38 protein-coding genes and 3 pseudogenes (1 of these 41 running past the window's edge) are annotated in these 57,671 nt (G+C 33.5%); 21 read left to right on the forward strand and 20 right to left on the reverse strand.

The features are described 5' to 3' along the window. From BOW55_RS01925 to BOW55_RS01950, 7 genes and pseudogenes are all read right to left on the reverse strand, one after another. A pseudogene (locus tag BOW55_RS01925) lies at window positions 1-845 on the reverse strand (hypothetical protein); the annotation flags it as partial. 447 nt (window positions 846-1,292) lie between these two features. Continuing rightward, window positions 1,293-1,592, reverse strand: a complete 300-nt coding sequence (locus BOW55_RS01930; protein ID WP_241686444.1) for a YegP family protein — start codon at window positions 1,590-1,592, stop codon at window positions 1,293-1,295. 136 nt (window positions 1,593-1,728) lie between these two features. After that, window positions 1,729-2,934, reverse strand: a complete 1,206-nt coding sequence (locus BOW55_RS01935) for a PAS domain-containing protein (RefSeq protein ID WP_241686445.1) — start codon at window positions 2,932-2,934, stop codon at window positions 1,729-1,731. Beyond that, window positions 2,931-3,242, reverse strand: coding sequence for a PAS domain-containing protein (locus tag BOW55_RS21195; protein ID WP_241686446.1), 312 nt, complete (start codon window positions 3,240-3,242; stop codon window positions 2,931-2,933). The genes BOW55_RS01935 and BOW55_RS21195 overlap by 4 nt, the downstream gene beginning before the upstream one ends. A gap of 56 nt (window positions 3,243-3,298) precedes the next feature. After that, a complete protein-coding gene (locus tag BOW55_RS01940) occupies window positions 3,299-3,667 on the reverse strand; it encodes a hypothetical protein (RefSeq protein WP_089054781.1) in 369 nt (122 codons plus the stop codon). A gap of 595 nt (window positions 3,668-4,262) precedes the next feature. After that, window positions 4,263-4,907, reverse strand: coding sequence for a response regulator transcription factor (locus tag BOW55_RS01945; protein ID WP_129022733.1), 645 nt, complete (start codon window positions 4,905-4,907; stop codon window positions 4,263-4,265). Window positions 4,908-5,003: 96 nt separating this feature from the next. Next, on the reverse strand, window positions 5,004-6,596 hold the full coding sequence (locus tag BOW55_RS01950) for a HAMP domain-containing sensor histidine kinase (protein ID WP_129022734.1): 1,593 nt from the start codon (window positions 6,594-6,596) through the stop codon (window positions 5,004-5,006). Window positions 6,597-7,516: 920 nt separating this feature from the next. On the opposite strand from BOW55_RS01950, the gene BOW55_RS01955 reads away from it, so the two are divergent. Then, on the forward strand, window positions 7,517-8,773 hold the full coding sequence (locus tag BOW55_RS01955) for an OmpA family protein (RefSeq protein ID WP_129022735.1): 1,257 nt from the start codon (window positions 7,517-7,519) through the stop codon (window positions 8,771-8,773). Window positions 8,774-8,876: 103 nt separating this feature from the next. Here BOW55_RS01955 and BOW55_RS01960 read toward each other — a convergent pair whose 3' ends face one another. Further along, window positions 8,877-9,686: a DUF2490 domain-containing protein gene (locus tag BOW55_RS01960; RefSeq protein ID WP_129022736.1), complete on the reverse strand. Its 810-nt coding sequence runs from the start codon at window positions 9,684-9,686 to the stop codon at window positions 8,877-8,879. Window positions 9,687-10,087: 401 nt separating this feature from the next. Here BOW55_RS01960 and BOW55_RS01965 point away from each other — a divergent pair, with 401 nt between their 5' ends. The 5 genes from BOW55_RS01965 to BOW55_RS01985 all read left to right on the forward strand — a co-directional run bounded on the left by BOW55_RS01965 (window position 10,088) and on the right by BOW55_RS01985 (window position 16,635). Next, window positions 10,088-10,492, forward strand: a complete 405-nt coding sequence (locus tag BOW55_RS01965; protein ID WP_129022737.1) for a hypothetical protein — start codon at window positions 10,088-10,090, stop codon at window positions 10,490-10,492. A gap of 80 nt (window positions 10,493-10,572) precedes the next feature. Further along, window positions 10,573-11,958 (forward strand): TolC family protein, encoded by a 1,386-nt coding sequence (locus BOW55_RS01970; protein WP_129022738.1) that lies wholly within the window; start codon window positions 10,573-10,575, stop codon window positions 11,956-11,958. Between the two features lie 11 nt (window positions 11,959-11,969). Next, a complete protein-coding gene (locus BOW55_RS01975) occupies window positions 11,970-15,116 on the forward strand; it encodes an efflux RND transporter permease subunit (RefSeq protein WP_129022739.1) in 3,147 nt (1,048 codons plus the stop codon). A 3-nt stretch (window positions 15,117-15,119) separates the two neighbouring features. Beyond that, a complete protein-coding gene (locus BOW55_RS01980) occupies window positions 15,120-16,229 on the forward strand; it encodes an efflux RND transporter periplasmic adaptor subunit (RefSeq protein ID WP_129022740.1) in 1,110 nt (369 codons plus the stop codon). Then, window positions 16,213-16,635 (forward strand): hypothetical protein, encoded by a 423-nt coding sequence (locus BOW55_RS01985; RefSeq protein ID WP_129022741.1) that lies wholly within the window; start codon window positions 16,213-16,215, stop codon window positions 16,633-16,635. The genes BOW55_RS01980 and BOW55_RS01985 overlap by 17 nt, the downstream gene beginning before the upstream one ends. A 63-nt stretch (window positions 16,636-16,698) precedes the next feature. Here the strand turns inward: BOW55_RS01985 and BOW55_RS01990 are convergent, their stop codons facing one another. The 6 genes from BOW55_RS01990 to BOW55_RS02015 all read right to left on the reverse strand — a co-directional run bounded on the left by BOW55_RS01990 (window position 16,699) and on the right by BOW55_RS02015 (window position 26,527). Next, a complete protein-coding gene (locus BOW55_RS01990) occupies window positions 16,699-18,105 on the reverse strand; it encodes an MFS transporter (protein ID WP_129022742.1) in 1,407 nt (468 codons plus the stop codon). 481 nt (window positions 18,106-18,586) lie between these two features. Next, complete coding sequence (locus BOW55_RS01995) at window positions 18,587-19,879, reverse strand: serine hydrolase (protein ID WP_129022743.1); 1,293 nt, start codon at window positions 19,877-19,879, stop codon at window positions 18,587-18,589. A gap of 4 nt (window positions 19,880-19,883) precedes the next feature. Next, window positions 19,884-21,365 (reverse strand): glycoside hydrolase family 10 protein, encoded by a 1,482-nt coding sequence (locus BOW55_RS02000; protein ID WP_129022744.1) that lies wholly within the window; start codon window positions 21,363-21,365, stop codon window positions 19,884-19,886. A 480-nt stretch (window positions 21,366-21,845) separates the two neighbouring features. Next, window positions 21,846-22,670 carry an alpha/beta hydrolase family protein gene (locus tag BOW55_RS02005; protein WP_129022745.1) on the reverse strand — a complete coding sequence of 275 codons (825 nt, stop codon included), beginning with the start codon at window positions 22,668-22,670 and terminating at the stop codon, window positions 21,846-21,848. Between the two features lie 42 nt (window positions 22,671-22,712). After that, entirely contained in the window at window positions 22,713-25,628 is a 2,916-nt protein-coding gene (locus BOW55_RS02010) for an FAD-binding and (Fe-S)-binding domain-containing protein (protein WP_129022746.1), read from the reverse strand. A 149-nt stretch (window positions 25,629-25,777) separates the two neighbouring features. After that, complete coding sequence (locus BOW55_RS02015; protein ID WP_129022747.1) at window positions 25,778-26,527, reverse strand: DeoR/GlpR family DNA-binding transcription regulator; 750 nt, start codon at window positions 26,525-26,527, stop codon at window positions 25,778-25,780. 244 nt (window positions 26,528-26,771) lie between these two features. Here BOW55_RS02015 and BOW55_RS02020 point away from each other — a divergent pair, with 244 nt between their 5' ends. From BOW55_RS02020 to BOW55_RS02070, 11 genes and pseudogenes are all read left to right on the forward strand, one after another. After that, window positions 26,772-27,626, forward strand: coding sequence for a TonB-dependent receptor plug domain-containing protein (locus tag BOW55_RS02020; protein ID WP_129022748.1), 855 nt, complete (start codon window positions 26,772-26,774; stop codon window positions 27,624-27,626). A 215-nt stretch (window positions 27,627-27,841) separates the two neighbouring features. After that, window positions 27,842-29,851: a TonB-dependent receptor domain-containing protein gene (locus BOW55_RS02025; protein ID WP_164974989.1), complete on the forward strand. Its 2,010-nt coding sequence runs from the start codon at window positions 27,842-27,844 to the stop codon at window positions 29,849-29,851. A gap of 10 nt (window positions 29,852-29,861) precedes the next feature. After that, window positions 29,862-31,475 carry a SusD/RagB family nutrient-binding outer membrane lipoprotein gene (locus BOW55_RS02030; protein WP_129022750.1) on the forward strand — a complete coding sequence of 538 codons (1,614 nt, stop codon included), beginning with the start codon at window positions 29,862-29,864 and terminating at the stop codon, window positions 31,473-31,475. Between the two features lie 26 nt (window positions 31,476-31,501). Continuing rightward, on the forward strand, window positions 31,502-32,404 hold the full coding sequence (locus tag BOW55_RS02035) for a DUF4397 domain-containing protein (RefSeq protein WP_129022751.1): 903 nt from the start codon (window positions 31,502-31,504) through the stop codon (window positions 32,402-32,404). 109 nt (window positions 32,405-32,513) lie between these two features. Continuing rightward, the gene (locus tag BOW55_RS02040) at window positions 32,514-33,713 is read left to right on the forward strand and encodes an exo-beta-N-acetylmuramidase NamZ domain-containing protein (RefSeq protein ID WP_129022752.1); all 1,200 of its coding nucleotides are present in this window, start codon (window positions 32,514-32,516) and stop codon (window positions 33,711-33,713) included. Window positions 33,714-33,759: 46 nt separating this feature from the next. After that, window positions 33,760-34,588 (forward strand): annotated as a pseudogene (murQ, locus tag BOW55_RS02045) (N-acetylmuramic acid 6-phosphate etherase). Between the two features lie 146 nt (window positions 34,589-34,734). Continuing rightward, window positions 34,735-36,238 (forward strand): annotated as a pseudogene (locus tag BOW55_RS02050) (sodium:solute symporter). A 114-nt stretch (window positions 36,239-36,352) separates the two neighbouring features. Next, window positions 36,353-39,349: a glycoside hydrolase family 3 N-terminal domain-containing protein gene (locus BOW55_RS02055; protein ID WP_129022753.1), complete on the forward strand. Its 2,997-nt coding sequence runs from the start codon at window positions 36,353-36,355 to the stop codon at window positions 39,347-39,349. A 37-nt stretch (window positions 39,350-39,386) separates the two neighbouring features. Further along, window positions 39,387-40,595, forward strand: coding sequence for an anhydro-N-acetylmuramic acid kinase (locus BOW55_RS02060; RefSeq protein ID WP_129022754.1), 1,209 nt, complete (start codon window positions 39,387-39,389; stop codon window positions 40,593-40,595). Window positions 40,596-40,819: 224 nt separating this feature from the next. Then, complete coding sequence (locus tag BOW55_RS02065) at window positions 40,820-42,091, forward strand: acyltransferase family protein (protein WP_129022755.1); 1,272 nt, start codon at window positions 40,820-40,822, stop codon at window positions 42,089-42,091. 181 nt (window positions 42,092-42,272) lie between these two features. Then, the gene (locus BOW55_RS02070; protein ID WP_129022756.1) at window positions 42,273-43,133 is read left to right on the forward strand and encodes a class D beta-lactamase; all 861 of its coding nucleotides are present in this window, start codon (window positions 42,273-42,275) and stop codon (window positions 43,131-43,133) included. A 605-nt stretch (window positions 43,134-43,738) separates the two neighbouring features. Here BOW55_RS02070 and BOW55_RS20755 read toward each other — a convergent pair. Further along, window positions 43,739-43,876: a hypothetical protein gene (locus BOW55_RS20755; protein WP_164974990.1), complete on the reverse strand. Its 138-nt coding sequence runs from the start codon at window positions 43,874-43,876 to the stop codon at window positions 43,739-43,741. 202 nt (window positions 43,877-44,078) lie between these two features. Between BOW55_RS20755 and BOW55_RS02075 the strand changes: the two genes are divergently transcribed. From BOW55_RS02075 to BOW55_RS02090, 4 genes are all read left to right on the forward strand, one after another. Continuing rightward, on the forward strand, window positions 44,079-45,806 hold the full coding sequence (locus tag BOW55_RS02075) for a lipopolysaccharide assembly protein LapB (protein WP_129022757.1): 1,728 nt from the start codon (window positions 44,079-44,081) through the stop codon (window positions 45,804-45,806). A 170-nt stretch (window positions 45,807-45,976) separates the two neighbouring features. Then, window positions 45,977-46,726, forward strand: a complete 750-nt coding sequence (locus BOW55_RS02080) for a hypothetical protein (RefSeq protein WP_129022758.1) — start codon at window positions 45,977-45,979, stop codon at window positions 46,724-46,726. A 96-nt stretch (window positions 46,727-46,822) separates the two neighbouring features. Beyond that, window positions 46,823-47,239, forward strand: a complete 417-nt coding sequence (locus tag BOW55_RS02085) for a hypothetical protein (protein ID WP_129022759.1) — start codon at window positions 46,823-46,825, stop codon at window positions 47,237-47,239. A gap of 31 nt (window positions 47,240-47,270) precedes the next feature. After that, a complete protein-coding gene (locus BOW55_RS02090) occupies window positions 47,271-48,278 on the forward strand; it encodes a TQO small subunit DoxD (RefSeq protein WP_129022760.1) in 1,008 nt (335 codons plus the stop codon). A gap of 69 nt (window positions 48,279-48,347) precedes the next feature. Here BOW55_RS02090 and BOW55_RS02095 read toward each other — a convergent pair whose 3' ends face one another. The 5 genes from BOW55_RS02095 to BOW55_RS02115 form a co-directional block, all read right to left on the reverse strand. Next, window positions 48,348-49,250 carry an ROK family protein gene (locus BOW55_RS02095; RefSeq protein ID WP_129022761.1) on the reverse strand — a complete coding sequence of 301 codons (903 nt, stop codon included), beginning with the start codon at window positions 49,248-49,250 and terminating at the stop codon, window positions 48,348-48,350. 130 nt (window positions 49,251-49,380) lie between these two features. Further along, window positions 49,381-50,841 carry a glycoside hydrolase family 125 protein gene (locus tag BOW55_RS02100; RefSeq protein ID WP_129022762.1) on the reverse strand — a complete coding sequence of 487 codons (1,461 nt, stop codon included), beginning with the start codon at window positions 50,839-50,841 and terminating at the stop codon, window positions 49,381-49,383. A 4-nt stretch (window positions 50,842-50,845) separates the two neighbouring features. Then, on the reverse strand, window positions 50,846-53,131 hold the full coding sequence (locus BOW55_RS02105; RefSeq protein WP_129022763.1) for a GH92 family glycosyl hydrolase: 2,286 nt from the start codon (window positions 53,129-53,131) through the stop codon (window positions 50,846-50,848). Window positions 53,132-53,358: 227 nt separating this feature from the next. After that, entirely contained in the window at window positions 53,359-55,635 is a 2,277-nt protein-coding gene (locus BOW55_RS02110) for a GH92 family glycosyl hydrolase (protein ID WP_129022764.1), read from the reverse strand. Window positions 55,636-55,761: 126 nt separating this feature from the next. Further along, window positions 55,762-57,671 carry the 3' portion of a glycoside hydrolase family 2 protein gene (locus BOW55_RS02115; protein ID WP_241686447.1) on the reverse strand. It continues 1 nt past the right edge of the window, so only the last 1,910 of its 1,911 coding nucleotides appear in the window; only part of the start codon is in view: it crosses the right edge, with 2 bases visible at window positions 57,670-57,671; its stop codon occupies window positions 55,762-55,764.

Raw genomic sequence — 57,671 nt, forward strand, 5'->3', positions numbered from 1 at the left:
CCATCAGTATATGTAAAAGTAAATGTTCCGTTTCCATTATCAACTGTAGTTGTGATTCCTTTTCCAGCAATTCCTTGTGGACCTTGCGCTCCTGTATCTCCTTTTATGGCTGCTAAATAATCTGTAATTGTTGCTGTTGTATTATTGGTTGTTTCCTTCCAAATTTCAAAAGCTGACTTTCCATCAATACCATTTGTTCCGTTTGTTCCTGCAATACCCTGCGCTCCTATTAAGTTAGACGTTGTAAAAGTTGATCCATCAGTATAGGTAATTGTAAACGTTCCGTTTCCATTATCAACTGTAGTTGTAATTCCTTTTCCGTTAGTTCCTGCTACACCAGTATCCCCTTTTACAGCCGCTAAATAGTCTGTAATTGTTGCTGTATTATTTTTAGTTATTTCTTTCCAAATTTCATAAGCAGATTTTCCATCAACACCATTGGTTCCAGGAACTCCTTGAGGACCTGAAGCTAAGTTTATTGTAACTGGCAGGCCTTTTTCATTTGTATAAGTAATGGTACCGTTTTTATTGTCTACCAAAGTTGTAATAGTCTCCGTATCAGCACTTCCCATACGGTACCATTTGTCTGTATACCAATAGTAGTAACCCGGTACAATATCACTGATTGTCTGTGTATTAAAAACCAAAAGACTGTTAACATTACCTCCTGCAATAGTCGTTTTGTCTAATGTGCTGGTTAATGAAACTCTAGGTATAAGTATACCTTTGTTTGTTGCAGCAACATCAAGCTGTGTTGAAGAGTTAGGAAGTGAAGTCCCAATACCTACTTGTGCATGACTCCAAAAACTCAATCCTAAAAGGAATAAAAAGTAATAATTTTTCATAAAAAATCTTTTAAAAACGATTAACCTTAATAAGAACTAATTCAAATGAAAAAATTGAATACTGCTAATTCTCATTTCACTGATCATAAATAGGTTGTTTTTTAAGATTTGGGGAACCTCTAAAAAATAAACTGATCTTACATCTATCTGAGGGCAAATGTAAAAGACTAAAAATCAAAAAATTGTAGAACCCTTAACTGTACCTTGTAGAACTTTTTCTACAGAAAAAACAGGCAAAAAACACAATAAACAAGTACTAATTAATAATTACGATGTTATAAACAAACACTCTTAAGAAACTAGATTTCTTAAAAAAGTCCATTATCATATACTGCTGTTTAATCGTTAAAAGCAGAATTTAAAAACCGTATTTTTTTAGTGAAGTCCTTCGTAAATTGAAGGATAGACATTAGAATAAATATTTGTTTGACTTTACAGCATTGCTTTCTAGCCTGCCATATTGTAAGATGCAGTGCAGATTAATTTGAAAGATTGTTTTGATCGATCTTCGATAGAAGCATTTGGTGCTTTCTTTTTTAATGCTTCAATTCCTTTATCTCGAGAAAATCTATCTTTAAACATTTTACTTACACCAATAATTTTTCCGTTGAATGCTTTGAGATTAAAGTAAGTTTCATTGTTTCGAGAGGTCTTTCTAAAAAACTTCACATTATCTTGCGAATTGCGCCTTACAGATTCAATTCCTTTAAAACACATTAATTTTCTTGTATAAACTCCGCTGCTCAAAATAACCTTTCCTTTATTGTCTATAAAATCAAACTGAAATTCTCCATTTGTTTTTTATTAATTACAAATTTTTCCATTTTAAAAACTAATCTTTTCTCTTTGTTGCTAATAAATTTAAATTGTAAATCATTTTTAATTAATCGTTAAAAATGATTTTAAAAGTTGTCCCTTTTCCTACCTGACTTTCAACTGTAACCCTTCCGTTCATTGATTCAATCTGGTTTTTTGTAATGTATAAGCCTATTCCATTTGCCTTTTCGTGCTTATGAAATGTTTTATACATTCCGAATAATAAATGACCGTATTTTTTAAGATCGATTCCCAAACCATTATCCTTTATCGTCAATACCTTTTTCTCATTTTCTATGAAAAAGTTAAATTCGATTGCCAAAAATTTATCTGGATTCGCATATTTTATGGCGTTCGTACATAAATTTTGCAATACACTTTCGAGATAAGCGGGATTAAAATTAATCACAGCATCTTCTGGGATATTGTTTATAATTGTGGCATTGTTTCGATGACTGTAAGCGCTGACAATGTTAAGCACCCTATTTAAATAAGTATTCAAATTCAAGGGTTCTACAGCAATTTCTGTATTATTTTGAATGTTGACTATTTGCGATAGATCTTCAATTGTTCGATTTAAATCATTTGAAACCATTCGCAGATACTTTATTGTTTCGCGCTTCTCTGCAAAATTTTCTTCTAAATCAATCATATCCAGAAGCAGTTTAAAATTTCCTGCATGCGAATTCAGATTATGAGATGCGATGTGCGAAAAGTTCAGCAGTCTGTCATTCTTTTCGCTATAAAGCTCCATTCTTTCCTGCAGTTCCAGCTCTTTTCTTTTTTGTGATGAAATATCTGTATGCGTTCCTATTACTTTCAACGGTTTACCATTTTCGTCACGTTGAATTACTTTACCTCTGTTTAAAATCCATTTATAACTTCCATTTAAAGTCAATACACGATGAAAATTTTCATAAAAAGGCGTTTTATTTTCAAAGTGATTATGTAAAGCCGTATAATATTTTTCGAGATCTTCTGGATGTATAATTTCATTCCATCGTTCTGGAGAATCCATGTTTTCTGCCGATTCTAATTCAAGTATTCTTATAGACTGCGGCGAATAAAAAACAGTATTCTCTTTCATATCCCAATTCCAAACTCCAAAAGTTGAAGTTTCAAGAGCAAATTTGTAACGCTCTTCAGAAATCTCCAGCTTCGATTCTAATGTTTTTAACTGTGTAACATCAGAAATTCTTCCGTATAAAACTAAAGTTCCGTCACTGTTTGTCTCTTTTTTTGATGAAACCTTAAACCAGCACAATCCTTTCATAGGCAATTGTACTCTAAAAATTGAATTCCATTTTTTCCCTTTTTTAAAGAATCAATTAAAGACTTCCTTACTGAGTTCCTGTCGTCTTTATGAACTCTGTCATAAACAGAAAACATAGTATTGGTAAACAATTCATCGGGTAAAATTTCGAACATTCTATATGCAGAATCAGTAACAAAAGGCAAAGCACAATCATTTTGCGGCGAAATCGTCAGAACAAAAAGCGCATCTTCCATTTCATCAAACAATTTAGACTTCAACTCATTAATTGTTTTATTTTTTCTTGCTTTATAAAAGTCGAATTCCATGATCTAGTATTTAGTAGTTTATGACTAATAAAAACCTGATTATAGTTTCTTTTTAGTCAACAGTAAGGCATTTGGGTATTAAGTATGGTTTCTTCAAAATGAAGATTTAACTGATTTAATATTTGTGATCGTACATTTGAAGTATCAAGTAAGAAAACATCATCCAAATCAATCAATATATTTGATATTCGTTTATTAAAAGAACAAACAACCAGTGGAATTCCTTTTCCGTATACTCTTAAAAAATCAAGGAACTCTTCTTCTGTGTAAACAACAAATACAATTGCTGCATAAACATCTAATTCGTCATTTAGGCTCCTGAAATCTCTACAGATATCAAGCATCAAAACATCTTGAAATTTACATTTCAAAAATTTTGAAAAGCATTTTTGATTGCCATATATAAGTGCTCTTTTCTTTATCATCATCATTACATTTTTACAATCAAATTTTTCTTAAAAAAATTCAATCAAGTTAAAAACCGCATCCTATAACATCATAAAAAACTTCACAGCATAAAAAAATTGAAAGGAGAGATTTCTTGAATTCAATTACCACAACGAAATTCATTCAATTCATATCACACACACATTCTCTCTCCCCTAAATTCTTACATCGTCAATTCTAATTTTCTTTAATTAAATGAACAACTCAATGTTGATCAAACGGCTGTTCTCCAAAAACAAAATTGACTTAAATGTTAAATTCCAAAAAACATAAACAATACTGCCAGCATCAAAAAAAATCATTCCCAAAAACAGAAAATTGGGTGTAAATAATTAAAAAAAAATACTTTTCAATATTGTCTTTTTTTATTCTCCAATTCTCTTGTCTCTTCCTGACAATACAAAAATACTCCCAATAAAATCAATAGCTTATAGAATATTGACCACCCTCTTGTAGAATTATTTCTACAAGGAAAACGATTCTTAAATCGAAATTTTTCTGCAAAAAAAAACAGGGATTTAAAAATCCCTGTTTTTCTTAATACTTTGTAATGTCTAAATAATTGAATATTAGCTATTCGTCATAATACAACTGAAAAAACCGAATTAAATCAGCCAGATTATCAATCTCCAGCTTTTCAAAAATTCTATTTTTAAAAGTACTTACTGTCGTTTTTTTTATGTTCAACAATTCTAAAATTTCTAGATTCCCGTATCCTTTTATTAGCAATTGTGCCACCTCAATTTCTCTATTCGACAAAAGATCCAATGGATTTGTCGGCTTTTTTGTGATATACGAATCCAAAATCCTGTCTTTAACATTCTGAGTAAGATATTTTCCAGAAAGCATCATCGAATTGATGGCATTTTTCATTTCCTCTTCAGAAGTTTCTTTATTTAAATAACCAGATGCTCCGGCATTTAAATATCGCATTGCATAAATATTTTCATCGTAGGCAGAAAATATTAAGATTTTAATATCGGGCTGAATTGCTTTTATTTCAGACAATACATTTATACTGTTACCATCTGGAAAGTTTACATCTAAAATCAATAAATCGATCTTAACTTCATTCAGTTTACTAAATATATCTTTAAAATTCCCTGCCATATAAATTGCTGCATTTAAAAACAGCTCTTTTATAATTAGAGAAACTCCTTGTCTAACCACACTATGATCATCGGCAATTAAAAAACTATAGCTATTTGATGATTTCATCTGTATTTGAATAAATTATTTTTTTAGTAGATTTGGTTCTTTACTTATCAACCATCGGTATGCAAAACACCTATCGACGATTTTTTTATTTGCATTTTAAACTAAATTTAAAATCAAATTGAAACTAACTTTCGTCCCATTTCCTTGCTTACTTTCAACATTTATTGCCCCGCCAAATAATTCAACAATTTCTTTACAAAGATTCAAACCTAAACCAACTCCTAAATCATTTACTTTTCCTGAAACTGTTCCTTGATAATACAGTTCAAAAATATTCTTCAAATCATTTTCAGAAATTCCGCTTCCATTATCCTGAATGGCTACTTTAAAGTTAAGCTTTTTGTCTCCAGCTTTTTCAGCATCTATTGCAATCGCTATGAGGCCTTCTTTTGTAAATTTATTGGCATTACCAATTATGTTATAAAAAAGCTGATGAATTTTTACAGCGTCCGAAGAAACTTCATAATCAGCTAAATTTGATGTAACCGCAATTTTATTTCCTTTGCTTTCAACTAGTGAACCCATTGACGAAACAATCTGATTTATCTCTGTTTTTAACTGAAAATTATTATTGTTTAATTTCAGCAAACGATTCTCATCTTTAGAATACTCTAAAATTTGGTTCGCTAACAAAAGCAGCGAATTTGTTGTAAATTGAATAGATTGAAAAGTTTCTTTTATTTCGGCATCTTTTATCGAAGAACTGATCATTTTACTGTAAATAGAAATTAAACTCAACGGAGATCTGATTTCATGACTGATCATTCCCATAATTCTATTTTTGAAGTTTAAGCTTTCTTTAATTTGAGCTTGAGCAATTGTCAATCGTTTTTCATATTGAAATGCCATTCTAGTAAAGTAGAAAATGGTAATCGATATTATAAGCATTAAAACAATCAAAACTGCGAGTGTATAACTTCTGGCAATTTTATTTGAATCGTATTGATTCTGCAGCTGTTTTTGAGTACTCTCCTGAAGAGCGCTTAATGACTTATTATAAACCGGCATTATTTCGCTCTCTAAAGCCAATAGTTTATTATTAAGTTCCGTTAATTTCGAATCTTGATTTTTTAAACTCTCAAAATGTTTTTTCAAATTTTTAAACTGCCCTTCGTAGTAGTTGTTTGTTGTAGTAAACAAATTAGCGATCTGATCTTCAATACTTCCGGTTACTACTTTATCTTTATACTTCATCGTAACAGTAACATTTAACTGTTCTTTCTGCACATCAGTTTTTCCAGCCAATGCTGCTCCTAGTCTTGAAAACAATCCTTTTTTAGAAACACTGTCGACTTTTGTATAAGTATCGGTTTTAATACTGTCTAAAATTTTCTTGTATTCAAACTTATTTAATTTGAATACGTTCGAAACACTATTTTTATCAGGATTATGCTGTAAACTAATAATAGAATCAATCTCAGATTTTAAAGTTTGAATGTTCGATTCTGAATGTTTTTTCTCCAATAGAATTTTTTCAAACTCTTTATTGTTTTTTGTCAATAAACTCAAACTGTCAAGCAAACGGCTTATTTCATTCAACGAAGCAGTATACTGTTCTAAAGAAGCCTTATTCTTATTAGCCTTGTAATTAGTAAAGTTTTTTTGAGAATTTAAAAACGAATTATTTATTTTGCTCGTGAAACTCGAAATCTTATTCATAGAATTCATAGAACTCAATGCTTTTGACATTTCAGATTCATTTGAAGTTTCATTTGTTCCAAATAACAATGGCAATTATCTGCAGCAAAATAATACATACCAATAAAGTATAGTGAATTATTTTTCAATGTTTGAATTTTAGTTTTAACAAACTAAATGTATTATTCAAGGAATTCTTTTTAACCAAAATTTTAGATTTTAAAATGATAAAAAAATTAATGAGTTATAAAAAATCATTAACTCATAAAATTGTTTTAATGCTAGGTTACTACTATACCATCATGAATGATGTACTACAACTTAAATAATTATTATTTTTTAGATCTTAAATCAGGATTACCAATTTTAATTCTGAGACGACAGTCCTTATCTGTTAAATCAAAACTGCTTTACACAAAAAATAAAGTACAGCCTTGTAAAACCAACATTAATTATTATCGCCAATAAATATTTAAAAGATTTGGGGAGTCTTTTAATTGAAAAAATATGTCCTTAACAAGTTACACATTTTAATTCGTTTTATTTAAAAATATTTAATTTTTCTTTTTAAACTAACTGCGAAAGTAGTTTGATTTAATAAAACTCTACGTAGAACATTATCACAGTTATTGTAGAATTTGTTCTACAAAACTACTCATTTTTATGAATAGCTTTTTCATAAAAATCAATAAAAAAATATTAAGCCCCAACAAACAATTATAGATCTTCTATAGAAAACAGAGAACCAATAATGCTGTTATTCCAAAAAAGTCGTAGCAGCAAAAAAAATGAAAAAAAAAATATTTTTTAAACACTAACCCTAACAAACTGAATAACTGACTTTTATTTTTTAAATTATTTTCATCTTCCCGCTTGTTTTGCTCTTAAATCCTCATCGATTTTTACTGCCCATTTTTTTGGAACCAACATTGTCTTTTAGTTTTGCCGAAAATTTTAAAAAATTAATGGAAATGAAAAAATTCATAATTACTTTCTTGTTTGCTTCTGCAATAACAACTGTAAGTGCTCAGACAAAAACTGAGAAAACAACGAAAAATGACTTCAATAAATGGTCTATTGAATTAGGAGGAGGATTTAATAAACCACAAAGACCTATGTCTGCAAACTATTTCACTTCTACACCAAGTCCTTATGTAGTAGATCTAGGAGTTAGATATATGTTTAATAACAAATTTGGTCTTAAAGCTGATTTTGGTTACAACAGTTTTACAGGAAAAAACAATTCTATAGATTTTGATACTAAATACTACAGAGCAGACATTCAGGCTGTAGCTAACTTAGGTCGTATCATGAATTTTGAAACATGGACTAACACGATTGGTTTACTTGGTCATGCTGGTTTTGGATTGGCACAATTAGAAGACGAAAATTCGGCTGTAAAAGACAGAATGGGTAACTTCATGGCTGGTATTACAGGTCAAATTAAATTATCGAACAGAGTTGCTTTGACTGGAGATTTTACAACTATCCTTAACGCATCTCAAAACGTAACTTTTGATGCTGCAACGCCTTCTAATTCTAGAGGTTTTTCAGGAATCATTTTTAACGGAACTGTTGGTGTAACGGTTTATTTAGGTAAAAATGAAAAACATGCTGACTGGGTAATCGATAACGGATCTGAAATTGATGAATTGAAACAAAGAATTACTGACATCGAAACTTCTATGCTGGATACAGACAAAGATGGTGTGCCGGATTATTTAGACGAAGAGCCAAACACAATTTCTGGTGTAATGGTTAACACAAAAGGAAAATCTATTGATCTAAACAACAACAATGTTCCTGACGAATTAGAAAGCTATTTATTAAAAACTTACGGAAGCAACACTGATAAATCGCCAATTTTAAACAACAATGAATTGGTTAAAAACTTAATCAACAGCGACTACGTTTGTACTTATTTTGATTTTGGAAAATCTACTCCAACAAATGTTTCTACAGAAGGTATCGATTTTATCTTAACGTATTTGAGAAATAATCCTACTGCTTCAGTTGACATTATTGGGCACGCTGACGAAATTGGTAAATCTGCTCACAATGATAAATTATCAACTGCAAGAGCAAACAATGTAAAAAACACATTGATAAAAGCTAATATCAATCCTTCAAGATTAAATGTTATTGGAGCTGGTGAAGACACTTCAGTAAACAAAGATTCTGATGGAGCTAGAAAACTTGTAAGAAGAGTTACTTTTAGAGTAAAATAATTTTAGATATTTAATTTTAAAAAAGGGAATAGTCAAATAGACTGTTCCCTTTTTTTATTCTAATGTAAGCCTATATAAAAAGTGGCATATATACTCTTAGTTTTTAATCTGCCCCTCCATCAACACTATCGAAAGTTTCTCTTTCTTTAGGTCTTATACTATATTTCATTGACACAACAGGACCATAATAAACATCAAATTGAGTTCCGTTTGTGCGCAGCTGCATCTGTCCGATAACACCAGCTAAAAAATGCAGGTTTTTTGAAATCCCTGCTGTATAATAAACTGACATTCTAAAAATATCAAAATTCTCGTTGGCATAATCCTTCGGTGCAAACTTAAGCATCAGCTCTGCGTAGTAACCAATATTTGGCGCAACAAACAACGGTTTTTCTTTTGTTTGACGCAGGAAGTGATTCACTCCAAATCTTGCTCTTAATCTCGGAATTACGCGATGAACTCCGTTTCGGTCATCAAAAAATTTAGTTTCAAATCGCACTTGTTCAAAGATTGTTCCTTTTGGCATATTCTGCGAAAAAGTGCCCATTAATATAAGCCTTTGCTCTAGTGTTTCATAGTTACCCGCTTCTTCAACCTCATACTTTTGATTGTGCGCATAACCAAGCCAAAATTTCATGTTTTCAAAACCAGAATATACAATCCATGGTCTTACTACAACACGCTGTGTATATTCGTACGGATTCTTGTTGGTATAAGCACCTTGCGTTACCAATTGAAAATCGGCTTGACCGCTTAAATGCCATTTATCATATATCGGAAAAGCAAAATCCCCCTCTGTAATCGATGCCGGAATAAATCCCATTGTATAAGGCGGCGGTGCAGGTTGTGCTTTTAAAGTTTGCATTGCGGCGACACTAAACAATAGAATAAAACCTTTTTTAATTAAATTCATAACTCTGATTTATATTTTAAGGTGCATATAAGTTCTACACAAAAACCTCAGCAATTCGCAAATCATTTTTCTACAAAAAAAGCCCTAACTATTCTAGATAAGGCTCTTTCATTATTTTAAAATAAATCTTATGACGTAAATAATATGCTTGCTTCTAAATTTTCTATTTCTGTAACCAAATCCTAAATTCAGTTAAAATAATTGTTACAACCCTGATTCTCAAAATTAATAAAATCAAACAGCTAAACAGAAAATAAGATGTTTCAAGTTATAACTTGAAACCAGAAACACAGGAAACAACAGAATAAAAAAAACAGCAAATACAGTTCATAAATTTTACAAAATTCTTCCAAAATTATACAATTGTTTATCCCTTAATATCTTCAACTTTGCAGTTGATTATGAAAAAAGCACTTCTCATACTTCTTTCAGTTTTTTATCTGGTAATGTCGTCAGGCTTTACCACTATTACTCATTTTTGCAAAGGAGTTAAGCAGGAAACAAATCTTTTTTCAGGTGCGCATACAGGAAAAATATGTCCAAAATGTGCGGCAAAAAATTTACCAAAAAGCAAAAACTGCTGTAAACATAAAACACAGCTGAATAAAATTACCGAAAAGGCACACCAAAAAGTTTCTAAAGATTTAGCTTTTAAATTCTCAGAACTGCCTTTACCCCTTTCTATCCATGAAACAATACTTGCGCTTCGTTTACCTCAAGTAAATAAAGCACATCCATTTTTTACTGCATTTATTCCTATCAGGAATAATCCGCTTTATATTTTTTACTGCGTTTACCGAATTTGATTTTTAGCAATTGAATAAACTGCAGCATTTTTTAAAGAAATGTTGTCAGATTTCTATTGTCTAATTTTTAAATACACATCATGAAAATGCAATGCTTTGCATTGATAGTGTTCAGTTTTGTCTCAGAAAATCTGCTTGCACAAACGGTAACATTATCTAATGCTCTTGAACGTTCGATTCAGAATTTTGAAAAAATAAAAGCTAAAGAAGCAGTTGTAAAAGCTGCCACAGAAAATATCTCTTATCAAAAAAGTACTTATTTACCAGACTTTACCCTAATGGCGCAGCAAAGTTATGGTACAATTAATGCCATAAACGGGCCAATGTACAGTTTTGGCGGTTTGGGCAGTGCTGCAACGTCTATGCCATTAGCCGATCAAAACTGGAATGCCGCTTTTGGTTCTCTTTATCTCGCTAATATTAATTGGAATTTATTCACTTTTGGTAAAATTAAAAACCAAATAGGAATTGCCAAAGCTGATGAAAACAAGGCACAAAAAGATCTCGATCAGGTAAAATTTCAGCATCAAGTAAAAGTAGGTGCTGCCTACCTAAACCTGCTCGCTGCCCAACGTATTAAATACGTACAGGAAAAAAATCTTGATCGTGCTCTAGTTGTAGAAACTACTACGCAAAGTCGTACTGAAAGCGGTTTACTTCCAGAAGTCGATTATTCGTTAGCCAAAGCTGAAGTTGCCAATACAAAAGCAGCAGTTATAAAAGCTTACGATATGGAACTCGACCATTCTAAATCGCTTGCTGTAATGCTGGGTGAAGACTATCAAACTTATAAACTCGACAGTCTTTTTACGACTACAACACCTGTCTCGTTTTTAGAATCGACTGTAGAACTTAGCAAACATCCCCTATTAGAATGGCAAAAAAGTGCGATTTTAAAAAGTGAAAATCAAGAGAAACTGCAAACAGCTCTAGGTTTACCAACCCTTTCTGCATTTGGAGTAATGCAGGGACGCGGTTCTGGTTTTGATTGGAATTATGTACAAGATAATTCCGCTTTTAATCGATCTTATCTTGATGGCGTAGGAATAGACCGCAGTAATTATCTTGTTGGAATAAATCTAAGCTGGAACCTAACCAATCTATACCGTCAGTCTTCTAAAAAACGGGAACAAAAATTCATAACACAGTCTTTACTGAATGAATATGAATATATGAGTCAAGAATTAAAAGCGCAGCAAAAACTGGCTGAAGATAAACTCAAAAATGCCTACGCCACTTTTGAGCAAAGTAAAACACAAGTTACTGCTGCTGCAGATGCCTATCGTCAACATTCTGCTTTGTATCAAAACGGGCTTACCACAATTGTAGACTTAACACAATCTTTCTACACATTGAATAGAGCCGAAATTGAATACGAAATTGCTCAAAACAATATTTGGCAGGCCTTATGGATTAAAGCGGCGGCGGCTGGCGATTTAAACATTTTACTCAACGAAATACAATAAACCCGAAAATTATGAACTTAATACGTTTTGCCTTGCGCAAGCCTATCTCTATTATGGTGATAGTGCTGGGGCTTTTATTCTTCGGGATTAAAGCTGCTAAAGAAATTAAAGTCGATATTTTACCCGACATGAATCTTCCTGTCGTATACATCGCCCATTCATTTAATGGTTATACTCCACAACAAATGGAAGGTTATTTTACAAAAATGTATGTAAACATGATGCTGTTTACGAGCGGAATAGAAAGTATAGAAACTAAAAATACTCAAGGACTTACCTTAATGAAAATTAATTTTTATGAAGGTACTGATATGGGACAGGCAATTGCCGAAATCAATGCACTTTCTAATCGTTCGCAGGTATTTTTACCGCCAGGCGCTCCGCCTCCATTTATTATTCGATTTGATGCCTCTTCACAGCCAGTTGGACAATTGGTTTTTAAAAGTAATTCGAAAACGAATAATGAACTGCAGGATATTGCCAATTTTACGGCACGACCATTTTTAATTAAAATTCCAGGATTAACAACAGCACCTCCTTTTGGCGGAAGCCCTAGAACTATAGAGATCAACATTGATCCTAATAAACTGCGTACACACCAATTAACTCCCGAGCAGATTGTTGAATCGATCAGCAGAAATAACATCACATCGCCATCTGGAAATATTTATGTGAACGACATTAATTACTTAACACCTACTAACAATACGATAAAAGAAGTAGCAGATTTTGGTAATATTCCAATTTTTAAAGGAGGAGTCGATAACGTCTACATTCGTGATGTGGCAACCGTAAAAGACGGTGCCGATATTACAACTGGTTATGCCCTTATTAATGGCACAAGATCCGTATACATTAACATTGCAAAATCAGGAAATGCCTCTACTTGGGAAGTAGTAAAAAACCTTAAAAAAGCCATTCCCGCCATTCAGAACAATTTACCAGATGATGTAACTATTTCCTATGAATTTGATCAATCTGTTTATGTTATTAATGCCGTAAAAAGTTTAATTACCGAGGGCGTTTTGGGTGCCGTGTTAACGGGATTAATGGTATTATTATTTTTAAATGACAAAAGAGCGGCTTTAATAGTAGTGCTTACAATTCCAATTTCAATTATATCAGGAGTATTATTCCTAAAATTATTTGGACAAAGTATCAATATTATGTCATTATCTGGATTAGCATTAGCCATAGGTATTTTGGTCGATGAGAGTACGGTTACGATAGAAAATATCCATCAGCATTTAGCAATGGGAAAAACAAAATCCAAAGCAATCTTAGATGCTTGTAAAGAAATTGCATTTCCTAAACTATTGATTTTATTGTGTATTCTTGCTGTATTTGCGCCAGCATTTATGATGACCGGTATACCAGGTTCCTTGTTTATGCCATTAGCATTGGCAATTGGTTTTTCAATGATATTCTCCTTTATTCTATCGCAGACATTTGTTCCTGTGCTGGCAAACTGGTTAATGAAAAACAATGAAAACCATACGCACAAAGAAGACAAATTTGATGGCTTTAAAAATCGTTTTGTACAGTTCTTACAATCTATCATGCCAAAGCGAAAACCAATATTAATTGCAAGTTTCATTATTGCAGCGCTTAGTGTATTCTTAATGTACAACATTACTGGAAAAGATGTATTGCCAACCGTAAATTCAAGTCAGTTTCAAGTACGTATAAAAGCTCCTGAAGGCACTCGAATTGAAAAAACAGAATTAAAAATAAAACAAGTTTTAAAAGAACTCGAAACCGTTATTGGCAAAGAGCACATTAGTATTTCATCTGTTTTTATTGGTCAGCATCCTTCTTCATTTGCAGTAAGTCCTATTTACTTATACAATGCAGGTCCGCACGAAGCATTGATGCAAATTGCTTTAAAAGATTATGATGGAAATACCAATGCTTTAAAAGAAATCATCCGTAAACATATGAAAGAGAAAATGCCTGAATTGCATTTTTCTTTTGAACCAATAGAACTTACCGAGAAAATACTAAGTCAAGGAACCAATACGCCTATCGAAGTACGTTTTTCGGGAATGATGAAAAAGATGAACGTTATGTATGCCAATAAACTTTTGGCGAAACTAAAAGAAATTGACTATTTGCGAGATCAACAAATTCCGCAGTCTCTAAACTATCCTGCTTTTGATATTAATATTGATCGTGTAAGAGCTGCTCAATTAGGAATTGATGCTCAAGACATCGCCCGTTCCTTAGTTCCAATTACTGCTTCATCCCGTTATACCAGCAAAAATATGTGGGTTGGCGGAATGATGGGAATCGCCTATGATGTGCAAGTGCAAACGCCGCAAAACATTTTAAATACCAAAGACGAACTGATGAACGTTCCGTTAGGAAAAAACTCAGACCGTCCCGTTCTTGGTGATGTTGCCACGATTACACCAACCAAAGTGTTAGGCGAAAGTTATAATTTGGGAACAATGGCCTACACTCCTGTAACAGCAAATATTCATGATGCAGATCTTGGGCGTGCTCAAAAAGATGTACAAGCTGCAATAGAATCTCTTGGAGAATTACCAAAAGGAGTAAATATTCAAGTATCTGGAATGGTTCCTGTGCTTGACGAAACGACGAACAGTTTAGCGACAGGATTACTAATCGCTGTTATCGTTATTTTTTTAATGCTGACTGCCAATTTTCAATCTTTCAAAGTATCGTTAGTTATTTTAACAACAGTGCCATTTGTATTTTTAGGTTCATTGCTTTTAATGAAACTTACCGGATCAACATTAAACCTGCAATCGTATATGGGAATCATTATGTCTGTGGGAGTATCAATTGCAAATGCGGTATTATTAATTAGTAACGCAGAATCGCTTCGTTTACAAAATGGCGATGCTTTAAGTTCGGCCATTCAGGCAGCATCATTACGTATTCGTCCTATTATCATGACAACATTAGCCATGATTGCAGGGATGCTTCCAATGGCAATTGGACATGGAGAAGGCGGTGATCAAGTTGCTCCTTTAGGAAGAGCTGTAATTGGAGGTCTTATTGCTTCTTCATTTAGTGTACTGCTTCTGTTACCATTAGTATTTGTATGGATACAGAACAAAACCTCTACACAATCCTCTTCACTAGATCCTGAAGACGAAAACAGCATTCATTATATAACATTAGAAAAATAAATCATGAAAATAGTATATTATATCTTAATAGGAATTGTATTTGCATCATGCAATTCAACACCTCAAAAAGAAGAAAAAATGGCAGCAATGCCAATGATGATGATGCAAAGTTTTGAAACTATTTCTATAAAGAAAAGTAATCCATTAGTTCCCTTAAAACTTGCAGGCGAATTAATCTCTGATCGAGAAACTTCTATTTATGCAAAAGTCAATAGTTATGTAAAAAAGATGTCAGTAGATATTGGTTCAACAGTTACTACGGGGCAAATTATTATGGTTTTGGAAGCACCCGAAATTCAAGCACAATTAGCTGCAGCTAAATCAAAATGGAAAGCGCAGGAAGCCATATATATCGCAACAAAATCGAATTATGACAGAATGTTTAAGGCTAACGAAACTAAAGGTGCTATTGCAAAAGATGCTTTAGATCAAATAACAGCTCGAAAATTATCTGATCAAGCACAACTCGAAGCCGCAAAATCAGCTTATCAGGAAATACAAGTCATGAACGATTATTTGATAATCAGAGCGCCGTTTAACGGAATTGTTGCGGAACGAAATGTAGATTTAGGTTCATATGTAGGACCAATGGGTAAAGGTTCAGACAAGCCATTATTGGTTATACAGGACAACAAAAAACTGCGTATTTCACTTTCGATACCAGAAGCCAATACACCGTATTTAAAATTGGGAGATTCTATACATTTTAAGATAAATTCTATTCCTAATAAAAAGTACATGGCGAAAATTTCACGTAAATCAGGAGTTTTAGATTTCAAACTTCGTTCTGAGAAAATTGAAGCCGATATTTTACAAACTCATAAAGAACTAAAACCACTAATGGTTGCAGAAGCAATGCTTCCGCTGCAGGCAAATGAAGCTACTTTTTTTGTACCCAAAACAGCCTTGGTAGAAAGTAATACAGGCATTTATGTAATTCGAATTGAAAACAGTTTGACCAAAAATATTCCGGTAACCAAAGGGCGTGCTTTAGCAGATCAAGTTGAAGTTTTTGGCGAACTAAATGAAGAAGATAAAATTTTAATGAAAGCTACTGAAGAAATACTAGAAGGAACAAATATTAAAAAACAAAAAAATGAAAAGAGTAAATAAATATCTTATTATCGGAGCAATAGCTTTGGTAATAGCATCATGTCAAAAACAAGAGAAAAAACAAGAAACCATTGCACAAAAAAGCATCGAACTACCTGTAAAAGAAACTTTTGCTACACCAAAAGGAATTCATGTAACTAATGAAGAAGTCTGTATGGTAAACAACATTCATATGGGCAAAAAACAAATGGAAGTTCCGTTTGAAGGAAAAATATATTACGGCTGCTGCAATATGTGCGTAGAACGAATTTCAAATGAAGAAAGTGTTCGAACAGCCATAGATCCGCATACTGGTAAAAAAGTGGATAAAGCTTCCGCTTATATTATTTCGTTAAACGAAGAAGGAAATGTCGCTTATTTCGAATCAGAAGAAAATTATCTAAATTTTATTAAATCCGGCAGTTAAACAAAATTGCTTTCAAATTTTAAAAAGCCTGTAAACTAAAAACTTACAGGCTTTTATTTAGTATTAATCGGCTGGTTTCAAATTGTCACCATCTTTAAAATGCAGTCTTCTAAAAACCAATCCAGATAAAATAGTTAAAGAACCTACAACTAAAAAAGTGTATCGAAAAGCATTATGAATTTCGTTATGAATAAGTTTTACATCACCTTGAAAAATTTTAAGAACCAGCAATCCAAAAGCAATACCAAACCCAATCGCCAATTGCTGATTTACCGAAATTAATGAATTACCGCTGCTTGTATGATATTGCCTTAAATCGGCAATAGAAATAGAATTCATCGAAGTAAATTGTATTGAGTTAAAGAAACCCAATACCGCAATAATAGGAACATACCAATATATCGAAGTATGAATCGATGGAATAGCCATACAACAAATTAAAACACCAATAATAAAAGTATTCACCATTAACGTTTTTCGATAACCAAATTTGTTCAAAATACCAATTACTGCCGATTTTCCAAACATTGCGGTGAGAGCCATTGGCGCCACAATCCATCCAGACACAACAGCCGATTGTCCGTAAGCAATCTGAATCATCATTGGTAATAATAACGGAACTGAACTAATCCCCAAACGTGTTGCCAAATTGCCAACTATACCTACTCGAAACGTTCGTACTTGAAATAAATTTAAAGGAAAAATAGGATTATTGTCTTTTGAAGCATGGCGATAATACCAATACAGCATTAAAAATCCGGACATTAATATTACTAAAACTGGCGAAACACGAACCGTATTACCAAATAGTTCTAACGAAATAGACAATAAAAGTGAAGCTGCCGCAAAGATGAAAAAGCCTTTTAAATCAAAATCGATTATCTTAGATTTATAATTAGGCATATACTTCAAACTCAGAATAATTCCGATAAGTCCAAACGGAATATTGATTAAAAAAATCCAATGCCAAGACAAATAATCAACCATATAACCCCCTACCAACGGTCCTAAAACCGGTCCGATTAAAGCAGGAATAATAGCAAAGTTCATCGCCTTAAGTAATTCCTTTTTAGGAAATGTTTTAATGAGTGCCAACTTTCCTACGGGTGTCATCAAACTTCCACCGACGCCTTGAACGATTCGAGCTAAAACTAAATGTGTCAAATTCTGAGAAAGCGAGCAAAACAAAGAACCAAGACTGAACAAAAACAAAGCAAAAATAAAGACCCTCTTCGTGCCAAATTTATCCGATAAAAAACCGCTTACCGGCATAAAAAGTGCCAATGTTAGAACATAACTAATAATTGCATTTTGCATATCGAGCGGAGACTCATGCAGATCTTTAGTAATAGAAGGCAGCGACGTATTCAAAATGGTTGAATCCAGCATCTGCATAAAAATAGAAGTCGCTAAAATAATGGGTAACACTTTTTTTATCGCTTCGCTATTTTGCTCTGTAGTTACTGTCATCATTCTTCCTTTTAGACTTGAACTCTTTTGTTTTATTCTTTCAGGAAAAGTTTGGCAACCAAACTTCTATTTCATCCTAAAAATAAAGGTACAAAAAACATCCTTGCCCATTGTAAACTACTTTTCATTGCTGCTTTATTTGTCTCTTTATTAACCACTAATTGCACTAATTTCCGCGAATTATTTTTATTTCACGCAGATTTAGCAGATTTAATTTGTGGAAATTAGTGTAATTCGCGGCAAACAAAAATCATTTTAATCCTTTAATCTGTGGCTAAATTTTTCGCACGCAGATTAAGCAGATTTAATTTGTGGAAATTAGTGCAATTAGCGGCAAACAAAAATCATTTTAATCCTTTCAATCTGTGGCTGTATTTTCTCACACAGATTTTCCAGATTAAGCAGATTTAATTCGTGGAAATTTGTGCAATTAGTGGCAAACAAAAATCCATTTTAATCTATTTTATCGATGGCTAACCTTTTACTTATTGATTTGTCTCCAAATTTTGGTACTAAAGTCATCTTTATACATTAATCTGTTTGTTCTTGTTGGATTTACGCGATTGGTCAGAATAATTAAAAACCGGTTAGTATCTGGGCTCATAAAGAAAAAAGTTCCTGTAAAACCCGTATGTCCAAAATCATTCGCTTTAAAAAACTCATCAGGTTTACGTTTATCAAAACCAAGTCCACGGTAAATTCCCTCTTTGGCAAGAGGAGAATCTGTAAATTCTTTTACCACTTTTGCTTTTAGAATTTGTTTTCCTTTATAGTTTCCGTTGTTCATTAGCATTTTGCAGATAACAGCAATCGATTCTGCATTTGCAAATAAACCTGCATTTCCAGAAACACCGCCAAAAATAGCAGCAGCTTCGTCATGAACATATCCTTTTATAGTATCTTTTCTAAAAAAATTATCCAATTCAGTTGGCATTACATTTTCTATCGAAGTCCATTTTAGCGGATTATATCCAATTTTTGAAATTCCTAACTCTGTATAAATTTCATTTGTCAATTGATCTAATTTCGAACCTGTTTTTGCTTCAATCATTTGCTTCACCAAAAGCAAGTTTAAATCGCTGTACAAATATTTCCCTCTCGGATTTGTATTTGCTTTCGCAATCCTTTCATAAACAGACGGATAAAATTCTGGATTAAGCCACATATTTTTATAAATCTGAATCCAATTTTGCTTTGGTTCAAAAACAAGATATTTTGAATCGTAAACAATGTTTTTGTTTACATACATATTATCAAAAGACTCAACATATTGCTCGGATTTTTGACTGCTCAATAAAGGCGAATTATCTGGTGTAGAAAGTAAGGCTTGATAAAAAGTAATACTTGGCGTTAATCCAGAAGTGTGCGTTAACAACTCAAAAAGCGTTAAATCGGCAATTGCAGAGTTTTTATAAAGCGGAACAATTTTACCTACTTGGTCTGTAAGCTTTATCTTGTTTTCTCCAACCAAACGCATAGTAACAAGCGTTGCACCTAAAACTTTAGACATCGAAGCCAAATCGAAAACATCGGCTGTTTTTACTAATTGTTTTTTAGTATAATCATGGTAACCGTAATTTTTGGATATCAGATTAAAATCTCCTGTACCTACAATAATCTGTGCTCCTGGAAAAAAACCTTTTTCGAGGGCATGATTCATCATCGAGTCGATATAAACTTCGTTTCGTTCTACTTTTGCCGACTCAAATTTCTGTGCTTGTATCGTATTTAAGGAAATCAGAAAAACAGCAATCAATAATACACTTTTTCTCATTGTTTTATTTCTTTATAAATTCGATTGGTGCACTCTCCGTTTGCGTCTGACTTAAAGCGGAAACAGCATAAACATAATTTTCTAAAGCTGCATTTGGAACCTCTAATTTTACGGCTGTTGTTACGTAGTAAATATTCGCTGGATTAGAAAAATCGGTTATTTTTCCTTTTGGAAATCTATAAATCACGTATTTCTTGTCCTTGATTCCTGCTTTCCATGTAAGCGTTGCTTTATCTCCTTTTTGAGCAATCACAGCATTTGTCGGCGCTTGCGGTTTTATTCTCGTAATTCTGTTCGCTTCGGGCGTTAAAGCAATATATTTGTATTGTTTTTCGATAAGAGCATTTCTTAATGTATCTCCTTTTTTAAGAAATGAGTTTGCTGTAAAATGCATCGAACCATCTATTTGAGGCATCATGCGAATCATTTCAATCTGTTTTACAATTTGATCCGGACTTCTCCATTCTGGTTCTTTTGCCGTTTTTGAAATTTTATAATCGCCGTGACCTATATACACATTAGTTCCATATTTGTGCGCTGCCCACCATTTTGCCAAAACTTCAAAATTAGCTCTGTCAAAACCAATGTGCCAATACAATTGCGGCGTAATATAATCGATCCAGTTTTCTTTCTGCCATTTCAAGATATCAGCATACAAATCATCATAATTAGTAGCTCCCGCTCTGGTATCAGAACCATCTGAATCTTTTGCAATATTTCGCCACACGCCAAAAGGTGAAATTCCGAATTCGACTTCAGGTTTATTGGCAATTATGGTATCTCGAATTTGCTTGATGATTAAATCGACATTGTCTCTTCTCCAATCGTCTTTATCTCTAAATTGTCTGGGCTCTTTTGCAAAAGCTTTTTCGTCTGGAAACTCTTGTCCCTCGATTTTGTATGGATAAAAATAATCGTCCATATGTATCGCTTGAATGTCATAATTTCGAACTATTTCACCGACTACCGAAGCAACAAAATCTCTAGTTTCTTTATACCCTGGATTAAAATATCTCGATTTTCCATAGGTCAAAAACAATTCTGGTTTCTTAAAATACAAATGAGTTTTAGCCAACACTTCTTTAACTGTATCTTTTTGTACACGATACGGATTTAGCCAGACATGAACATTCATTCCTCTTTTTCCTGCTTCATCAATCATCATTTGCAGCGGATCAAATCCGGCAGCAACACCTTGAGTTCCTGTTATCCAATGCGATGCCGGTTCTTTTGTCGATTTATAATACGCGTCGGCAGTTGGGCGAATTTGAAAAATTACAGTATTCAAATTATTAGATCGTAAATTATCCAAAATGGTAATCATTTCAGATTTCATCTGCTTGTCTGACAATCCCGGTTTTGATGGCCAATCGATATTGTCTACGGTTGATATCCAAGCGGCACGCATTTCTCTTTTTGGTGATTCCTGACTAAAAAGTTTCGTTTGAAACAGCAATATTAGGATTAGTAATTTTAGACTTTTCATAAATTATTATTTAAGATAGTTAGTGTATAATATTGTTGTTAGAAAAGGTTAACCGCAAAGATCGCAAAGAGTTACGCAATGTTCGCTAAATTATCTTTAATCTGTTTTTTTTCTTTATCCTTTTTTTTCTCACGCAGATTCAGCAGATTTCAATTTGTGGAAATTCGTGTAATTAGTGGCAAACAAAAATAATTCTAATCCTTTTAATCAGTGGCTGTTTTTTCACGCAGATTTAGCAGATCAAGCAGATTTAATTCGTGATAATTCGTGCAATTTGTGGCAAACAAAAATCATTCTAATCCTTTTAATCAGTGGCTATTTTTTTCACGCAGATTTAGCAGATCAAGCAGATTTAATTCGTGATAATTCGTGCAATTTGTGGCTAAAAAACCTAACAGGTTTTGAAAACCTGTTAGGATAACCAACCAAAATATATGCGCTCTTTTTCATTTTACAACATCACAACACACAATGTCTTACTTAACTTTTATTTTTTTCATTGAAAAAATTATTAAAGAACAACAATTGAAACTTTAAAGAGTTTTCCCAATATTCTATATTATGCTGTCCAGGGCGTTCAATATAATCGTGATTTATTTTTAATGCCAGCATTTTTTTATTCAGTTCCCGATTTACATCGATAAAAAAATCATCTACACCACAATCTATAATCAATTTTAAATGGTTGTCTTTTACCAAATCAAGCATATTGGTAACCGTATTTTTATCCCAATTATCAGGAAATTCGGTTATAGAACCAAGTCGCTTTTTGATATCCCACTTTTCAGGAAACGGACGAAAATCTACACCGCCGCTCATACTTCCTGCTGCACCAAATACATCCTGATGTTTAAAAGATAAATACAAAGCTCCATGTCCACCCATACTCAAACCCGTTATGGCTCTGGCTTCGCGAGTTGCAATTGTTTTGTACTTTTTATCTATAAAAGGAACTAATTCATTGATAACATAAGTTTCGTATTTGAAAGCAGGATCGATCAGACTGTCAAAATACCAGCTTGAATAATTTCCGTCGACACCAATGGCGATAAAACCATATTGATCAACCTGTTTACCCACTTCTTTAAAGCTTTTTACCCAAGTGGCATAATTGCCGCTGTATCCATGAAGCAAGTACACAACTGGAAAATTCTTTTTGCTTTTTCTATAATTATCAGGAACAATTACACAGGTTTTTATGTTCTTATTCATCGAAGCACTGAAAACTTGAATCGTATCAATTTTAGCTGCTTTCGCAGAAAAAAATACGAGTATGAGAACTAAAGTGCTGATTGCTTTTTTCATAAAATCTTGTTTTAAACTGTTAGAAAATCAAATTTGAGAAACTTATTTCAAACAATCTCTTAAAATGGTTACGGGATGCATTGCTTTTCTATTTGTCCCGTCAAAAATCTGGTGGCGGCAGCTGGTTCCTGCAGCGGCAATTGCCGTTGTTGAATCGGTTGCGCGAATTTTTGGAAACAAAGTATCTTCTCCCATTTGCATACTAATTTCGTAATGTTCTTTTTCATAACCAAATGAACCCGCCATTCCGCAGCAGCCCGAATTATAAATTGTAACCGTGCTGTTTTTGGGTACATTCAGCATTGCAAAAGAAGCCTCAATGGTACTTAATGATTTTTGATGACAATGTCCGTGAATCTTTATCGTTTTTTCTGTATCCGAAAATTGTCCAGAATGAATTTTTCCTTTTGCAATTTCTGCTTTAAAAAACTCTTCAACAGTAAAAACATTTTTCGACAGCTTTTCGGCACTTTCTTTATCTTTTGCCAATCGCAGATATTCGTCTCTAAAAGTCAATATTGCCGATGGTTCGATTCCGATTAATGGAGTATCCTCAGAAATTAAATCCTTGAAAATAGTCACATTTCTATTCGCAATTTCCTGCGCTTCTTCCAGAAAACCTTTTGATAAAAAGGCTCTTCCGCTTTCTTCGTGATCTGTAATTATTACTTCGTAACCTAAAGCCGTCAATAATTCATATGCATCGATACCAACAGAAACATCATAATAATTGGTAAACTCATCACAAAAAAGATATACTTTTCCGTTTTTAAAAGAATTGGTTTCTGCTGCTTTTTTATTTTTTTCGTACCATTTTTTAAAGGTTTTGGGTGCCAAAAGCGGTACTTGTCTTTTAGGAGCAATTCCCATACTTTTTTTAACCAAAGGTAAATTAGCAACAAAATTGGTCATTGATGGCGCAATACTTCCGAACTTATTTAATTTTGAGTTGAAAGCAAAAATTTTATTGCGAACAGAAAATCCATTTGTTTTTTGATATTGATATAAAAACTCGGCTTTTAAAGTTGCTACATCTACATTACTTGGGCATTCGCTGGCACAGGCTTTGCAGCTCACGCACAACTCAAATACTTTATATAATTCTTCGTGGTCAAATTTATTTTCTTTTTCAGAATGGGTTAGATATTCTCTCAGCGCATTTGCTCTCGCACGAGTCGTATCTTTTTCGTTTCGGGTAGCGCGATAACTAGGACACAAAGTTCCTCCCGCTGAAGGTAATTTTCGGCAGTCGCCAGAACCGTTGCATTTTTCGGCAGCACGCAAAATTCCTAAACTATCAGAGAAATCCTGAATCGTTTTAATTTCCGGCTCTACCCTTCCTGCTTCAAAACGAAGATTTTCATCCATTTTAGAAGCGTTTACAATTTTCCCAACATTTAAAATGGTGTTGGGATCAAATGCTTTTTTTATTCGTTTCAGCAATTCATAGTTTTTATCCCCAATCATAAAAGGCAGAAACTCGCCTCTTAAAATTCCGTCGCCATGTTCACCGCTTAGCGAACCTTTATATCTTTTCACCAAATGAGCCACTTCCGTAGATATGTTTCTAAACTGGTGTAATCCTTCTTTTGTTTTTAAATTTATCTTCGGACGTAAATGCAATTCTCCCGCTCCAGCATGAGCGTAATAAATCGCACTTTGTCCGTGTCTTTCCATCATAGCGGCAAAATCGGCAATATAATTTGGAAGATCACTTAGTTCAACAGCAGTATCTTCAATAGAATCGGCTGCTTTATCATCGCCTACAATACTTCCTAAAAGTCCTAAACCTGCTTTTCGAACCTCATTTACTTTATCAATATCGGCTCCGTAAATTTTAGGCAGAGCATAGCCAAAATTATTATCCTGAAGATCCTTAATCAAAGCATCTGCTTGTAATTCGGCATCTTCCATACTAATATGCGATCCTACTTCGAGCATAATAACTGCTTTTGGTTCTCCCACAATAAAAAAACGGTTTTTAGATTGTTCTCTATTCGTTTTGGTACAATCTAAAATCGTATCATCCATCATTTCGCAAGTGTACAAATGATGTTTCATTGCAGTAACCACCGCCTCTAAACTTTCATGAATGGTATGAAAATGTGCAACCACCATAATATTATTTACTGGCGGTAAGTCATCAACTTTCAAAGTAATTTCGGTTGTAAATGCCAAAGTTCCTTCGCTTCCGCAAAGCAATTTCCCTAAGTTGATTGTATCTTCTGTCCCTGAAAAAAGTTCAGATTTCAATAAGGTGTCAATGGCATAACCTGTATTTCGTCGGTGAATTTCAGGTTTTGGAAATTCTCTTTTGATTTCTTCCTGATTTTCTTTATTCGAAAGTTCCTTGTAAATGGTTTGGTAAATTTTATTTTCGAGCGAATCGCCTTTGGTCTTCTCTATAAATTCTGCTGAAGTCAAATCCTTAAAAAAGGCAATACTTCCGTCACTTAAAACTGTTTTTAGCTCTACAATTTTATCGCGGGTCACGCCGTAACGAATAGAGGTTGTTCCTGAAGAATTATTTCCAACCATGCCACCAATCATACATCGGTTTGTGGTTGAAGTAGTTGGACTGAAAAATAAACCATGAGGTTTTAAAAATAAATTTAGTTCATCGCGAATTACTCCGGGTTGAACTGTTATGGTTTTCTTTTCAGCATCAAAAGCAACAATTTTAGTAAAATGCTTAGAAACATCTACAATAATTCCGTTTCCAACGGTTTGACCAGCCAAAGAAGTCCCTGCGGTTCTGGGTGTTATTGAAATATTGTTTTGTGAAGCAAAGCGAATGATTTTTACAATATCTTCTTCTGTTTTAGGAATCGCAACGGCTTCAGGCATAATTCTATAAGCAGAAGCATCTGTTGCATACAGTTTCTTATGAAGATCATCATACAAAAGTGTACCTTCTAGGGAATCGGATAATTGTTGTAATTGGAGAGAATCGGGCATTGAATGAGTTTTGTTTTTTAATACAAATGGCAAACTTTAATTTAACAAATATATACAAAAAATAAACCGATTTCATTATTTTGCGTGATTTAACAAAATAAAATCAAAATAACGCAAAATAACGCACCAAAACCTAATCAAAAAGTCAGTTACAATATAAAAACGCCTGATTTTTTATATTCTTCTAACCTTGCATCTTCAGGATCCAATTCTGTTACAATAGTGTCTAATTGATTAAGATCGCAAACAACATGAGGCATTTTAGTATTTAATTTATTTGAAGAAAACATTGAAACAACTCTATCAGAAGCTTCTATCATAGCTTTCTTAACAATTGAAATCTCATACCCAACCTCTGTAAGACCTTGTTTAATATTGATACTGCTGGCGCCAATAAAGCAAATGTCGGCTTTAATTTTAGACACAACTTGAATTACGTCCATACCAATTGTAACCATTGCGTTTTTTTGCATTTTACCGCCAATAAATATTAAATCAATATTTGGATGCTGTGACAATTGCATTGCGATTGGTAAACTGTATGTATAAATAGTAGCTTTTAAATCTGAAGGAATTAATTTTGCAAAAACCAAATTGGTACTTCCGCCGCTCATTATAATAACCTGGTCATCATGCAATAATGACAATGCCTTAGTTACAATTTTTTTCTTTTCGTCTTCGGCAGAGATTGCAATATTAAAAAGATCAACAGATTTCTCTGTTACCTGAATAGCCCCGCCATATACCTTCTCCAGCTGTTTTTTACTATCCAATTCATTCAAATCTCTTCTAATTGTATCTTCTGACAAATCCAGAGCCAAAGCCAAATCTGTGGTGACAACTTTCTGTTCTTCAATGAGCTTAGTCATTATATATTTATGTCTCTCGGCCTTCAGCATATTTTGAAAATGTTAAAATTCAACACAAATATATCAAATATTTCAATTGCAGGAAGATGTTCCATAAAAAACCGCAATAGTTTGCATTTTACAGCTTAAAAAGTAAAAACAGAAAAAACAAACATCCAAATCTTGCGTTATTTTGCAGTATTTGAATAATTTTTTGAAAAAAAATACACAATCCCGCATTTATTTGAAAATATTTTCTAAATTTCGCCATTCTAACCAAAACAATTAAGCCAATATGAAAAAAAAGTATTTAGTTCTTTTACTTTTCTTTTTCGGAATACTCGCAGGTTATTCCCAAAATTCAACCGTAAAAGGTAAAGTCACAGATGGTAGTGGAAACTCATTGCCGGGAGCAAACATTTTAGTGCAGGGATCTAAAGATCAAACTTCTACAGGAGCTGATGGAACTTTTACGATAAAAGCGCGTCAGGGTGATGTTCTTCAAGTGTCTTACATCGGTTTTAACAACAAAGAAGTTATTGTAAACGGAAATGATTTAAAAATTGTTATTTCTGAAAGTGCACAAACATTAAACAATGTAACAATTGTGGGTTCAATGGGTATTGTGCGTAATAAATCTTCTTTAGGATATGCTGTTCAGGAAGTAAAAGGTAAAGAAATTGCAGACACACAGCGTCCTAACTTTGCTACTGCATTACAAGGTCGTGTTGCAGGTTTAAATGTAACAAGCACTTCTGGTGCTCCGGGTGCTTCGGCAGCGATTCAATTAAGAGGAGTAAATTCGCTTAGCGGAAGCAACTCTCCTTTGTATGTTGTAGACGGATTACCGGTAAGCAACGAAACAATGGATCAAGCTTTGACTATTTCTAATGCTCCTAATAGAACGCAGGATTACACCAACAGAGGCGCAGATATCAACCCAGACGATATTGAATCTGTGGTTATCTTAAAAGGACCTGAAGCTGCAGCGCTTTATGGAATGCAGGCTGGAAATGGTGCAATCGTAATTACAACTAAAAAGGTAAAAAAGGCGTTGGAAGACTTACTTATTCTACTAATACACGATTCGACAATTTATACCGTTTTCCAGAAACTCAAAAAGTATATCAAAGAGGTTCAGACGGCGTAAACAATCCAGACTATAGAAGACAATTTGGAACGGCTTACGAACCGGGAACTCAATTTTATGATAATGTTAAAAATTTCTTCAAAACTGCGGTTTCAACCAATCATAATCTTTCGTTTGAAGCGGGTACAGAAACTACTTCTTACCGATTATCTCTTTCAAACTTAGAGCAAGAAGGTGTTGTACCAAATACAGGTTACAGCCGTTTGACTGCAAATTTGAATGCTACTGCAAAATTATCTTCAAAATTAAGATCTGAAGCTAGTTTTAGTTTTACAAAATCAGACAATCAAAAAGCGGCAAAAGGAGCTGGATCTGCTGTACAGATTCCAGGTGTAAGAGACGCTGGATATTTACTTTCACTTTTAACATGGCCGGCAAATGATGACGCCAGCAATTATTTAAATGCTGACGGAACGAGAAGAAAAATTACAAGCGGTGCTTTAGACACCGAAACTGATAATCCGTTCTGGGATGTAAACAAAAACTTATCTGAAGATTTCAACAATCGTTTTGTTACCAATGTTGGATTAATTTACGACCCAACTTCTTGGCTTAACTTAACTGGCCGTGTGGGCTGGGATGTGAATTCTGCTCAAGGTTACAGAGCTATTCATCCAGAATCTGCTGCGGGAATTACTCCAGGAGGTTACATCGAATCATACTATTCTAATACCAGTAACTTAAACACTACTTTATTGGTTACCGCTAAAAAATCATTCGGAAAATTCAATACCAAACTTATGGTGGGTAATTCGGTTAATGATAATGATTTTAGAATTTTATCAACAACAGGAAGCCGTTTCTTTGATCCTAACTTCTACTCTATCAACAATACTGATGCTACAACGCAAAGATCTCAAGAGAGAATTATTCAAAGCAAAATTATTGGTTTCTTTTCTGAGATGAGTTTAGATTATGACAAAACTGTTTATTTAACATTAACTGGTCGTGAGGACTGGACTTCTGTATTACCAGATCCGTTTTTCTATCCTTCTGTTTCAACGAGTTTTGTTTTCACAAACTTAAACGGATTGAAAGATAAACAAACACTTTCTTATGGAAAATTGAGAGCTTCTTATGCAGAAGCAGCTAATATTCCTTCTCCTTATTCTGCACAACCTGTTTTCAATCCACAATTAACTACAGACGGTGGTTATGCGTATGGTGTTACCGGGGCAAATGCAAATTTGAAACCTGAGTTCCGTAAATCATTTGAATTGGGTACAGAATTAAAATTCTTTAACAATCGCGTTGGATTAGATGTTGCGGTTTACAGCACAAAAACAATCGATCCGATTCTAAAAAATATGCGTTTAAGCTACGGAACAGGATTCGTGGTAACTTCTGCAAACTTTGGAGATTTACAAAACCAAGGTTTAGAGATTACTTTAAACGCATCACCAATTAAAAAAGAAAATTTCTCTTGGAATGTAAGTGCTAACTTCAGCAAAACACGTTCTAAATTATTAAATCTCCCTTCTGTTATTTCTGAATACTATGTTTCAGACACTTGGCTTTATGGAAATGTTCGCGGCGGGGTAACTGTTGGAAATCCGTTAACGACTTTAACAGGAAATGATTATTTGAGAAATAATGCAGGCGAGCCTTTAATTGATCCAAATAGCGGCTATGCTTTAAAAGATCCAAACTTTAAAATTATTGGAGACAGAAATCCAGATTTTATGCTTGGTTTACAAAACACGTTTACATACAAAGACCTTAGTTTATCATTCTTGTTAGACATTAGAAAAGGCGGCGATATTTATAACGCAACTGAATTCTATTTGTACCAAAACGGTTTATCTACCAAAACTTTAGATCGTGAACAAACAAGAATTGTAAAAGGTGTTTTAAGAGATGGTTTAGAAAACTCAGCTACTCCAACACAAAATAATATTCCGGTAAGACCAAGTGTTCAAAACGAATATTACAGAACTGGTGCGATCGACGCTGATTTTGTCGAAAAAGACATTAACTGGTTAAGGATGAGAGATATTACTTTAAGCTACCAAATGCCTTCTGAAATATTGAAAAAAACATTCATTAACGCACTTTCTCTTTATGTAACAATGACCGATGTTTTTATCATTACAAATTATACTGGAGCTGATCCTTCGGTTAATGGAACTAATGCTTCAACTGGAGGTGCTGGAGGAACAGGTTTTGACTTTGGAGTAGTTTCTACACCAAGAGGTTTGAACTTAGGATTAAAAATCGGACTTTAATTAATTGATCATGAAAAATATTAAAACATATATAGCCGCATTAGGTCTTGTAGCCACAATGATTTCTTGCAACGACTTAGAAGATATAAACGTAAACCCAAGTTTTCCTGTTGATGTTTCGGCACCAGCTTTACTGCCTCCAATCGAGCAGCAAATGGCTGTGGGATTACAGTTTGACAACAGATGTCTTGGACGATACACTCAAAATTTCAGTACTGCTACGGCTGGCGCTGTAGGAAGTGAATGGGATCGTTTTGGATATCAATCAAATAGTGATACAGGTGGTGAAATCTGGAAAATGGCTTATTTTTCTATTGGTTTAAACTTAACCAAATTACAGGAAAAAGCAGTTTCGGAACAGCGTCATGATATTACTGGAATTGCAAAAGTTATTAGAGCTTGGACTTGGCAGGTTGCAACTGATTATCATTCTGAATTAATTAATTTTGATCAAGTTTTTACTTCGCGTCTTTCTTTTGATTATGTTCCTCAGGAACAAGTATACGCTGAAGTGGTTCGTTTATTGAATGAAGGTTTAACAGATTTGAACCGTACAGACGGAAGTGTTTCTCAGACTTACACTGCTGGAGGAGATAAAATGTACGGAGGAGACCGCTCTAAATGGGTTAAGTTTGCTTACGGAGTTTTGGCTAGAAATTTAAATAATCAAATCAATAAAGCTTCATATAACCCAGATAAAGTAATTGAATTCTGTGATAAATCATTGGCTTCTAATGCAGATAATGCTTTAATTAGATATAACGGAACAGTAGCTGCAGATATCAATTTCTATGGTCCTGGAAGAAATAACTTCAATACTTACCGTCAAACTGATTTTGCTGTGAGAACAATGGACGGAACTCTTTTTGGAGGTGCAAAAGATCCTAGAATCTCTAGAGTTTTAGCGCCGTCTGTAGGTCAATCTGAATTAGCTCCGGCATCTTCTTCAAATCCAGACCCAAGTAAATATACTTTTAATGGAAACCCGTTAAATACTACAGCTTCTACAGTTGCGACAAACGTAAGCAGAATTCCAAATATTTATGGAACGTATACTGCAGGAACTATTACAACTCCGGGAAGATACCTTTTTAGAGATAAAGCAAATTTCCCTTTAATGACGTATTCAGAAATTCAATTTATTAAAGCTGAAGCTGCTTTTAGAAAAGGAGATAAAGCCATGGCTTTAGATGCTTACAAAAAAGCAATTGACGCCAATATCGATTTTGTAAATTCAAATACTGTTGTAAGTACAATTTTCCCTATTACATCGACAATTACTGCTGCTGAAAAAACAGCATTCTTAACCAATGTCAATATCGTTCCAACGGCTGCAAACTTGACGATCAGCCACATTATGCTTCAAAAATATGTAGCTTTATTTGGTTACGGTATGCTAGAAACTTGGACAGATTTACGTAAATATCATTATAATCCAGATATTTACAGAACAATGAGTTTTACACCAAACGGAGGTTTATTTGTTGACAATAATGGAAATTTACCATACAGAGTTCGTCCGAGATTTAACTCAGAATATGTTTGGAATTTTGATGCTTTAAAAGCGATTGGAGCAGATAAGGTAGATTACCATACTCAAGAAATGTGGTTTTCTAAAAATTAATTTCTTAAAAACTAAAAATCTATTAGATGAAAAATATATTTAACACCATAAAAAAGTCAATTATTCCAATTCTTGGAGTACTTGCATTTACATCCTGCGGCGACGAAAACGACCAGACTCCTTATCAGAGTAAAGACGGAATTGCAAATGCTTCTAACGTAAAATTTATTCACGCAGCTGTTGGTCCAAATGGAACTAATTTTCAAATTAATTACTTTACAGGAACTGAAAAAATTTCGGCTGTAAGTTCTACAACCGGAGTGCAAGTCGGGATGAATTATGGCGCTCAATATCCAGTGCCAATTAATTATGTTTTGATGAAACCGGGAACACAACCTTTAAGCGTTTTGACGCCTGCAACTCCTGCAGTTAGCATTTTCAATGGAAATATTACTACTGAAACGGGAAAATATTATACGAGTTTCTTAGTATCAACACCGCCGTCTGTTACGCCGCCGGTATATTCTCTTTATCAAATAAACGACGATTTAGCCGTTGCTGATTTAGACAAAACTAAAGCCTATATTCGTTTTATAAATGTTATCAGCAATTCGGCAGCAGCAGGTTATGATTTAGGATTGATTAAAGAAACATCAACTATTGGTGCAACGCCAGTTACTACAAAAGAAGTGTATACTTATAGAAATGTAACATTTAAGGGCGGTAACGAAAAATACATTGCTATTGAGCCTCAAGACCCAATAGATACAAGAGGATATCAATTGCAGGTTCGTGTTGCAGGTTCTCCAACAAATGTTCCTGGAACAACTACCGGAACAACAATTGCAAACCTTGCCAATTCGCCGGCAAATACTGCTTTTGTTCCTAGAGCAGGAAGAGTTTACACAATCTATTGCAGAGGAATTATCGGCGGATTACCATCTGCAACTTTAAATGCACCATCTGTTACTTTCATAACAAATAAATAAGCTTAAAAATCGAACCACTTTTTGATTAAAGTGGTTCGATTTAATTATCCTATTTTGTTTTTTTTCCTTTATTAAGCGTAATTTTAATTGTAATTTAAACTTTTGTATTATGTTTCAAGCCTTTAAAAAAATCACTTTTATTCTATTTTTAATTGTTTCGAATGCCTCGAATGCAAATTCGTCAACAGAAATTATTAAAAATAAAATTAATGATATCAGTAATGAAATAAAAACAGGAGCTGATAATTTCGAAAAATATATTCCTTTATTAAAAGATAAAAAAGTTGGTATTGTTACCAATCAAACCGGTCTTTTATCGAACAAAAAACACGTAGTAGATTTTCTATTAGAGAAAAAAATAAACATTCAAACCATCTTTGCACCAGAGCATGGTTTTAGAGGAACTGCCGATGCTGGTGAACATGTAGTTGATGGGAAAGATTCTAAAACGGGATTATCGATAATCTCTCTTTACGGAGATAATAAAAAACCTAAACCAGAACAGTTATCTGGAATCGACGTCATGGTTTTTGACTTACAAGATGTAGGCGCAAGATTCTATACTTATATTTCGTCTTTACATTATGTAATGGAAGCCTGCGCAGAAAACAATGTTCCGCTTATAATTTTTGATCGACCAAATCCGAATGGCAGAATTGTAGACGGTCCTCTTTTAGAAAAAGAATTTACAAGTTTTGTGGGTATGCACCCTATTCCATTGCTTCATGGAATGACTATTGGTGAATATGCAAAAATGATTAATGGAGAAAAATGGCTTAAAAACGCAGCTCAATGTAAATTAACTGTAATTCCTTGTGTTAATTATAACAGAAAAATGGATTATAGTTTATTGGCAAAACCATCTCCAAATTTGCCAAACGATCAATCTATAAATTTATATGCAAGCTTGTGTTTGTTTGAAGGAACGAATGTAAGCATGGGACGCGGAACAGAAAAACAATTCCAAATTTACGGCTCACCTTACTTAACAAAAACAAATTTTAGTTTTACTCCAAAACCAAATTTTGGAGCCAAAGACCCTGTCTATAATGGCGTAGAATGTTTTGGCGAAGATTTGACAACTTATCCTAAACTACAACAACTGGAATTAAAATGGCTGCTTAAAGCGTATCAAAATACCAGTGATAAAACTAAATTCTTTAATCCTTTTTTCACAAAACTGGCGGGAACTAAGAAATTACAACAACAAATTGAAAGCGGCACTTCTGAGGAAAATATCAGAAAAAGCTGGGTGAAGGATTTAGAAGCCTTCAAAAAAATGAGAATGAAATATCTGATCTACCAATAAATTTTAATGCAGTAAAGAAAAATTAAAAATTAAAAAAAAATCAAAAATGTCAAAAGCAAATCCAGATACAGAAAGAGAATCTCTTTACTCAAATTTAGATAAAATGAGTACCAACGAACTGCTTTCAAATATAAATAATGAAGATAAAAAAAGTAGCAGCTATTGTTGAAGAACAAATTCCAAATATTGAAAAATTAGTCGATGCAATTGTTACAAAAATGAAACTTGGCGGAAGACTTTTTTATATTGGAGCAGGAACATCAGGGAGAATTGGAGTTTTAGATGCTTCTGAATGTCCTCCTACTTTTGGAGTTCCAGACAATTGGATTATTGGTATTATCGCGGGTGGAGATTCTGCCATTAGAAAAGCGGTAGAAAATGCCGAAGACGATGTCGATCAAGCATGGAGAGATTTATCTGCTTATGATATTTCTAGTTTAGACGTAGTAATAGGAATTGCAGCTTCTGGAAATACTCCTTACGTTATTGGCGGATTGAAAAAAGCACGTGAAAACAAAATCATAACCGGCAGTATTTCATGCAACAGCGGCAGCTTGATTTCTAAACAAGCAGATCATCCTATTGAACTAATTGTAGGACCAGAATTCTTAACAGGAAGCACTCGAATGAAAGCAGGAACTTCTCAAAAATTAGTCTTAAACATGATTTCAACATCAGTTATGATTAAACTTGGAAGAATCTATGGCAACAAAATGATCGATATGCAGTTGTCTAACAAAAAATTAGTTCAAAGAGGTGTAGAAATGATTGTTGAAGAACTGCAAATTGATGAAAAAACAGCTTCTGATTTATTAAAAAAACACAAAAGTGTAAGAGCAGTTTTATTAGCTCAGAATAAAAATCTGGAAATCTAATAACCAACAGATTCAAATCTTTTATAGATTTATACCAATAAAAACCACAATCTATAACTTTTAAGATTCAACAAAAACCTAACAGGTCTTTAAAATCTGTTAGGTCTAATCAAAAGAATAAAAACCAAAACCACTAAAGCTATAAAATGACACCAAGCACCATCCTCCTTCTTATTATCATTTATTTTGGAACACTATTCTACATCTCGCATAAAGTGAGTAAAAAAGACAGTGGAAATGATGCCTTTTTTACGGCAAATAAAAACTCTAAATGGTACTTAGTTGCTTTTGGAATGATTGGAACGGCTCTTTCAGGAGTAACTTTTATATCTGTTCCCGGAGAAGTTGGTGCGGCAAGCGGTGAGCAGTTTAAATATTTTCAGTTTGTTCTGGGTAATGCTGTAGGTTTTCTAATAATTACAAAATTATTATTACCACTGTATTACCGAATGAATTTAACCTCTATTTATGGCTATATTGAGCAAAGAATGGGCGTTTACAGCTACAAAACGGCAGCTTCTATTTTCTTGATAAGCAGAACCGTAAGCTCTGCCTTCAGACTGTATTTGGTTGTAATTGTATTGCAGCGATTTGTATTTGATTTTTACAATATTCCTTTTGCATTTACGGTATTCATGTCATTAATTCTAATTTTTTCTTATACCTATAGAGGCGGTTTAAAAACCATAATTATTACAGACACTTTACAAACATTTTTCTTAGTTACATCTGTTTTTCTTACTATCTATTTTATTTGCGATCGTATGGATTTAAGTGCCATTGGAGCATTTGAAGAAGTTAAAAACAGTAACTACTCTAAAATTTTCTTTTTTGATGATTTTATGGGAAGTAAATTCCATTTTATCAAACAAATAATTGGCGGAATGTTTGTGACTATTGCTATGGTTGGATTGGATCAGGATTTAATGCAAAAAAACCTGAGCTGTAAAAATATTGGCGAAGCACAAAAAAACATGTTCACCTTTACAGGAATCTTTGTAATCATCAATATTTTCTTTTTAAGCGTTGGTGCCTTGTTATATATTTATGCTAATAAAACGGAATCGCAATTCCAACTGACTTAGTTACAGGTAAACCAAGAACCGATTTACTTTTCCCTGAAATTGCACTGAATCACTTGGCTGTAGTTCCTGCAATCGTATTTTTACTGGGAATTATTGCCGCGACTTTTGCAACAACAGACTCCGCTTTGACTGCTTTAACGACTTCTTTTTGTGTTGACTTTTTGGGAATGGATAAAGCTGAAAACAGCCAGAAAACACAGTAAGAACAAGACATTTGGTACACATTAGTTTTTCGATTCTTATTTTCTTTGTAATCATTATTTTCAATACTATCAATGACAGCTCAGTTGTTGGAATGATATTTAAAGTTGCCTCTTATACTTATGGTCCGTTATTAGGTTTATATGCTTTTGGATTGTTTCAAAAATCAAGACATGTAAATGATAAACTAGTTCCAGTATTATGTTTACTTTCTCCTTTGTTTACTTATTTAATCAATGAAAATTCGAAATTATTATTTTCAGGATATGTATTTGATAATGAATTAATAGTGATAAACGGATTAATAACTTATTTAGGGTTATACCTGACAAGTTCACGAAGCAGCGAGAAAATATCTTTTTAAACTATATAAAAAGCAAGACCAATTTGCTAAGTAAAATAAAAGCTCACCCATTGAAAATCATCTTTTAATGGGTAGAAGCTAATTAAAACCTATTTGTTCAAAACAAAATATATTATGAAAAATTACTTCATAAGAATCAGCCTATACGCCGCATTTCTTTTTTTGATTACCAATTGCGCTTCTAAAAAAAACACTGCAATTACAACTGTAAAAACAGATATTCCTTTAAAAGATACCGTTGTTTACAAACCAAAAGCGGTATCTGAGAAAAAAACTTTTTTTAAAGATTCTGACAAAGAAAATGTTTGGGTTGATAGTATTTACAATAAAATGTCGGCTAGAGAAAAAATAGGTCAGCTGTTTATGATTTCGGCTTATTCTAATAGAGATTCCGTACATACAAAAGAAGTCAGCGCATTAATTCAAGATTATAAAGTAGGCGGATTAATTTTTTTTCAGGGTGGACCAGTTCGTCAGGCAAAATTAACCAACTTGTATCAGTCAAAATCAAAAGTACCATTATTCATTGCTATTGACGGAGAATGGGGATTGGGAATGCGATTAGATTCAACTTATATTTATCCTTGGAACATGACTTTGGGAGCTATTCAGGATTTGAGTTTAATTGAGAATGTGGGACGAAATATAGCGAATGAAAATAAACGTATCGGAATTCATTTCAACTTTGCTCCTGTTCTCGACATTAATACCAATCCGAAAAATCCAATTATTGGCAACCGTTCTTTTGGTGAAGACAAAGTCAATGTAAGCAATAGAGCCATTGCTTTGATGAAAGGCGTGCAAGGTCAAGGTGTTTTTTGCACAGGAAAACATTTTCCAGGACATGGAGATACATCTGTAGATTCGCATAAAGCATTACCTCTTATTGATTTTTCGAAAGAACGACTTGAATTGGTTGAATTATATCCTTACAAAAAAACTTTCGACGAAGGTTTAGTTTCAGTAATGGTGGCACATTTAAACATTCCAAGTTTAGAGCCGCAAGCTAATATTCCATCTTCTGCTTCTTATAACATTGTAACCAATCTGCTTCAAAAAGAATTAGGCTTCAACGGTTTAATTTTTACTGATGGTTTGGCAATGAAAGGCGCTACTAATTTTAAAGGTCCGGGAGATTTAGAAATAGCTGTTCTTCTTGCTGGAAATGATATTTTTCTTGGCCCTGACAATGTACCCGAAGCTTTTCAAAAATTAGAAGAAGCCTATGCGCAAGGTATAATTACGGAAGAACGTTTGGCGCATTCCGTAAAAAAAATATTGCATTATAAATTTAAAGCCGGATTAAACAAGTACAAACCGATCGATATGAATAATATCAACGGCGATCTTAATCCAGCACAAAATGACGCTTTGCATTATAAACTTTACGAAAATGCGATTACGGTTTTAAAAAATGAAAAAGAAATTCTTCCTATCAAAAACCTAGATCAAAAAATTGCGTATGTAAAACTAGGAGATGATGTTAACAGTACTTTTGTAACTACTTTAAAAAAATATACTGAAATTACAGAAGTTTCAAATACTAATATTGACAGTTTAAATCAAGAACTAAAAAATTATGATACTGTAATTATCGGTTTTCATAAACTAAATAAAACTTGGGAAAAGCAGAATTTCACAGATACTGAATTGCTTTGGCTGCAAGAAATCGCTAAACACAACAAAGTGATTTTGGACATTTTTACAAAACCTTACTCGCTGTTACCTATTACTAATTTTGATGATATTGAAGGATTAGTTGTTTCATATCAAAACTCAGCTATAAGTCAAGTTGTTTCTGCAGAAATACTATTTGGAGCTGTCGATGCAAAAGGAAAACTGCCAGTATCTATTAATGATTCGTTTAAGGTAAATGATGGCTTATCTACCGAAAAAATAAACCGTTTGGGCTTTACAACTCCTGAAAATGTGGGAATGAATTCTGCTGTTTTATCGAAAATAGATGCGATTGCCCAAAAAGCAATTGACGGAAAAATGACTCCTGGAATGCAAGTATTGGCTGCCCGAAAAGGAAAAGTTTTTTTTCAGAAATCATACGGATATCAAACCTATGACAATCAAAAAAAGGTTAGCAATTCAGATTTGTATGATGTTGCTTCCATTTCGAAAATGATTTCTACACTGCCAAATGTGATGCAATTGTACGATAAAAACAAAGTTACTTTAGACACCAAACTAAAAGACATGGTACCGTTTTTTACACATACAAATAAAGAAAACATCATTTTCAAAGATTTGTTAACGCATTACGCCGGACTGCAGGCTTGGATTCCGTTTTACAAAGCAACACTAGACAGTGATGGAAAACCTTCTCCAAAATATTACCGCAAAACTGCTGATTCTAAGTTTTCGACAAAAGTTGCAGACAGCCTTTTTATTCGAAATGATTATCACGACACCATCATGAAAATCATTGCAAAAAGTCCAGTAGCCGTAAAAAAAGAATACAAATACAGTGATTTTACTTTTATCATTTTAAAAGAATACTTAGAAAAGAAAACACATAAAAAGCTTGAAGATCTAAGTAAAGAAAACTTTTTCAGCACACTTGGCATGAATAATACACTTTACAATCCGCTAAATAAATTTGATAAAAACAGCATCGCTCCTACTGAAATCGATACTTATTTTAGACATCAGCTTATTCAAGGATATGTTCACGATATGGCCGCTGCTATGGAAGGCGGAGTTGCTGGTCACGCAGGAATTTTTTCTAACGCTATGGATGTTGCCAAAATGATGCAGCTGTTTTTACAAAAAGGAAATTACGGCGGCAAGCACTATTTTTCTGAACAAACATTTGATGCTTTCAATACTTGCTATTACAAAGACAAAGGAATTCAGAGAGGTTTAGGTTTTGACAAAAGAATTAGCAAAGGCGGGCCAACTTGCGGTTGTGTTTCTCAGGCGAGTTTTGGTCATACCGGATTTACAGGAAACATAGCTTGGGTTGACCCAGAAACAGAAATTGTTTATGTATTTTTATCCAATAGAACTTATCCAGAAGTTGTAAATGACGAGAATAAATTATCTAAAGGAAAAATTAGAGAAGATATTCAAAAGGTAATTCAGGAAGCTGTTATCAAATAAGGAACATTTCTATTTAGTTAAACTAAAAAAAAAGATCATGAATGCAAATTTAGAAGCACTGTATGAAATCGCAAAAAAACCTTCCCGAATTATTGTTGGGTTAATGTCTGGCACCTCTTTGGATGGTTTAGATGTGGCTTTGTGCAAAATTACTGGTTCTGGAGAAAACACTGAAGTTCAATTATTAGAATTTGACACAGTCGATTATTCAGAAGAAATAAAATCAGAAATCAGAAGCGTGTTTGCAAAACCTACTATTGATTTTCAGAAACTAGTTTTATTGAATGAATGGATCGGGATTCTTCATGCTAATATGATTCTTGATTGTTTAAACCATTGGAAAATCCCAACTTCAAAAGTTGATTTAGTAGCCTCGCACGGGCAAACCGTTTTTCATGCTCCAAAAATCCTGCATCAGTTAGAAAACTTTACAAACGGTACTTTACAAATTGGCGATGGAGATCATATCGCCGTAAAAACTGGAATCTTAACTATTTCTGATTTTAGACAAAAACATATAGCAGCGGACGGCGAAGGTGCACCGTTAGCTGTTTATGGAGATTATTTTTTGTTTAGTAAAAAAGGCGAAAATCGCATTATGCTTAATATGGGCGGTATTGCCAATTTTACTTTTTTACCTTCCAATCATAATCCCGAAGAGGTTTTTGTAACGGATACAGGAACTGGAAACACTTTAATTGATGCTTTTACCAGACTTTCATTTCCTGATAAAGCGTATGATAAAGATGCCGAAATTGCAAAAAAAGGTACAGTAAATCTATCTCTTTTAGAAGCTTTAAAAGCTGATGATTTTTTTCAAGCGCCATTTCCAAAAACCACAGGTCCAGAGCTTTTTAGTATTGAATATGTGAGAAATGCACAAACTAAAAGCAATACTGAAAATATTTCTATCGAAGATTTATTAGCAACTTTAACCAGATTTAGTGCCGAAACAATAGCAGAAGCTATAAATTCAACGATCAGCAATACAACTTATCCAATAGAAAGTTTTACTATTTATATGTCTGGCGGAGGCGCTCATAATCCGTTGTTAACAGGCTGGCTTAAAGAACTGCTGTCTTGTACTTTTACCAATACTGATTCGCTGGGAATTTCAGGCGATGCAAAAGAAGCAATCTTATTTGCCATTTTAGCAAATGAAACCGTTTCTGGAGGAAAATCTGATTTTGGATCTCGCAAACGAATTCCATCAGTATCAATGGGAAAAATCTCTTTTCCATCATAAACAAACACTCTAAAAGTCTACCGCATGAACACAAATATTATAAAACAATTTAAACACAAATTTCACCAATTTGCACTAATTTTAATAGGTTAATCTTGTTTGTGAAATTAATTTCACAAACAAATTAGTGACAATTAGTGCAATCCGTGTTACTTTTTATAATTGTGTCCATACAGCTTTAAAAGTTCTCTTTTAAATAATTAACCGAACCAAAAACCTACCCAATGACAAAAGAACGTTTAACCTCACTGGATGTATTTAGAGGATTTACAATTTTATTAATGACTATTGTCAACAATCCTGGAAGCTGGGCTTCTATTTATCCGCCTTTAGAACATGTTGAATGGCACGGCTGTACTCCTACTGATTTAGTTTTTCCGTTTTTTGTTTTTATAATGGGAACTGCAATACCTTTTGCTATGCCAACAAAGCATTTTGATGCAGCTGTATTCAATAAAATTTTGGTTCGTTCTCTGCGAATTTTCTGTTTGGGATTATCTCTAAACTTTTTCAGTAGAATCCACTTATTTGATCTAGAAGGAATTCCATTGTTACTTGTTCGATTAGCCATCACTTTTGCCGTTGCTTATGCTCTTTTAGGAAACTTTACTTTAAAGGTTAAAACCTATCTTGTTTTTGGAATTTTTACGTTGATGATGGTTCTCGCCTACAGCAAATTAGAAGCTTTTGAAGATGTTAGAATTCCAGGCGTTTTGCAGCGAATTGGAATTGTTTATTTCTTCGCTTCGTTATTGTATTTAAAAACAAATTTAAAATCACAGCTTTTAATTGTCGCTTCGATATTAGTGGGTTATTACATTTTAATGGCTTTTGTTCCCGTTCCCGGAATTGGCGCTGCCAATTTTGAAAAAGATACTAATCTTGCAGGATGGTTAGACAATTTAATTTTAAATGGACATTTATGGAGCGTTTCTAAAACTTGGGATCCTGAAGGAATTTTAAGCACGCTGCCGGCTATTGGTACAGGAATACTTGGAATGTTTATTGGACAGATTTTAAACTTACAAATTTCTAAAACTGAAATCATAAAGAAACTTGCAATTTCAGGAATTGTTTTGTGGGCTCTTGGTTTACTTTGGAATATTATTTTCCCAATAAATAAATCGCTTTGGACAAGTTCATACGTTTTATATACGGCTGGAATTGCAACAATATGCTTAACCTTGCTGTATTATATTATTGATGTTGCCAACTATAAAAAATGGACAAAATTATTCTTGATCTGGGGCGTAAATCCTATGATTGTATTTTACTTTTCTGGTGTGATTCCAAGAGTAATGAGTTCTATAAAAATGCAAAGTCCTGATTTAACTGGAGAAGAAATCAATCTTCAAACCTTAATTTATAAATTTTGGATTGTGCCTTGTTTTGAGAATCCAATGAATTCGTCATTGGCTTACGCTATCTCTTATGCCATTTTCTGGTCTCTGATTTTATGGGTTTTCTATAAAAAGAATTTGATTTTTAAGGTGTAAGAGTCTTTGTTTTTTTGCCACGAATTTCACAAATTTCCTCGAATTAAATTATTTAAATGAATAATCATTTACTTAATTAGAATAAAAAATTAGTGTCAATTCGTGAAATTAGTGGCAAAAACTTTTCACAAAACCCCATCTGAGACTAAAAAAAGTCCGTGTACTATTTTAAAAGAGCAAAATGAATTTGAAACAATTATTTACAGGATTTCTTATTTTAGGGTTTCTATTTTCTTGCTCATCCAATCTAAAAAAAGGGGATCACACAATTATATCCAACCACGATAAAATTGTCATACGATCCGATTTTAAAAAATATTTTGACAACTGCAATGTCGAAGGTTCGATTGCCATTTATGATAACAATAAACATAGATGGTTTTTATCTGACACAATTGGCACCAAAAAAGAAACACTTCCTGCATCGACTTTCAAAATTATCAATCTGCTTATAGCATTAGAAACAAAAACTATTTCCAGCGAAAATGACATAGTAAAATGGCCGAGAACTACAGATACTATAAAATATGGTTATCGTCCTGAGATATACCACGACATAACAGTAAAAGAAGCTTTTGAAGTTTCTGCAGGCTGGGCATTTGTGGAGTTGGCAAAGAAAATTGGAAAGGATAATTACAAAAAATACTTATCATTGTGTCATTACGGAAATCTCGATCTGTCGCAAACAGATGCTGATTTTTGGAATTTTGGCAACTTTAAAATTTCCCCTCTTAATCAAGTTGTATTTCTAAAAAATCTTTACGACGAAAAGCTTCCATTTTCGAAACGGAATATGCAAATTGTAAAAAAAGTTATGCTGACGGAGCAAAACAGCGACTACTCTATTTATTCAAAAACAGGCTGGACTAGAGAAAACGAAATCAATACCGGATGGTGGGTTGGTTATATTGTAAATAATAATGGCACTTATTTTTTTGCAACACGCCTTTTGCAAGATCGAAAAATTAATAGTGCTGCTTTCGGAAATTGCAGAAAGGATATAACGAAATCTGTTTTTAAGGATTTGAGTATCGTTAAATAAACCCGTTGGGTGTAATTGCTTTCAACACATAGAAACATAGCTTTTGCAGCCGAAAATTAGGCGTTTCACTTTTTTAAATACACATAGCTGCGCTATGCGAAAGAAACATATTTCTTTTTGTCCCCTTTTCTAGCTATAAAATCTATGTTTCTATGTGTTAGATTGTTTTTTGAGCAATTACACCCAATACGTTAAATAAATTCGACTTTATTCTCTTTCTAATTTCCTCTCAGAGTTTACACCCAAATTGGTTCAAAACTTAGACAAAGTTTGGAGTTTAAAGTTCGTTTTGAGCATTTTTTTCATTCGAAACAAAGAATTAATAAAACTATGCGATTTTCTTTTTTATTCAAACGTTATAAACATAGCTAGTGGTTTCAACCACGGGAACACAATACGATGTGTGTCAATATTACGCCCCGTGGTTGAAACCACGGACTATGCAGAAAACACAATATCAGTTTGTCATTTCAAATAACAATGATTGTGGTTGTTTAGTGTAAAACAAAAATTCCTTACACCTTAGGTTTATACCTCTTTAAAAACAATGATAATAAACACTCGATTACTATAACTGCCGTCAAAATTAATCAGCGCTAGAACTATTACTGCATTTCCTGTAAAATCGAATTGACTGTTATATCTTGGGGGAGAACAGTTGGGGCAATAAAATTTTCTACAGTTACCACAGCAGTTCCTAACGCTGAAAAATGAGGCAGCAAAAACATCTTAATTTGCTGCATATACGAGGCTTTTTAAATTCGGATATTGCTTTGGCAAAACTACTCTAGAAAGGATTCATACTATAAAAAATGAGGGGGACAAATGGGGGACATTTATGTTTAGAAATCTAACAAAATCAATACATTATGTTTTTTGGTTTATAAACGTAACTTTTTTCGCTATTTTTACGATCCCAAAAACAAAAACCACAACTAAGAAAAAATGTTTTCAAAGAAAATCTACTGCATCGCTTTAGTCTTTTTTGCCTTTCTATTAAAAGCACAAAACGCTCCTATTGAAATTTCTTTTTCCGAAAATGAAATTAAAAATTATGAGGCAGTATTAAATCAGGAAAAATCTTTTGACAAGGATACACTGGCATTAAAAAACTTTTTAAAACCACTGCATCAAAATAAAAACTACAGCGTTTTTTATGAGGCACTACTTGCCAATGGATACAGTAATTTTTATAATGCAGTAAACAAAAAAAGTGATTTTCATTATCAGCAGTCGCTTAAAAAGGCGGCACTTTTAAAAGAACAAAGCATTGAAATTTGGACACAGCTTAATTATGTAAGCTATCTTTATCATTACAGAGATTTCATAAAAATGACTCCGCTCCTTCTTAAAGTAATTGATAAAATTGAAAAACTGCCAGCCGAAAAAATAATCTTGCCAGGTGAATCCTTCAAAAAAATTGGATGGATTATGCAAACGCTTGGTGATTATAAAGAGGCAGCATACTATTTAGATCTTGCCAAAAAAAATGCTCCTAAAAAAAGCATCGAATATGCTTCGATAACAAATGCTATTGGTATGAACTATCTGCATACTTCTGATCTTAAAAAAGCTCAATATTATTTTTTACAAACTGCCAAACTAGCACAGGAAATTCAAGATCAAGTTCGCTATGCTAAAGCTTTGGGAGATCTGGCAATGGTAAAACAAAAACAAGGCGATTTTAAATCGGCAATTTCATTAGTCAAAAAAGATATCGACATCTCAAAAGCTGAAAAAAGCTACCAGAATACGATGTACGCTTTCATTTTACTAGCCGAACTATATTTAGATGACAACGATTTTATTAAAGCAGATCAAGCTTTAAAAGAGGCTCAAAATATTGTGTACTCAAAAACTTATTTTGAAAAATCAGAACTTCAAATCATTCAACTAAAATTGAGAATCCTGCAGCATCAAAACAAAGCTGATGAAGAATTGGTTTTAAGAAGACGAATGCTTGTTCTTGAAGATTCTCTTAAAAACAAAGATGGCGATATGGCTATCAACAAAGTAAACTGGATGATTCAAAAAGAAAAATTTCAGCAAAATATTAATCGTACTAATGAACAATACAAGAATGAAATTTCGATAAAAAATGTTTATGCTGTAATTATTATCCTTTCTCTTTCCTTATTAATTTTTCTTGTTATTAATTTTAAAAAGCATTTAAAAAACAGACAAATTGAATATCGTGAAAAGGTCTTTTCGTTAAAAACTGAAAAAATAAAAAATGAGCAAAAATTATCCGAAGCAAAAGAAAATTTAGATGCGCATGCCGCTCATTTGAAAGAAAAAAACAATCAAATAAAAAGTTTACGATCTGAAATAAATCAAATTAAAAATTCGTCTAACGGCGATTCTGAAAAAGAAAATCTGAGCATTTTACTAGAATCACATTTGATGACGGAGGAAAACTGGAAAAATTTCAAAAAAGAATTTCAAAAAGTTCATCCTGAGTTTCATCGTTTACTGGAAGAAGATTTTCCTGAAATTACAGATTCTAATAAACGAATTTTATTACTTCAAAAACTAAATTTCAATAATACTGAAATCTCTGAATTATTAGGAATAACGCCTGATGCTGTAAAAAAATCGAAACAGCGTCTTAAGAAAAAACTCGGCGATAAATTTAATATCCTTTTTGAGCATATCAGTTCTAAAATCTCATAAATATAGAATCTTAAATGCTGTCTAATTTGAAATTCGAATATATTCTAAAAGTAAAAAGAGAACTTAATTTTTAACTGTACCTTTATAAAAAATTGCAAAAATAGAAGCTGCGTACAAATTTGCATGAGTTTTTTGCTCGTCAGAACTTTTTTTACAAAACGATTGGATCAATGAAAAAAAGAGAAAAATTAGATATAATCCGAAAACACTATCCTTATGCTTTAACTACTATTGATTATATCAATAAAGTAATTGATTATGTTGAAGAGAAACTTGATTTAGAACCTTCACAAATCATATTGGCAGATAGTATTTGCAGCGATGATGTAAACAGCATTCAATATCCTGCAAGAGCTCTTGAGTTTTTAGGTCCTTTTAAAATGGGCGGTTTAGACGGTTTTCCATTTACTGGATTGAGCGGTATGGCCGCTTTCGCAAGTCATGTTCCTGATGATGGGGCTGTTTTTATTTATTACGGACCTCATATTGGTATTTCTAAAGAAGGAATTGTTGGAAAAATCAATCGCATCGGACAAACGGAGAAGTCACTTTGCTGTGGTGCGGCAACCGGCGCGCTTAACAAATTAGCAGATAATACTATAAGACTAGGAAATGTAACGGAATTGGATTATCAAATGAATATTATTGAGCAAATTTTATTCAAGCAAAAAGATAAAATTCTAAACTCAGAACTTCCATTGATAGCGGCAACCGAAGTGATCTATCAGGCCATTGACGATCGTATTCAAGAACTGATCGCGGCAACGAAATACAATTGTAAATATATTATTCTTGTTGGAGCCATTTTAATTAACAGCGACAGCGATATTGGTTCGTTTTCGGCTGCAAAAAGATTTGAAATTATCAATCTAAAAACGGGTCTGAGAGAAAATATTATCACCGTTTTAAATCCGGAATAATAAAAACAAACGCTGAACTTGTTTATTGAGTTGAAATAGCTGTTAATGTTATCTAAAATCAATGCGAGTACCATTTTTTAAAGTTATTTTTATAAAATGAATTGGAAAAATTTCACTACTACATTTCGACATCTTAAACAGCTTTTGTTAGTTGTCAGTTTAGTGTATGCTTTTTCTAATTGTCAGATTAAAAAAACTATTCTGCATTTTACTGCGATTGATTCAATCGAATTTTCTCAAAAAACTCAAACTCAATTACCGCAGTTTGGATCTTGCAGCAGCAGTTTAATTCATAAAAACACTTTTGTAAAAAAGGTTATTCCTGCACCACAAATTCCTGTTCTACCTAGAATACTGTCATTTTATTCTCCTGTAAATGAGAATGCTGTTTTTACTAAAGTTCAAGTTCGCCCTGCTTTCGAATTTGGCAAAAAATCTACGACTTATCCTCCTATGTTTATCGTATTTAAAAATCTAAAAATTGCACTAAAAGCGAATTCAATTACAGCTTAAAACAATTTTTTATTTTTAAATTTTATACTGCATGATACAGCAAAAGAAATCTTTTGACACTGCGTCTATGGCTACTTTATCGTTACGATTGGTAGTTGGCTGGACTTATTTTTCGGCATTTTGGAGACGTCTTATTTTAGAAAACAAATTAATACCTGAAGAAGCAGGTTACATTGGCGAGAAATTCAATCATTTTTTACCAAATTCTCTTGGGTTAAAACCCATAATCGAATATTTAGTTACACATCCCGAAGCTTTATGGTATGCAATGGTAACTTTTACTATTGTCGAGGGAATTGTAGGTTTAGCATTAATTCTTGGTTTTTTCACTCGTTTAATGAGTATTGGAATATTCTTATTAGCTTTTGGGATTCTACTCGCTTCCGGCTGGATTGGAACAACTTGTTTAGACGAATGGCAGATAGGAATTTTAGGCTTAGCTGCAGGATTTACTTTATTTATAACCGGCAGTAACTATCTTTCGTTAGATTCTTATTTTATTTCGAGAAAGGTCCCTTTTACTAAAACAAAATGGTTTAAATTTATAGGTTCTGGACCGCTGAATTTAGCGGCATACAAGCGGCTTATTTTAGTAACTGTTGCTTTTATTGCAGGTCTTACTTTGTATACTAATCAATATTTTCACGGAGGCGTTTTTGGAACGTTGCACAATAAATCAGTAAAACCAAAACTGGAAATCAGCAATTTTAAAATGCAGGATTCAGAAATGAGTTTTGATGTTTATCGAGTTGAAGGCGTTGATGTTTATGGCTCTTTTTTGATTGGTATTTCGCTTCAAGATTCATCTGGAAAATATCTTTTACAATTGCATGGAGCTGATTTAGCAAAATTACCTGCCACAACTATTGACAATCATTATGTTGCCAAAATAAAACCCGGCGCTCACAGCTTGATTATTCCGCTTGGTGCAAAAGCAACAATGCGGCTTCCGATCGATCGTAAAACAATGTCTGACAAAGAGCATTACACGCTGACTTTAACAGATATAAGCGGTCTAACTTGGAGTGCTCGTCTTTAGTATTTATAAAAAAAGCTGTCCGAAATATAATTTCGGACAGCTTTAAAATAGAATATTCTATAATTGATATTACGCTTTATAAAGCATACTTGTGGCGCCTAATAAAGCTGCTTTCTCATTATCTGTAGAAATAGAAACTTCAATTTCACTTCCAGCTTCTTTAATTTTTTGATTGAAAACAGGTAAAAAGAATTCGCTTGCATTTGCAATTTTTCCTCCAATGATAAAGCTGTCGGCACCAAATTTTTCTAACCACGGAAGAACAATTGCTGCCAAGTCTTGTCCCATTTGTTCAAATACTTTTACAGCCATTTCGTCGCCGTTTTCCGCTAAATTAAAAAGCTCTAAACCATTGTTAACTTTTTTTCCGCTTAAAGCGAAATAACCAGCCAAAAGTCCACGAACTGAAACGTAATCCTCAGCAATACCTTCTTTGTACGGAAGATCGTAAATCTCGCCGTCTTTAGGTACTAAATTTCCTGTGCTGATTGATTCTCCTTTGTCAATAAAACAAGCGCCAAGTCCAGTACCAAGTGTGATGGCCATTACTTTTTTAGAAAGATTTTCTGAGTCTTTAAAAACTTCTCCTTTTCCAAAACAAACGGCATCATTTTCAAAAAGAATTGGAAAATCGCTAGAAAGATCTAGTTTGTCCTGAAATAAATCGCGTACATTCAACCCATAAAAATGTTCATACTTAGATTGGTCTTTTATCCAGCAAATTCCGTTTGTATAATCAAATGGTCCCGGCATACAAACTGCTAATCCTGAAGTTTTTTCGACTTTAGAATTTTTGAATGATGTTCGAATTGCTTTTTCCCAAATAGTCATAACCTCTTCCACTGGCATATTAGAATCAAAAGACTCTTTGTGCAGTGAAAAATCCATCACCTTCATATCTACTATATCAATTATCGCTGCGGTGATATGTGTGCCTCCAATATCTAAGCCAACGGCATACTCTTTATTCATTCTTGTTTTTTTGTTTTTGGAATTGAACCATTATGGGGTCAACTAAATTTTAGTTTTGATTCTTTTTTACCATTAAGAGATTAAGTCTAACTACTTATTTTTCTTAATCTCTTGATGGCAAATTATTATTTTAAATGTTTTTATCTTTTAAAATTTGCGGATAATGAATACTGGTGTGTACGATCATTTCTCCAAAAAGTGTATTTGCCCAAGCAAACCATTTTCTAGTAAATTTTGCTACGTCGTCTTTATGAAAAGATTCGTGCATAAAACCAGTATCTGCATTTGTCTTGATTAAGTTGCTTATACATGCTTTTATTTCTTTTTCGTCAACACTTGTAATGGCTCTTAAAACAATACTCATTGGCCAGATTGTATCGGTTCCTGTGTGTGGTCCGCCAATACCTTCGCCGGCTTTTCCTTTATAGAAAAACGGATTATTCTCTGAAAGCACTACTTTTCTTGTGTTTAAATATAGCGGACTATCTGGTTCAATTGCTCCCAGATATGGTAATGATAATAATGACGGTACATTAGCATCATCCATCATATGGAAACTTCCATATCCGTTTACTTCAAAAGCAATGATTTTTCCGAATTTTGGGTGTTCGATAATTGCGTTTTCTTCTAATCCTTTCTGAACTTGCGCTTGCATTTCTTTTGCTCTGGCAACTAAATCTTTATCTAATAAAGCCGGCAAAGAGAAAATTTCCTGAAGGTATCCTAACACTTCAATTGCAAACATATTACTTGGAATTAAATATCCAAATAAAGTGCTGTCGTCACTTGGTCTAAAAGTCGAAACAATTAATCCGCATGGTTTTACAGGATAACCGTAACCTCCTAAAGGCACTCCATCTGTAGCCCAAGCCGTAACTCTTTGAAAATTGTATGGTCCTTTATCAGTCCAGCGCTGTTGTTCTTTAAAGGTTTGTAAAACCAACAACATAGCTTCTTTCCATTTGCTGTCGAACAAACTTATATCTCCAGTTTCTTTCCAATAACCGTGTGCCAGTCTAATTGGGTAGCATAAACTGTCAATTTCCCATTTGCGCTCATGAATTCCAGGCTGCATTTTGGTCATGTCATTTTTCCATTCGCTTACCTGATTAAAATCTTTGTAAAAAGCGTTTGCATAAGGATCTAACAAAATACATTTTGTCTGACGGTTGATTACTCCTTTTACCAATTCAGCCAATTTTTTATCTTCTTTTACAAACGGAATATACGGCCAAATTTGGGCTGTACTATCACGTAACCACATGGCATCAATATCACCTGTAATTACATAAGTATCAGGTTTACCGTCGATGATTTCAAAATCGACAGTGGTATCTAATGTATTTGGAAAACAGTTTTCAAACAACCAAGCCAGTTCTGGGTTAGCTATTTGTTTTTTGATTCTTACAATAGCGGCTTCAATAGCTTTACTTGTAAACTTTCTTTCGGCTACAGGAGGTCTTTTTGTAATAAAATCTTTTAATGCAAAATTGAAAGTATCCGATTGCATTCCGAAAGCATCTGTTTGAATGGCCAATAATCCTGCTGAAAATATCCCAGCGTTTTTTATGAATTTTCTACGTGATTGCATAATATTATTTTGAAGTTGAATAAGAATATGGAAAAGCGCTTGCTGAAGTTCCTCTTTGTAAATTTGGTGTATCGCTCATGTCAAAATTTAACTCGCCGCCTTTTAATACATCAAAATGATTGATATAATTTTTTGAGTAAGCTGCGTTATTCCATTTTAAATCTTGAGCATATTTATTAGTTTCAGAATTTTTTGGTGCGTTAATCACCAATTCTTTTCCGTTTTCTAATTGTAATGTCAGCTTTTTAAATAATGGTGCTCCTAGAACATATTCTTCTGTTCCTGGGCAAACTGGATAGAATCCCATTGCAGAGAATACATACCAAGCCGATGTTTGTCCGTTATCCTCATCACCACAATATCCATCTGGAGTTGGTTTGTACATACGGTTCATTACTTCACGCGACCAATATTGTGTTTTCCAAGGTTCGCCTGCATAATTATACAAATAAATCATGTGTTGAATGGGCTGATTTCCGTGCGCATATTGTCCCATATTCATAATCTGCATTTCGCGGATTTCATGAATAACTGATCCGTAATAACTGTCGTCAAAAATTGGCGGTGTTGAAAATACTGCGTCTAATTTTGCAGTAAATTTCTTTTGTCCTCCCATTAAATCAATCAAACCTTGTACGTCATGAAAAACACTCCAGCTGTAATGCCATGCATTTCCTTCGGTAAAAGCATCTCCCCATTTAAACGGATTGAAATCTTTAGGAAAACTTCCGTCTTTATTTCTACCACTCATTAATCCGATTGATGGATTATAAAGATTTTTATAATTCATCATTCTTTTTTCGAATAAATTGATTTCTTTTTTAGGACGATTTAGTGCTTTTGCTAATTTCCAGATCGTAAAGTCATCGTAAGCATATTCTAATGTTCTCGCTGCATTTTCATTGATTTTCACATCGTAAGGCACATAACCTAAAGTATTGTAATACTGTACGCCGCGTCTTCCAACAGCATCCATTGGTCCTTCGTTGTTAGCACCGTGTAATAAAGCTTCGTACAACTTGTTGATGTCATATCCTCGTAATCCTTTGATATAAGCATCAGAAACTACAGAAGCTGAATTATTACCCACCATTACATTTCTAAAGCCCGGACTTGACCATTCTGGCAAGAAACCGCCTTCTTTGTAATCGTTGATTAATGCTTCCTGCATTTCTTTGTTTATAGAAGGATAAACTAAATTCAATAATGGATATAAGGCACGGAACGTATCCCAAAAACCTGTTCCTGCATACATATAACCAGGCAAAACTTTACCATTGTACGGGCTGTAATGTACAATTTCTCCTTTTGCGTTTATTTCGTATTGTTTTTGAGGGAAACATGCTGTACGGTATAAGCAAGAGTAGAATGTTTTCAATTGCTCGTCGCTTCCGCCTTCTGCAGTTAATTTTCCTAGAACTTTATTCCACTCTTTTTTAGATTCAGCTACTGTTTCTTTAAAAGAAGCTGTTCCTAATTCATTTTTCAAATTCAACTCAGCTTGTTCTTGACTAATAAAAGAAGAAGAAACTTTTACATTTACTATTTCTCCTTTTTTAGTTTTGAAACCTACAACTGCACCAACGTGATCGTCTTTTAATTCTAATTTGTCTTTTTCTAAAACTTTATCATGCCAAGTATAATTGGTTGTAAAAGGTTTATCAAACTGCAGTACAAAATAGTTTTTAAAGTTCTCTGGAACTCCGCCGCTGTTGCGAGTGGTGTAACCAATAATTTTATTTTCTGATGGAATAATTTTAATGTAAGAACCTTTATCAAAAGCATCAATTACAATTGAAGATTGTTCATTTTCTGGAAATGTAATCTGAAAATGCGCTGCTCTTTCTGTTGCAGTAATTTCTGTTGTAACGTCATAATCTGCAAGATAAACGCTGTAATAATATGGTTTAGAAACCTCGGCTTTATGGCTGAACCAGCTTCCTCTTTCGTCTTCTGCAAAAGTTAATTTTCCAGTAACCGGCATGATAGAAAACTGTCCGTAATCATTCATCCAAGGCGAAGGCTGATGTGTTTGTTTAAATCCTCTAATTTTATCTGCTGTATAAATGTAAGCCCATCCGTCTCCCATTTTACCCGTTTGCGGAGTCCAGAAATTCATTCCCCAAGGTCTGCAGATTGCGGGATAGGTATTTCCGTTTGAAAGACTATGCAAAGACTGTGTACCCATTAACGGATTTACATATTCTACTGGATCTAATGCTTTAACCTGCGCATTTACAAAAATGCAGCATTGTAATAGTCCTAAAAAAATTAAACTTTTTATTTTCATATTTTTATTTTTTGCTTTACGCTTTAAGCAATAAGCTTTAAGCTAAAATCTGTGACTGAACTTCCTAGTTTCTTTAATCTAAATCTTATTTGTCTAAGCTTTTTCAAAGTTTAAAACTTTGAAAAAGCTGTTGAAAGTCTGAAATAATACCTAACCCGTTTTAAAAACCTGTTAGGAAACTAAAATCCTACTTCTAAAATCTACATTCAAAAATCTTAAATCTAAAATTAAAGCGGTCTGTCTGCTTTTTTAACTCCAAAAGTGGTCGATGGTTTACTTCCCATATACAATTTTAATTCTCCTCCTTTTACAATCATATCATGTGTGATATATGATTTTGTATAAGGTTTTCCGTTAAACTCAGCTTTCTGAATATAAATATTGGTTTTGCTGTTATCTATTGCTTTTATTGCAAACGAAATTCCTTCTTTATGATGAATTACTGCTGAATTTACTAACGGACTTCCCATAACGTAAATTCCATTTGCAGGATTAACAGAATAGAATCCCATTGATGATAAAACATACCAAGCCGACATTTGTCCTAAATCTTCATTTCCGCACAATCCATCAGGTTTTGTAGAATAGAATTTCTCATCGATTTCACGGATTAATTTGGCTGTTTTCCAAGGTTGTCCAACGTATGCATAAAGGTATGGAATATGGTGATTTGGCTCATTTCCTTGCGCATATTGACCAATTAAACCGCTAATATCTGGAGAGATTTCTTCGCCTTCTACTTTATCAGTTATTAAAAATAATGAATCTAATTTTTTAATAAATTTATCTTCGCTTCCAAATAATTCGATTAAACCGTAAGGATCTTGAGGAACTAACCAAGTGTATTGCCATGCATTTCCTTCTACGTAATCGTCTTTTCTATGTGCTGATGAAAGCGGATTAAATGGTGTTCTCCAATTTCCATCTGTCAATTTACCTCTCATGAATGTAGTTTCTTTATCGAAATAAAGTTTGTACAAATTGGCTCTTTTTGAGAAATAGTTATAATCTTCTGTTTTACCAAGATCTTTCGCCATTAACGCTATACAATAATCGTCGATCGCATATTCTAAAGCGTTTCCAACAGATTCTAACAATTTATCTGCAGGAATGTATTCTAGTTTTTGCACATAATCCATTCCCTCACGCGTTTGCATCGCTGTTTTTTTGATGGCTTCGTAAGCTAATGCAACATCATAACCTCTATATCCTTTCATGTAAGCGTCTACAATTACGGCGATCGAGTGATTTCCGTTCATTGTATTGGTTTCGTTACCCATTAAATGCCAAACTGGTAATCTGCCTTGCTGCTCGTAAATCGCTAAAAATGATTTTACGATGTCGTTAATTTTTTCTTGTTGTGTAATGGTATACAATGGATGTAAACCACGGTAAGTATCCCAAAGTGAAAAAGTAGTGTAGTTTGTAAAGTTTGCTTTTTCGTATACTTTTTTGTCTGTTCCTCTATAATCTCCGTTTACATCATTGAATATTGAAGGTGCAAACATGGTATGATACAAAGCGGTGTAAAAAACTTTCATAGTTTTATCGTCTGCTTTGATCTGAATTTTATTTAACGCTGCATTCCATTTTGAAGTCGCTTGTTTTGCTACAGCATTAAAGTCCCAATTTGGAATTTCGGCTTTTATATTGATAACTGCATTTTCATAGCTTACTGGTGAGATTCCAACTTTTACTAAAACTTCTTTATTTTTTAAAGTTGTAAAATCTAAAACTGCTTTCATTTTTAGACCTTCGCCTTCGTTTCCGCTTACCGAAGTTTTATCATCGTACAATGCCATATTTGAAATTGGCTCAGAAAATTCGATTGCAAAAAAGACACGTTGATCTGCCGCCCATCCTGCTGAATATCTATATCCTACAAGAGTGGTTTCGTTTACTTTTTTGATAAACGTTTTTACAGGTTTGTCCCATCCTACACCATCTGCAAGGTCTAATAAAACGTGATTGTCTTGAGCAGTATTAAAAGTGTATTTATGGAAACCTACTCTTTCGCTCGCTGTTAACTCTGCTTTAATTTTATATTTATCAAGCAGTACACTGTAATATCCTGCTTTGCTTACTTCATTATCATGAGAGAAATAAGAGCCGTAACCTGTTGCCATATCTTCTTTTGTTCCTTTTGTTAAAGGCACTTTTCCTGATACAGGCAATAAAAGAATATCGTTTAAATCTCCAATTCCGGTTCCGCTTAAATGAGTGTGTGTGAAACCTAAAATAGTATTACTAGCATAATTGTATCCACTGCACCAATCCCAGCCTTCAAAAACATTTACTGGTCCTAACTGCACGGCTCCAAAAGGAACATTGGCACCCACAAATACGTGACCGTGACCGGCAGAGCCAATAAACGGATTTACATATTGGGTATAATCTGAATTTGTTTGTTTTACCTTTTTTTCCTGTGAAATAGCAGGATTGGCAAAAAACAGGTTTAGAGCTAAAATACCGCTAAAAGCAATTTTGTTGTACTTTGTAAACATATTTCTATTTTTTATTTGACTTTCTGATGCACCGAAAATTAAATCGGCTGTCATCTATATTTTTAATAAATACGCACTGCAGTGCATCTCTACAGAAAAACCTTTGAACCTTTGCAACTTAGTTCCTTAATACCTCTTCAAAACATCATATAGAGAATAAACTTTCAGGACTGGTTTTGCAATTTTACCTTCAAAAGAAATAATTCTTTCTTCGCCCTCTTTCAAATCTATATAATTATCGCTCCATTTTCCTGTATAGCCTTTTATAGAAACGTATATATATTTTGCGGCTTTTGAAGCTTTTAAAATCACTTTATTTCCTTTCACTTCCCAAGTTATTTTTGGGTCTTCTAATTTTAAATCAATTGGACGTGTAAGATCAATTTCTGGTGTTTTGTCATCTCTATACGCTTCTTTCATAGCGTACCAAGCTGCTTTTGGCTGTCGGTCATAATAATCCGTTACGCTCCAGCTTGCAACCGGCCAGCAATCGTTAAGCTGCCAAACTAATGTTCCCATATTGTACGGCGCTTTTGAACGGTGAATGCCTATAATATTTTTTACTGAATAGTATTGCAAACATTGTGTGAGGTAAGTATAATCCTCAACATTCATTTTCTTTATTTTATCTGAACTAATAAAATAGCGATTTAAATACGAATCTAATTTCATGAATCCTTTGCCGGCTTTTTGATGCGCCTGCAAAATATCTGAATATAAATATCGGTCTTCTGGTAATGTAAATTTTTCTATTGAAGAGTAATTTGGCATAGCCTGCATTCCGTACTCGCTTACAAAACGTCCCGTTTTATTCTGCACCGCTTCAATATCTTCAAGTCCCCACCAAGTTCCCCAATAATGGCTGTCGCCTTCTGTAATGCTTTTTGCTTTTGACCAATGAAATAAAGGTGATGAACTTAGGTATGGTCTTTTAGGATCAACTTCTTTTACCCATTTTGGAATACTGTCTTGAAACAAACGAACGTAATCTTTCCATAATCGTGTCGAATCTTGCTTTGACATTTTCATGCTTTTTTGCCATCCCCAACTTTTAAAAGCTTCATCGATTTCATTATTTCCACACCATAAAACGATGCTTTTATGATGACGAAGACGTTTTACCTGATACTGAACTTCCTTTTTTACATTGTCAAAAAAAGCATCGTCTCCCGGCACCATTGTTCCAGCGAACATAAAATCCTGCCAGACATAGATTCCGTTTTTATCACATAAATCATAAAAATAATCATCTTCATAAACCCCGCCTCCCCAAACACGCAGCATATTCATATTGGCATCTTTGGCAAGTGCAATTACTTTTTCGTACTCTTTTTTGGTTACTCGCGACAGGAATGCATCTGACGGAATGTAATTTGCTCCTTTCATATAAACTGGCTTGTCATCAATTTTAAAGTAAAATGATGTTCCTTTATCATCAGGCTGTTGTATCAATTCGATTTTGCGATCTAATACATATGATTTCTCAGGAGTTTTTACATCATATGCTTCTAATCTTGGCGTTTTCCAAATTCCGCAAGTTGTGAATTTTGGTCCCCAATCCCAGCCAAAATGATATTGCGCTTTACGTACATAGGCACGAGGATTATCTGGAATTACAAAAGGAAAATCTTTTTTAGCCAATGAATCAACAACATTTTGTGCTGATTTAAAAACGACTACTAAATCATTTTTTCCCGGCTTTAAATTCTTTTTTACGTCAACACGCCATTGACGAAACATATTATCAGCTTTTAAAACTAACTGATTATTTAAGTAAACGGATGCGTAAGTATCTAATCCGTCAAAAACTAATTCAGTATTTTTTTTATTTAAAGTTGCGGCGCTTACTTCAAAAGTAGTTTTATATTCCCAATCTTTCTTTTCAATCCATTCCAGCTTTTTTTCATTGTCTCTGTAAAATGGATCTGGTATTAATTTATTATTGAGTAAATCGGTATGAACTTCACCAGGAACAGAAGCAGGATACCATTTTGTTGTTTTGGTTTCTCTGTACTGCCATCCTTTTTTTAATTCCA

The organism is Flavobacterium sp. YO12, assembly GCF_004119495.1.
Lineage (GTDB): Bacteria > Bacteroidota > Bacteroidia > Flavobacteriales > Flavobacteriaceae > Flavobacterium.

Excerpts from the sequence above, each read along its gene's own strand:
- BOW55_RS02085 (WP_129022759.1), top strand. The coding sequence starts at position 46,823 with ATGAATTGGAAAAATTTCACTACTACATTTCGACATCTTAAACAGCTT.
- BOW55_RS01960 (WP_129022736.1), bottom strand. The coding sequence starts at position 9,686 with ATGAATTTAATTAAAAAAGGTTTTATTCTATTGTTTAGTGTCGCCGCA.
- BOW55_RS01985 (WP_129022741.1), top strand. The coding sequence starts at position 16,213 with ATGAAAAGAGTAAATAAATATCTTATTATCGGAGCAATAGCTTTGGTA.
- BOW55_RS02000 (WP_129022744.1), bottom strand. The coding sequence starts at position 21,365 with ATGAAAAGTCTAAAATTACTAATCCTAATATTGCTGTTTCAAACGAAA.
- BOW55_RS02095 (WP_129022761.1), bottom strand. The coding sequence starts at position 49,250 with ATGAATAAAGAGTATGCCGTTGGCTTAGATATTGGAGGCACACATATC.
- BOW55_RS02015 (WP_129022747.1), bottom strand. The coding sequence starts at position 26,527 with ATGCTGAAGGCCGAGAGACATAAATATATAATGACTAAGCTCATTGAA.
- BOW55_RS02080 (WP_129022758.1), top strand. The coding sequence starts at position 45,977 with ATGAAAAAAAGAGAAAAATTAGATATAATCCGAAAACACTATCCTTAT.
- BOW55_RS20755 (WP_164974990.1), bottom strand. The coding sequence starts at position 43,876 with ATGCAGCAAATTAAGATGTTTTTGCTGCCTCATTTTTCAGCGTTAGGA.
- BOW55_RS02010 (WP_129022746.1), bottom strand. The coding sequence starts at position 25,628 with ATGCCCGATTCTCTCCAATTACAACAATTATCCGATTCCCTAGAAGGT.
- BOW55_RS01940 (WP_089054781.1), bottom strand. The coding sequence starts at position 3,667 with ATGATAAAGAAAAGAGCACTTATATATGGCAATCAAAAATGCTTTTCA.
- BOW55_RS02075 (WP_129022757.1), top strand. The coding sequence starts at position 44,079 with ATGTTTTCAAAGAAAATCTACTGCATCGCTTTAGTCTTTTTTGCCTTT.
- BOW55_RS02055 (WP_129022753.1), top strand. The coding sequence starts at position 36,353 with ATGAAAAATTACTTCATAAGAATCAGCCTATACGCCGCATTTCTTTTT.
- BOW55_RS01935 (WP_241686445.1), bottom strand. The coding sequence starts at position 2,934 with ATGAAAGGATTGTGCTGGTTTAAGGTTTCATCAAAAAAAGAGACAAAC.
- BOW55_RS01955 (WP_129022735.1), top strand. The coding sequence starts at position 7,517 with ATGAAAAAATTCATAATTACTTTCTTGTTTGCTTCTGCAATAACAACT.
- BOW55_RS02100 (WP_129022762.1), bottom strand. The coding sequence starts at position 50,841 with ATGCAATCACGTAGAAAATTCATAAAAAACGCTGGGATATTTTCAGCA.
- BOW55_RS02020 (WP_129022748.1), top strand. The coding sequence starts at position 26,772 with ATGAAAAAAAAGTATTTAGTTCTTTTACTTTTCTTTTTCGGAATACTC.
- BOW55_RS02090 (WP_129022760.1), top strand. The coding sequence starts at position 47,271 with ATGATACAGCAAAAGAAATCTTTTGACACTGCGTCTATGGCTACTTTA.
- BOW55_RS02065 (WP_129022755.1), top strand. The coding sequence starts at position 40,820 with ATGACAAAAGAACGTTTAACCTCACTGGATGTATTTAGAGGATTTACA.
- BOW55_RS02060 (WP_129022754.1), top strand. The coding sequence starts at position 39,387 with ATGAATGCAAATTTAGAAGCACTGTATGAAATCGCAAAAAAACCTTCC.
- BOW55_RS01970 (WP_129022738.1), top strand. The coding sequence starts at position 10,573 with ATGAAAATGCAATGCTTTGCATTGATAGTGTTCAGTTTTGTCTCAGAA.
- BOW55_RS02070 (WP_129022756.1), top strand. The coding sequence starts at position 42,273 with ATGAATTTGAAACAATTATTTACAGGATTTCTTATTTTAGGGTTTCTA.
- BOW55_RS02105 (WP_129022763.1), bottom strand. The coding sequence starts at position 53,131 with ATGAAAATAAAAAGTTTAATTTTTTTAGGACTATTACAATGCTGCATT.
- BOW55_RS01980 (WP_129022740.1), top strand. The coding sequence starts at position 15,120 with ATGAAAATAGTATATTATATCTTAATAGGAATTGTATTTGCATCATGC.
- BOW55_RS01945 (WP_129022733.1), bottom strand. The coding sequence starts at position 4,907 with ATGAAATCATCAAATAGCTATAGTTTTTTAATTGCCGATGATCATAGT.
- BOW55_RS02110 (WP_129022764.1), bottom strand. The coding sequence starts at position 55,635 with ATGTTTACAAAGTACAACAAAATTGCTTTTAGCGGTATTTTAGCTCTA.
- BOW55_RS01990 (WP_129022742.1), bottom strand. The coding sequence starts at position 18,105 with ATGACAGTAACTACAGAGCAAAATAGCGAAGCGATAAAAAAAGTGTTA.
- BOW55_RS01965 (WP_129022737.1), top strand. The coding sequence starts at position 10,088 with ATGAAAAAAGCACTTCTCATACTTCTTTCAGTTTTTTATCTGGTAATG.
- BOW55_RS01975 (WP_129022739.1), top strand. The coding sequence starts at position 11,970 with ATGAACTTAATACGTTTTGCCTTGCGCAAGCCTATCTCTATTATGGTG.
- BOW55_RS01995 (WP_129022743.1), bottom strand. The coding sequence starts at position 19,879 with ATGAGAAAAAGTGTATTATTGATTGCTGTTTTTCTGATTTCCTTAAAT.
- BOW55_RS02005 (WP_129022745.1), bottom strand. The coding sequence starts at position 22,670 with ATGAAAAAAGCAATCAGCACTTTAGTTCTCATACTCGTATTTTTTTCT.
- BOW55_RS01950 (WP_129022734.1), bottom strand. The coding sequence starts at position 6,596 with ATGTCAAAAGCATTGAGTTCTATGAATTCTATGAATAAGATTTCGAGT.
- BOW55_RS02040 (WP_129022752.1), top strand. The coding sequence starts at position 32,514 with ATGTTTCAAGCCTTTAAAAAAATCACTTTTATTCTATTTTTAATTGTT.
- BOW55_RS21195 (WP_241686446.1), bottom strand. The coding sequence starts at position 3,242 with ATGGAATTCGACTTTTATAAAGCAAGAAAAAATAAAACAATTAATGAG.
- BOW55_RS02030 (WP_129022750.1), top strand. The coding sequence starts at position 29,862 with ATGAAAAATATTAAAACATATATAGCCGCATTAGGTCTTGTAGCCACA.
- BOW55_RS02035 (WP_129022751.1), top strand. The coding sequence starts at position 31,502 with ATGAAAAATATATTTAACACCATAAAAAAGTCAATTATTCCAATTCTT.